The 57,671-nt window shown below is 70.5% G+C and carries 48 protein-coding genes and 1 pseudogene (2 of these 49 cut by a window edge); 17 read left to right on the top strand and 32 right to left on the bottom strand.

Annotated elements, in window-relative coordinates:
• Positions 1-1,387, bottom strand: partial view of a peptidoglycan recognition protein family protein gene (locus ABWI04_RS05395; RefSeq protein WP_353831638.1) — the 5' portion only. Its footprint begins 713 nt before the window's first position; 1,387 of the gene's 2,100 nt are visible here — the first part of the coding sequence; its start codon is at positions 1,385-1,387; the stop codon falls past the left edge of the window.
• 197 nt (positions 1,388-1,584) lie between these two features.
• Here ABWI04_RS05395 and ABWI04_RS05390 point away from each other — a divergent pair, with 197 nt between their 5' ends.
• Complete coding sequence (locus tag ABWI04_RS05390) at positions 1,585-2,586, top strand: ATP-dependent DNA ligase (RefSeq protein ID WP_353831637.1); 1,002 nt, start codon at positions 1,585-1,587, stop codon at positions 2,584-2,586.
• A gap of 36 nt (positions 2,587-2,622) precedes the next feature.
• Here ABWI04_RS05390 and ABWI04_RS05385 read toward each other — a convergent pair whose 3' ends face one another.
• Positions 2,623-3,213 (bottom strand): TetR/AcrR family transcriptional regulator, encoded by a 591-nt coding sequence (locus ABWI04_RS05385; RefSeq protein ID WP_345171550.1) that lies wholly within the window; start codon positions 3,211-3,213, stop codon positions 2,623-2,625.
• 195 nt (positions 3,214-3,408) lie between these two features.
• Here ABWI04_RS05385 and ABWI04_RS05380 point away from each other — a divergent pair, with 195 nt between their 5' ends.
• Positions 3,409-4,350 carry a hypothetical protein gene (locus tag ABWI04_RS05380; protein WP_353831636.1) on the top strand — a complete coding sequence of 314 codons (942 nt, stop codon included), beginning with the start codon at positions 3,409-3,411 and terminating at the stop codon, positions 4,348-4,350.
• A 270-nt stretch (positions 4,351-4,620) separates the two neighbouring features.
• Entirely contained in the window at positions 4,621-5,787 is a 1,167-nt protein-coding gene (locus ABWI04_RS05375; RefSeq protein WP_353831635.1) for a DUF4185 domain-containing protein, read from the top strand.
• A 164-nt stretch (positions 5,788-5,951) separates the two neighbouring features.
• On the opposite strand, the gene ABWI04_RS05370 is transcribed toward ABWI04_RS05375, so the two are convergent.
• From ABWI04_RS05370 to ABWI04_RS05310, 13 genes are all read right to left on the bottom strand, one after another.
• On the bottom strand, positions 5,952-7,838 hold the full coding sequence (locus tag ABWI04_RS05370) for a cutinase family protein (RefSeq protein ID WP_353831634.1): 1,887 nt from the start codon (positions 7,836-7,838) through the stop codon (positions 5,952-5,954).
• Positions 7,835-9,007 carry a serine hydrolase domain-containing protein gene (locus tag ABWI04_RS05365; RefSeq protein ID WP_345171542.1) on the bottom strand — a complete coding sequence of 391 codons (1,173 nt, stop codon included), beginning with the start codon at positions 9,005-9,007 and terminating at the stop codon, positions 7,835-7,837. Before ABWI04_RS05365 ends, ABWI04_RS05370 begins: the two co-directional genes overlap by 4 nt.
• Before the next feature lie 194 nt (positions 9,008-9,201).
• Complete coding sequence (locus tag ABWI04_RS05360) at positions 9,202-11,163, bottom strand: AfsR/SARP family transcriptional regulator (protein ID WP_353831633.1); 1,962 nt, start codon at positions 11,161-11,163, stop codon at positions 9,202-9,204.
• An 86-nt stretch (positions 11,164-11,249) separates the two neighbouring features.
• Entirely contained in the window at positions 11,250-11,975 is a 726-nt protein-coding gene (locus tag ABWI04_RS05355) for a TetR/AcrR family transcriptional regulator (protein WP_353831632.1), read from the bottom strand.
• Between the two features lie 88 nt (positions 11,976-12,063).
• Positions 12,064-12,924: an SGNH/GDSL hydrolase family protein gene (locus tag ABWI04_RS05350; protein ID WP_353831631.1), complete on the bottom strand. Its 861-nt coding sequence runs from the start codon at positions 12,922-12,924 to the stop codon at positions 12,064-12,066.
• A gap of 132 nt (positions 12,925-13,056) precedes the next feature.
• Positions 13,057-13,392, bottom strand: coding sequence for an MmcQ/YjbR family DNA-binding protein (locus ABWI04_RS05345; RefSeq protein ID WP_353831630.1), 336 nt, complete (start codon positions 13,390-13,392; stop codon positions 13,057-13,059).
• A gap of 31 nt (positions 13,393-13,423) precedes the next feature.
• Positions 13,424-14,116, bottom strand: a complete 693-nt coding sequence (locus ABWI04_RS05340) for a class I SAM-dependent methyltransferase (protein ID WP_353831629.1) — start codon at positions 14,114-14,116, stop codon at positions 13,424-13,426.
• Positions 14,117-14,189: 73 nt separating this feature from the next.
• On the bottom strand, positions 14,190-15,983 hold the full coding sequence (locus tag ABWI04_RS05335) for an ABC transporter permease (RefSeq protein WP_353831628.1): 1,794 nt from the start codon (positions 15,981-15,983) through the stop codon (positions 14,190-14,192).
• A 5-nt stretch (positions 15,984-15,988) separates the two neighbouring features.
• On the bottom strand, positions 15,989-16,726 hold the full coding sequence (locus ABWI04_RS05330; RefSeq protein WP_345171533.1) for an ABC transporter ATP-binding protein: 738 nt from the start codon (positions 16,724-16,726) through the stop codon (positions 15,989-15,991).
• Positions 16,723-17,256: a PadR family transcriptional regulator gene (locus tag ABWI04_RS05325; RefSeq protein ID WP_345171531.1), complete on the bottom strand. Its 534-nt coding sequence runs from the start codon at positions 17,254-17,256 to the stop codon at positions 16,723-16,725. Before ABWI04_RS05325 ends, ABWI04_RS05330 begins: the two co-directional genes overlap by 4 nt.
• Positions 17,257-17,343: 87 nt before the next feature.
• Positions 17,344-18,048, bottom strand: coding sequence for a M15 family metallopeptidase (locus ABWI04_RS05320; protein ID WP_353831627.1), 705 nt, complete (start codon positions 18,046-18,048; stop codon positions 17,344-17,346).
• 55 nt (positions 18,049-18,103) lie between these two features.
• Positions 18,104-19,129 carry a hypothetical protein gene (locus ABWI04_RS05315; RefSeq protein ID WP_345171527.1) on the bottom strand — a complete coding sequence of 342 codons (1,026 nt, stop codon included), beginning with the start codon at positions 19,127-19,129 and terminating at the stop codon, positions 18,104-18,106.
• Between the two features lie 157 nt (positions 19,130-19,286).
• Positions 19,287-20,501: a cytochrome P450 family protein gene (locus ABWI04_RS05310; RefSeq protein ID WP_353831626.1), complete on the bottom strand. Its 1,215-nt coding sequence runs from the start codon at positions 20,499-20,501 to the stop codon at positions 19,287-19,289.
• 221 nt (positions 20,502-20,722) lie between these two features.
• Here ABWI04_RS05310 and ABWI04_RS05305 point away from each other — a divergent pair, with 221 nt between their 5' ends.
• Positions 20,723-21,682, top strand: a complete 960-nt coding sequence (locus ABWI04_RS05305; protein WP_345171524.1) for an AraC family transcriptional regulator — start codon at positions 20,723-20,725, stop codon at positions 21,680-21,682.
• Here the strand turns inward: ABWI04_RS05305 and ABWI04_RS05300 are convergent.
• From ABWI04_RS05300 to ABWI04_RS05275, 6 genes are all read right to left on the bottom strand, one after another.
• Positions 21,598-22,329, bottom strand: coding sequence for a response regulator (locus ABWI04_RS05300; RefSeq protein WP_345171523.1), 732 nt, complete (start codon positions 22,327-22,329; stop codon positions 21,598-21,600). The genes ABWI04_RS05305 and ABWI04_RS05300 overlap by 85 nt on opposite strands.
• Positions 22,326-23,531, bottom strand: coding sequence for a sensor histidine kinase (locus ABWI04_RS05295; protein ID WP_353831625.1), 1,206 nt, complete (start codon positions 23,529-23,531; stop codon positions 22,326-22,328). The genes ABWI04_RS05300 and ABWI04_RS05295 overlap by 4 nt, the downstream gene beginning before the upstream one ends.
• Before the next feature lie 16 nt (positions 23,532-23,547).
• On the bottom strand, positions 23,548-24,180 hold the full coding sequence (locus ABWI04_RS05290) for a hypothetical protein (RefSeq protein ID WP_345171519.1): 633 nt from the start codon (positions 24,178-24,180) through the stop codon (positions 23,548-23,550).
• Between the two features lie 235 nt (positions 24,181-24,415).
• The gene (locus ABWI04_RS05285; RefSeq protein ID WP_345171517.1) at positions 24,416-25,075 is read right to left on the bottom strand and encodes a response regulator; all 660 of its coding nucleotides are present in this window, start codon (positions 25,073-25,075) and stop codon (positions 24,416-24,418) included.
• Positions 25,072-26,226: a sensor histidine kinase gene (locus ABWI04_RS05280; RefSeq protein WP_353831624.1), complete on the bottom strand. Its 1,155-nt coding sequence runs from the start codon at positions 26,224-26,226 to the stop codon at positions 25,072-25,074. Before ABWI04_RS05280 ends, ABWI04_RS05285 begins: the two co-directional genes overlap by 4 nt.
• Positions 26,223-27,056 carry a CPBP family intramembrane glutamic endopeptidase gene (locus ABWI04_RS05275; RefSeq protein WP_345171513.1) on the bottom strand — a complete coding sequence of 278 codons (834 nt, stop codon included), beginning with the start codon at positions 27,054-27,056 and terminating at the stop codon, positions 26,223-26,225. The genes ABWI04_RS05280 and ABWI04_RS05275 overlap by 4 nt, the downstream gene beginning before the upstream one ends.
• Before the next feature lie 318 nt (positions 27,057-27,374).
• Between ABWI04_RS05275 and ABWI04_RS05270 the strand changes: the two genes are divergently transcribed.
• Complete coding sequence (locus ABWI04_RS05270) at positions 27,375-29,234, top strand: ABC transporter ATP-binding protein (protein WP_353831623.1); 1,860 nt, start codon at positions 27,375-27,377, stop codon at positions 29,232-29,234.
• A gap of 47 nt (positions 29,235-29,281) precedes the next feature.
• Here the strand turns inward: ABWI04_RS05270 and ABWI04_RS05265 are convergent, their stop codons facing one another.
• Complete coding sequence (locus ABWI04_RS05265; RefSeq protein ID WP_353831643.1) at positions 29,282-29,551, bottom strand: hypothetical protein; 270 nt, start codon at positions 29,549-29,551, stop codon at positions 29,282-29,284.
• Positions 29,552-30,067: 516 nt separating this feature from the next.
• Between ABWI04_RS05265 and ABWI04_RS05260 the strand changes: the two genes are divergently transcribed.
• From ABWI04_RS05260 to ABWI04_RS05245, 4 genes and pseudogenes are all read left to right on the top strand, one after another.
• The gene (locus tag ABWI04_RS05260) at positions 30,068-30,895 is read left to right on the top strand and encodes a maleylpyruvate isomerase family mycothiol-dependent enzyme (protein WP_353831622.1); all 828 of its coding nucleotides are present in this window, start codon (positions 30,068-30,070) and stop codon (positions 30,893-30,895) included.
• A 94-nt stretch (positions 30,896-30,989) separates the two neighbouring features.
• A complete protein-coding gene (locus ABWI04_RS05255; protein ID WP_353831621.1) occupies positions 30,990-31,736 on the top strand; it encodes a phosphotransferase family protein in 747 nt (248 codons plus the stop codon).
• A 30-nt stretch (positions 31,737-31,766) separates the two neighbouring features.
• Positions 31,767-32,711 (top strand): annotated as a pseudogene (locus tag ABWI04_RS05250) (RNA polymerase subunit sigma-70); the annotation flags it as partial.
• A gap of 3 nt (positions 32,712-32,714) precedes the next feature.
• On the top strand, positions 32,715-33,473 hold the full coding sequence (locus ABWI04_RS05245) for an alpha/beta fold hydrolase (RefSeq protein ID WP_353831620.1): 759 nt from the start codon (positions 32,715-32,717) through the stop codon (positions 33,471-33,473).
• Between the two features lies 1 nt (position 33,474).
• On the opposite strand, the gene ABWI04_RS05240 is transcribed toward ABWI04_RS05245, so the two are convergent.
• Positions 33,475-34,884, bottom strand: a complete 1,410-nt coding sequence (locus tag ABWI04_RS05240) for an endo-1,4-beta-xylanase (RefSeq protein ID WP_345171501.1) — start codon at positions 34,882-34,884, stop codon at positions 33,475-33,477.
• 345 nt (positions 34,885-35,229) lie between these two features.
• On the opposite strand from ABWI04_RS05240, the gene ABWI04_RS05235 reads away from it, so the two are divergent.
• The gene (locus ABWI04_RS05235; protein ID WP_353831619.1) at positions 35,230-36,672 is read left to right on the top strand and encodes a non-reducing end alpha-L-arabinofuranosidase family hydrolase; all 1,443 of its coding nucleotides are present in this window, start codon (positions 35,230-35,232) and stop codon (positions 36,670-36,672) included.
• Positions 36,673-36,751: 79 nt separating this feature from the next.
• Here ABWI04_RS05235 and ABWI04_RS05230 read toward each other — a convergent pair whose 3' ends face one another.
• From ABWI04_RS05230 to ABWI04_RS05215, 4 genes are all read right to left on the bottom strand, one after another.
• A complete protein-coding gene (locus ABWI04_RS05230) occupies positions 36,752-37,399 on the bottom strand; it encodes a LuxR C-terminal-related transcriptional regulator (RefSeq protein ID WP_258940348.1) in 648 nt (215 codons plus the stop codon).
• A 5-nt stretch (positions 37,400-37,404) separates the two neighbouring features.
• Positions 37,405-38,685, bottom strand: coding sequence for a sensor histidine kinase (locus ABWI04_RS05225; RefSeq protein ID WP_353831618.1), 1,281 nt, complete (start codon positions 38,683-38,685; stop codon positions 37,405-37,407).
• A complete protein-coding gene (locus ABWI04_RS05220; RefSeq protein ID WP_353831617.1) occupies positions 38,682-39,164 on the bottom strand; it encodes a hypothetical protein in 483 nt (160 codons plus the stop codon). Before ABWI04_RS05220 ends, ABWI04_RS05225 begins: the two co-directional genes overlap by 4 nt.
• A gap of 164 nt (positions 39,165-39,328) precedes the next feature.
• On the bottom strand, positions 39,329-39,922 hold the full coding sequence (locus tag ABWI04_RS05215) for an ASCH domain-containing protein (RefSeq protein WP_353831616.1): 594 nt from the start codon (positions 39,920-39,922) through the stop codon (positions 39,329-39,331).
• 388 nt (positions 39,923-40,310) lie between these two features.
• Between ABWI04_RS05215 and ABWI04_RS05210 the strand changes: the two genes are divergently transcribed.
• Positions 40,311-40,670, top strand: a complete 360-nt coding sequence (locus tag ABWI04_RS05210) for a hypothetical protein (protein ID WP_345171490.1) — start codon at positions 40,311-40,313, stop codon at positions 40,668-40,670.
• Between the two features lie 42 nt (positions 40,671-40,712).
• A complete protein-coding gene (locus tag ABWI04_RS05205; protein ID WP_353831615.1) occupies positions 40,713-41,045 on the top strand; it encodes an alkyl sulfatase C-terminal domain-containing protein in 333 nt (110 codons plus the stop codon).
• Positions 41,046-41,141: 96 nt separating this feature from the next.
• Here the strand turns inward: ABWI04_RS05205 and ABWI04_RS05200 are convergent, their stop codons facing one another.
• Both ABWI04_RS05200 and ABWI04_RS05195 read right to left on the bottom strand, forming a co-directional pair.
• Complete coding sequence (locus tag ABWI04_RS05200) at positions 41,142-42,341, bottom strand: glycoside hydrolase family 6 protein (protein WP_353831614.1); 1,200 nt, start codon at positions 42,339-42,341, stop codon at positions 41,142-41,144.
• 263 nt (positions 42,342-42,604) lie between these two features.
• Positions 42,605-43,954, bottom strand: a complete 1,350-nt coding sequence (locus tag ABWI04_RS05195) for a pentapeptide repeat-containing protein (RefSeq protein WP_353831613.1) — start codon at positions 43,952-43,954, stop codon at positions 42,605-42,607.
• 785 nt (positions 43,955-44,739) lie between these two features.
• On the opposite strand from ABWI04_RS05195, the gene ABWI04_RS05190 reads away from it, so the two are divergent.
• The 3 genes from ABWI04_RS05190 (at position 44,740) to ABWI04_RS05180 (ending at position 47,577) form a co-directional block, all read left to right on the top strand.
• Entirely contained in the window at positions 44,740-45,309 is a 570-nt protein-coding gene (locus ABWI04_RS05190) for a hypothetical protein (RefSeq protein WP_353831612.1), read from the top strand.
• 137 nt (positions 45,310-45,446) lie between these two features.
• A complete protein-coding gene (locus ABWI04_RS05185) occupies positions 45,447-46,172 on the top strand; it encodes a hypothetical protein (RefSeq protein WP_353831611.1) in 726 nt (241 codons plus the stop codon).
• Positions 46,173-46,731: 559 nt separating this feature from the next.
• A complete protein-coding gene (locus ABWI04_RS05180) occupies positions 46,732-47,577 on the top strand; it encodes an AraC family transcriptional regulator (protein WP_353831610.1) in 846 nt (281 codons plus the stop codon).
• Here ABWI04_RS05180 and ABWI04_RS05175 read toward each other — a convergent pair.
• Positions 47,464-48,660, bottom strand: coding sequence for an MFS transporter (locus tag ABWI04_RS05175; protein ID WP_353831609.1), 1,197 nt, complete (start codon positions 48,658-48,660; stop codon positions 47,464-47,466). The two genes, ABWI04_RS05180 and ABWI04_RS05175, sit on opposite strands and share 114 nt — an antisense overlap.
• A gap of 120 nt (positions 48,661-48,780) precedes the next feature.
• Between ABWI04_RS05175 and ABWI04_RS05170 the strand changes: the two genes are divergently transcribed.
• Complete coding sequence (locus tag ABWI04_RS05170; protein ID WP_353831608.1) at positions 48,781-49,062, top strand: hypothetical protein; 282 nt, start codon at positions 48,781-48,783, stop codon at positions 49,060-49,062.
• Between the two features lie 826 nt (positions 49,063-49,888).
• On the top strand, positions 49,889-52,588 hold the full coding sequence (locus tag ABWI04_RS05165; protein ID WP_353831607.1) for a protein kinase domain-containing protein: 2,700 nt from the start codon (positions 49,889-49,891) through the stop codon (positions 52,586-52,588).
• Here ABWI04_RS05165 and ABWI04_RS05160 read toward each other — a convergent pair.
• Together ABWI04_RS05160 and ABWI04_RS05155 are read right to left on the bottom strand one after the other, a co-directional pair.
• Positions 52,530-55,073, bottom strand: a complete 2,544-nt coding sequence (locus ABWI04_RS05160) for a hypothetical protein (protein WP_353831606.1) — start codon at positions 55,071-55,073, stop codon at positions 52,530-52,532. The genes ABWI04_RS05165 and ABWI04_RS05160 overlap by 59 nt on opposite strands.
• Positions 55,066-57,671: the 3' portion of a phospholipase D-like domain-containing protein gene (locus ABWI04_RS05155; RefSeq protein WP_353831605.1), read on the bottom strand. It continues 718 nt past the right edge of the window; only the last 2,606 of its 3,324 coding nucleotides appear in the window; its start codon lies beyond the right edge, outside the window; the stop codon is at positions 55,066-55,068. Before ABWI04_RS05155 ends, ABWI04_RS05160 begins: the two co-directional genes overlap by 8 nt.

Below are 57,671 nucleotides of genomic sequence, written 5' to 3'. Positions count from 1 at the left end.
TGAGGGTCACCGTGGCGGACGTGGCCCCGGCGGCCGGTGTCGCGGCCGTCGCGCCGTCCACGCTGACGGTGTAGGTCGCGCCCTCGGCCGGCGTCCAGTTCAGCGTGGCCGTGCTCTTGGTGTAGTAGCGGCCCCCCGCGGCTGTGGCGCCGCTCACGGTGGCGCTCAGGGCCGGGACGGTGATCTGCTTGGCGGCCGTCCGGACGGCCGGAAGCGCGGAGTAGAGCTGCGCGCCAGGGCACGCGGTCGCGAACCCGTCGCGGTGACCGGAGATCGTGTTGAACTCGACCTGCTGCCCGTAGGGGTACTTCCCGCCCGTCCCGTTGGGGGCGGCCGACGTCAGCGTCGTCTTCGCCGTCGGGTCGACCCCGGTCAGCCCGAGCTTCCACGCGGCGATCTTCGCGACGCCGTCCAGGGCGGCCTTGGTGGGGGCGACGCCCGGGACGTCCGGGTCGTTCGCCGCCGTGTAGGTGCCGAGGACGGCGATCCCGGTGGTGTCGGTGTTGAACCCGTAGGTGTGGGCGCCGTGGACGGGGCGGTCGACGCCCCCGGCCCGCCCCTCGAAGACCGTGCCGCACTTGTCGACGAGGAAGTTGTAGCCGATGTCGTTCCAGCCCTGGCTCTGCACGTGGTACAGGAACACCGACTTGATCACCGACGGCGACTGGGTGCAGGAGTACTCGTTGCCCGTGTCGGTGTGGTGGACGAACGCGGCCTTGACCGAAGCGTCGTACTCCGGCGGCTCCTTGACGAGGGACTCGTCCGCGCCCCACCCGGCCCGCGCCACGATCGCCGGCTTCGGAGCGGTGACGGGCCCGGCGAGGGGCGTGGTCGCCGCCACCAGCCTCATCCCGGTGCCGCCGTCCGGCCCCGCCGCCCGCGGCGTCGCCGTCGCGGCGGAGGCGCCCGGGTCGATCAGGTCGACGCGCAGGCCCTCCGGCAGCGTGCGGCCCTTCTGCCCGGTCACGCGCACGTCGACACCGTTGGACGGGCCGACCCACAGCCCGTTCGTCCCTCCGCGTCCGCCCCGGTCAGGGGCATCGGCCAGCTCGGGCTCCAGGGCGCGCCACCCCGACCAGCGGCCGGTCTTCGCGTCCCGCGTGCGGATCCGCACGGTTCCCCTGAGCTCCTCGCGCGGCTTGTTCCAGGTGACGCCGACGAGGCTGAACGGCTCGGTCTCCGTGGCGGCCAGCCCCTTGGCCTTCTGGCCCGCGGCGGCCGCGGCGGCGATGTCGCCGAGGGCGCGGGCGTGGACCCGTCCGGGCCCCGGCCGGGTCGCGGACGCCGTGGTCGCCGTCGAGGTCGACGTCGACGAGACCGTCCAGACCACCGTTCCCGCCACCGCCACGGCGGCGAGCGACGTCCCGATCACTGTGCGCTTGAGCATGCTTCCCCGTTCACATTCCGACCCAGGTGATCATTCAGCGCCGGGGTCGTTCAGAACGTTACATCTCGTCCGACTCGGTTCGACCGGTGCCCTCGACAGGGCCTGCGCGAGGCAATGACCTGTCCAAAGCCGGGCCGGAGGGCACTCGCCGCGCCACCGGCGGGGTACCTCGGACACGAGCGCGATCGGGGGTGGGCGTGCGCATCCAGGGACCCGTCGCCCCCATGGCCGCGACCGCGATCGACCGCATCCCCCAGGAAAGGGCCTGCTCAGGCGGCTGTCGCTACGAGCCCAAGTTCGACGGGTTCCGCTGCGTCGCCCGGGTGGGCGAGGACGGCGATGTCCAGCTCTGGTCACGCCGTCTCAAGCGGCTGGACGCGGCCTTCCCCGAGATCGTCTCCGCCGTCTCCGGAACCCTCCCGCCCGGCACGGTGGTGGACGGGGAGATCGTCCGCTGGGGAGGCGACGGCCGCCTGGACTTCGCCGCCCTCCAGCGCCGCCACGTCACCCGCCGCACCGGCTCCCCGATCACCGAGCCGTGCCACTACGTCGTCTTCGACGTCCTGGAGGCCGGCGGAACGGACCACCGCCCCGCCCCCCTCTCCGCCCGCCGCGCCGAGCTGGAGCGCCTCCTGCGCGGCCTCCCCGGCACCTCCCGCATCGTTCTCTGCCCGCAGCTCCGCGACGTGGGCGAGGCCCGCCTGTGGTTCGAGATCCTCGTCGCGCAGGGCATCGAGGGCCTGGTCGTGAAGGCCGCGGGCGACCCCTACAAGGAGGGCAGGCGCGGCTGGTGGAAGGTCAAGCACCGCACGACGACCGAGGCGCTCATCGGCGGAGTGACCGGCAGCATCGAACAACCGCAGACCCTTCTCCTGGGCAGATACACGACGGCCGGGGTGCTCCGCGTGGTCGCCCGCACCACACCTCTCACTCCCCGAGCGCGCACCGCACTGGCCGGCGCCCTCTCGGAGGCCGGCCCCGGCCACCCCTGGCCGGAGCCCCTGCCCGCGGGCTGGGCCGGCGGCCTCCCCTCCACGAGAGACCCGATCCACTACACCCGTGTGGCCCCGGACGCCGTCGTGGAGATCAGCGTGGACGCCGCCGTGGAACACGGCCGCTGGCGCCACGCCGCCCGCTTCCTCCGCCTGAGACAGGACCTGACCCCCGGCGACGTCCCCCAGGACCTGGACCTGGAGTGATCCGGGAAACGCTCGGTAACGGGGCCGCGGGCCCGGTCAGGCGGCACCGGCGGGACGGCCGAGCCCGGCGAGGTGGACGGCGATGACCTCGCGCATCCGCGCCGGGGTGGTCAGGTGGGGATGGGTGGCGGCGTGGACGGCCAGGCCGTCGACGAGGGCGTGCAGCCGGTCGGTCTCGTACTCCACGGCGGGTTCGGGGACGTCCAGGGAGCGCACGAGGGAGCGGCAGCCCTCGCGCAGGAGGCCGTACCCCTCGCTCTGCAGGGCACGCAGCGTCGGATCGACCATCGCGCGGGCGGTGAAGGCCAGCCATACCCGGTTCTCGACGGCCCGCTCCTCGTCCATCGGCAGCAGCTCGGCCAGCACCAGCTCGGCGCGGCGCCGCTGATCGGGTTCGGGGGGCAGCGCCGCCATGCGTCGCTGGATCCGCTCGATGATCGCGCGCAGGGTGAACGCCAGCAGCTCGGACTGCGTCGCGAAGTAGTGCCGCAGCGACCCCATCGACAGACCGGCCTCGCTCGCCACGTTGCGGACCGAGGCCCGTTCCAGTCCGTCGCGCAGGACCACCCGCAACACCGCCGCCGCCACGTCCAGGCGCCGTTGCTCACCGTCCACCACTCTAGGCATCGCCCATTACTAGCACAGTCGTGCTACTATCCGCAGGAAGTAGCACAGTTGTGCTAGTACACGTCGAACGGAGATCGCCCGATGTGCCTGAGGTCCCCTTCGCGCCGCCCGTCCGGCACCGGTCCGTCGACAGGCGGCGGCACGGCCTCATCGCTGCTCCGTAACCGCGCCGTATGGCTGACCGCCCTGGGATGGGTGTCGGCGAACGCGCTGACGCTGGTCCTGGCCGGTCGCAGGCTCCCGCTCGACCTCCACGACGCCGGGGAGCGCACCACGTCCGCCTATCTGGTGGACCTCAACGTGCGGCTCGCCGAGGTCTTCCTCCTCATGGCCCTGGTCTTCCTCCTCACCCGGCGCCGGACCAGGCCCGACCTTGCGGCCCGCGCCCCCGAGCGCGCCACCGCGCTCCGCGAGACCCTGCTGCTCCTCGCCTACGGCGCGGGCGGGCTCGCCCTCGGGTTCGCGGTGGGGCGGGCGTTCGGCTGGCACCCGTTCGGCCTGCACCTGGCCGGCTCGATGAACGAGACGAACGACCACGTCACGCGGGCCGAGGCGATCGTCTGGGCGGGGTACAACCTGGTGGTGTTCGCGATCGCGCCGCTGGTGTACTTCCGGCGCCGCTACTCCGCCCGGGCGCTCAACCTGGTCTCCGCCGACCGGCGCGGCGACCTCCGCCTGATCGTCGTCGTGCTGCTGGTCGAGGCGGCCGTGCAGACCGCCGCGCTGCGACCGGAGATCTTCGACCTCGGCGCCAGGCAACTCCTGCTCGGCGCGCCGCTCACCTTCGTCCTCTACATGGCCGGGACGGTCCTGCCGACGATGGTCTTCGTCCACGCGATCCTGATCCCGCGCTTCGCCAGGCTGACCGGCTCGACCGCGACCACCGTGATCTTCGGCGGAGTGGTCTACGCGGCCCTGCACGTGTCCGACTCCTGGGCGGAGTACGGCTCCCCCCGGGCGGCGGCCGTCTCGATCGCCTTCCTGCTGCTCACCTACTTCGGCCCCGGCATGGTGAAGGCCTGGCTGACCGTGCGCACCGGCAACGCGTGGGTGCACGTCTGGGCCTACCACGCCCTGGCGCCCCACACCCTGGTCGACACACCCCACGTCGCGCACACCTTCGGCATCCACCGGTGATCTAGGCGGGAGGCTCCGATCCCGCGGCGGCACCTCGCGGAACCGCTCGACCGCCGGACGCTCGACCACCGGACGCTCGGCGACCCGCCGCCGGATAAATCGGATTACTGATCGTGATTCCCTGGCGACTCTCCCCGTATCTACGGTAAAACAGACACTGATGTTCTTCTGAGCTTGTCGCCGGACGACCGGGATCTGCCGATCCTCGCCAAGGGCCGCGGCGCCAAGGGCATCTCCATGCACGAGAGTCGACCTGAAAGGCATCGCCAGATGACACGTCCATCGGACGACAAGGGCACGGACGCCGGCGGTCTCTCCCGCCGCAAGCTCCTCAGGGTGGGCGCCGGCGTCGCCCTCGGCGCGGGCGCCGTCGGCGCGGGGTGGGTCGGCTTCAGCCAGGACGGGCGGCAGGCGACGGTGCGGACGGCCGGCGGACCGGGCGACCCGTCCAGCCCGACCCTCGCGACCAAGATCAAGAACCTGAGCGGCCCGGTCGAGACCGGCCCGTTCGCCTCGCCGTGGACCGACCTCGGCATCCCCGTGCAGTGCCCGGACGGCACCATGCTCTTCGTCTGCGGCGACACCTTCAACGGCGACCACGTGCCGAACCCGGGCGAGCCCGCCGACGACTGGCGCGCCCCGGTGGGCCTGCGCTCCAGCAACGGCGACGTGAACAACCTGCGCATCGACGGAAGCGTCGGCGGAGGCCACGCGAGGGCCCTCGTCGACGAGCCGCACAACCCGGTCGGCGACAAGGCCACGACGGCGATCCCGTCCGACGCCTTCGTCGTGGACGGCGTCATGTACATGCACCTCATGCGCGGGGTCATCTACGACACCCACCACACCGACTTCTGGCGCTCGACCGACAACGGCGAGACCTGGGAGTACCTGTGCCAGTGGCCGGGCGACCTGCACGGCGGCCAGTTCCAGCAGAAGACCTACGCGGTGGCCGCCGACGGCTGGTGCTACGTCCTGTCGACGGTCTTCAACCGCGACCGGGACTCGGGGATGCTGCTCCACCGGGTGCGCAAGGAGCGGCTCGGCGACCCGAACGCCTACGAGCCCTGGGGGTACGCCGACGGGGACTGGCGCTGGGGAGCGCCCCCGACGACGGTCTTCGGCGTCCGCAAGTGGGGCGAGATCTGCTTCCGCGCCATGGACGGCAAGTACGTCCTGACCTGGTTGAACATGAACCCACTCTCGATCCGGGCGATGGTCTTCCCGCTCCCGACCTCGGACCTGACGCGGACGCTGGAGCAGACGCTGATCCTGCCGTCCGACCCCCGGGCCGAAGCGGCCAACCTCGTCGCCAGCCCCTACGGCGGCTTCGTCGTCCCCGGCTCGACGTTCGGCAACTTCCACATCATCGTCAGCCAGTGGTACGACCCGCGGAACTACCGGATCATGCAGTACAAGATCAACATGCTCTCCTGAGCGAGGACCGGGCGCCGTCCCCCGGCGGCGCCCGGCTCGCCCGACCGCCCCCAGACGAGGCCGGCGGCCCGTCCGAGGGCGGTTTCTTCTTGTCACGCGACCGCCGGCAGGCCGGGCGTCACCCGGCCTGCCGGCGGTCGGAGTCCCTGGAGGGACGACGAGGGTCAGGCGGCCTCGATGCGCTGGGCGAGCCAGGCCTCAAGGACCTCCAGGGCAGGGCGCCCGCTGTCGTCGACGGGCTCCGTGCCGTACATCACGTGCCGCCGCGTGCCGTAGAACACCGCCGCGTCGACGCCCTCCTTGACCAGGTTGCTCGGGTTGAGCCGGGTCTTCAGCAACCGGTTGAGCGTGCCCTTCGGCAGCGGCACGCCGGCCACGTCCAGACCGTGCTCGGTCAGGTCGGTGATCTGGGGGACCAGGGAGAGCAGGTCGACGCCGAAGAAGGCGTTGAGCGACTTCACCGGGTCGGCCGGGTCGATCTTCGGAGGGTGCTTCGGGTCGAAGTCGTCCAGCTTGTTCTGGATGGCGCGCAGGTCGCGGGTGATCCGGACCCAGTCGACGCGGTCGAGGATGGCCAGGGCCTCCCCGACGGCCCGCTCGGGGGAGCCGGGCGGCCACATCGCCAGCAGCGCGGCGAGCGGGGTGAGGTCGACCCGGTTGGCCGTCTCGGCCAGCGGCATCAGCCGGTCCTCGATCGCGACCAGGGAACGGTAGACCCCGCGCGTGTCGCCCCGCTGGGCGTACGCGGGGACGGCCCGCGCGGCGCGCTCGATCCCGCGGTAGTCGATCCTGCTGATCCCGCCGACGACGTTGCTCGCCTGGGCCAGCAGCGCGACGGGCTGGAGCCCCTGGATGACCTTGGTGACCTTGGCCACCTGGTCGGCGGGCAGCCCGGCCAGCGGCGCGGCCTTGGCGGCGGCGGCGAGGGCCGCCCGCGCCAGCGCGGCCGTGTCCCCCGCCTTCGCGGCGGCCTGCACCGCGTCGAGCTCGTTGGCCAGCCCCACCAGGTCGGTGTTGGCCAGCGCCTGGAGCACCTGGCCCGCGATCTGGTTCTGCGAGCCCGGCGGGGAGTTCAGCAGCGTGTTCACCACGACGGGGTTCGCGACCGCGCGGGTGAGCGCCTGCAGCGGGCCGACGAGCCTCGCGAGGTCGCCGGCCGTGCGGGCCGCCCCGGTGGTGTCCTTGCCGCGCGCCTGGCCGGTCAGCGTCTTCACGCCGTTGGGGACGGCGGTGAGGTCGGCGGGCCTGCCGTTGACGGTGCCGAGGTCGGTGGAGAGTTCACGCTCCGCCGAGCCCTGCAGGTTGGCGATGCCGACACGGCTCAGCACGGTGCCGAGGGTGGCGGTGAGCTCGTTCTCCTCCGGCAGGGCGCAGTACAGGTCGCCCTTGAGGCACACGTTCGCGACCCGTCCTGACAGCTCGCCGAAGCCTCCCGGCCGCGGCCCGGCGAGACCCCGGGTGCCGGGGAGCGGATCGCCGAGGTTCACCTCGCCCTTCGTCCCCCTGCCGGGGTCGGCCACGCCTCCGCCCGCGACGTAGGAGGCAGCCGGGACCGGACCCTTCCCGGCCCCGATCTGGGCGGCGATGTCGCCGTTGACGTCCGCGCCCTGGCTGAAGCCGAGCCCGACGAACCGGGTGCCGGGGCAGTCCCGGGAGATGTCCGTCATCGCCTTGCGGGCGGCGTCGATCCCGGTCTGCTTGGAGTCGTTGTAGGTCTTGCCCTGGTCGAACGCGGTCGCGTTGTAGCCGACCCAGTACGAGGAGATCCGGTCGCCGAACCGCCGTTCCAGCGGCTCGGTGATGCCGCGGAGCATGCCGACCGGCGTGTCGGGGTCGGCGGCCGACGTGGTCTCCCAGGTGCCGGGCACGACGATCAGCTTGATCGGGGTGCAGGACATGGCCCCGGACGTCCGCGCGGCGTTGACCGGCCCGTCCGTGTTCAGCAGCGGCACCGCGGCGGCGGCCGCGACCGCTCCGGCCACCGCGACCGCGACGGCCGGCCTGCGGTAGCGCCGCCACTGCGGCCTCCTGGCGTGCAGTCCGGCGCTCACCGCCGGCCCCTCAGCGCGCAGTAGGCGTCCTGGGCCGCCGTGACGACCGCGGTGCCCGCCTTGTCGGGGATCATGTTGTAGCGGTTGGTGGCCATGACGACCTGGTCCTTGCCGTCCGGGCTCGTCAACCACTGGCTGAAGTAGCCGATCACGGCGCCGTTGTGCGAGTACGCGGTGCCGCACGGGGTCTTCATCATGATCACGCCGAGGCCGTAGGGCTTGTCCGGGGACGCGACCTGTTGGAGCTCCCGCTGCTGCGCGGGAGGCAGCAGGCGGCCCGAGGCGAGCGCGCGGGTGAAGTCGGCGAGGTCCTCCTGGGTGGAGACCATGGCGCCCGCAGCGCCGAACATCTGGACGTTGGAGAACGAGATGTCCCGGATGGTGAAGTAGCCGTGCAGCCAGTTCCCGTACAGCTTGGGGTCGGCCTCGGGGAACGTGGTGTCGCTGAGGCCGAGCGGCTTGATGATCCGGTTGGTCACCTCGACGGCCGGGTGGTGCCCGGTCGCGGCCTGGATGATCAATCCGCCGAGGACGTAGTTGGTGTTGGCGTAGTTGAACTTGGCGCCGGGCGCCGACAGCGGCTTGTTGGCCGTGGCGGCCTTTACCAGCTCGCGGGGGTCCCACTTCCGGTAGGGATTGATGTCGGCGACGTAGGACCCCGAGATCCGCAGGTCGTGGATGTAGTCGGGGAGCCCGCTGGTGTGGTTGAGCAGCTGCCGGATCGTGATCTTGCGGCCGTCGTTGCCGTTCGCCGCGACCAGACCGGGCAGCCACCGGTCCACGGTGTCGTTCAGCGACAGCTTGCCCTCGGCCTCCAGCTGCAGCAGGACCGTGGACACGAACGCCTTGGTGTTGCTGCCGATGCGGACCTTCGCCTTCGGGTCGGCGGGCACGCGCATGAACATGTCGCCGTGACCGGCTGCGGCGTACTGGGTGTCGGCGCCGCTGCGGGCCATCCCGATCACCCCGGGCAGATGGTGCTCCGACTGGAGCCTGGCCACGCGCTCCTGGAGGCCGGCGGCCCGCACATCGTTACCGGCCTCGGTCTTCGCGCCGGCCGAGGCGACCGTGGCCTCCCGGTCCTGGACGCCCATCGTCACCGCCGTCACGGTGGCGGCCGCCGCGACCAGCGTCGCGCCGGCGCGGACAAGGAACTTCCGACTTCGCATTCGGTCTCCCAGACAATTCGACGATCGTGTCTGCGACGCTAGTGAGACCCGTTGAAATTACGATGACAGGCGAATATCGAGGCGGCTCGTCCTGTTATTTTCGACCACACTTTCACGGGCATGCCGAAAACGCGCCGAACGCTTCTCGGATTCGTTCGGCGCGTGGTTCCGGAGAAATGGACGGTGAACGGCGGCTAAAGGAGTGAAGGCGCCCCTGCGACGGCGACCAGACCGGCTCTGCCCAGGGCCGGCGGGTCCTCCGCGGCGAGTTCTCGCGCGAACAGCGCGAGCAGCCCGTTCAGCCGGTACTGGTGGACGGACGGCTGCTGCACGAGGTTGGCGTCCACCAGGTTCTCGAGCGCCTGCTCGGCCCCTCGCGCGCCCCAGCCGAGGGCGGCCGCCAAAGCCCGATGGCCGCATCGCCCCTCAGGCGCCGCCCCCAATGCGCGGAACGCTCGGCGCTCGGCGGCAGGAAGCCGTTCGTAGGAAAGCCGGAAAGCCCCTTCCACGCTCCGGTCCTCCGCCGTCAGCTCGTCCAGGCGGCGCCGGGCATCGGCCATCCTGTGCACCAGATGCCCGATCGCCCAGGACGGGCGGCTCTGCAGGCGCGCGCCCGCGATGCACAGCGCCAGGGGCAACCGGTCGCACATGGCCGCCAGCTCCCGCACGGCGACCGGTTCGGCCGCGGCGCGCTCGGCGCCCACGATCCGGGTCAGCAGCGCCTCCGCCGCCGTCCGGGTGAGCGCCCCCAGCGAGACCCGGCGGTCCACGTCCAGCCCGACCAGCCGCCGGCGGCTGGTGACCAGCACCCTGCTGCCCGCCCCCGCGGGGAGCAGCGGACGCACCTGGTCGGCGCCGGACGCGTCGTCGAGGACCAGGAGCAGGCGCAGCCCGGCGGTCGCGCTCCGCCAGGACGCCGCGAGCTCGTCCAGGCCACCGCCCGCGGGCCCGGCGCCGACGGCCCGCAGCAGCCGGCGCAGCGCGCGTTCCGGCGGCACCGCCTCCCGCCGGTCGCTGTGCCCGTGCAGCTCGACGAACAGGCAGCCGTCCGGGTGCTCGCCGCGCAGCGCCCGCGCGGCGCGCACCGCGAGCGCGGTCTTGCCCGCCCCCGCGACCCCGTCCACCGCGGCCACCGCGAGGCCGCCGCCGGTGAGCAGCGCCAGCTCGTCCTCTCGTCCGACGAGCTCCCCGACCTCCGCGGGCAGCTCGTCGGGGACGCGCCGCGCGGAGGCGACCCGCACACGCCCCTCGTCTCCCGCTTCGTCCCGCGGAGCGAGGTCCAGGGCCGCGTCGTCACCGCGCAGCACCGCCTGATGCACGCGCCGAAGCCGGTCGCCCGGCTCCACCCCGAGGTCCTCCACGAGCCGGCGGCGCAGGTGCGAGTAGACGGCCAGCGCGTCGGCCTGGCGGCCGCTCCCGTACAGCGCCCGCATGAGCAGCGAGGTCAGGGCCTCGCTGTGGGGGTGCTTGGGGATCAGGGCGTGCAGCTCGCCGACCGCGTCCACGAACCTGCCGAGCTGGAACTGGCACTCGACCTTCTCCTGCAGAAGGGTGAGCCTGCGCTCCTCCAGCCGCAGGCGCTCCGCCTCCGCGAACGGCCCGGGCAGCCCGGCCAGCGGTTGGCCCTGGAACAGCCCGAGGGCCGCGTCGCAGGCGCTCGCCGCGGCCGCGAGATCGCCGGACCTCCTCGCGGCGGCCGCCGCGTCCGCGGCCTCGTCGAGGCGCAGCACGTCGACCGCCGTCCCCCGGCTGACGAAGCGGTAGCCGCCCCGCTCCCGCGCGATCACCGACTCCTGCGCGTCCTCGCCGAGCGTGCCCAGGCTGCGGCGGAGCCGGTGGACGTACACCGGCACGATCTTGTCGCCGGAGCCGGGCGGATCGACGCCCCAGACGCCGTCGAGCAGCTCCCGCCGGCTCACGGTCATGTCCGGGCGCAGCAGGAGCGCGGCCAGGAGGGCCTGCTGCCTGAGGGGGCCGAGGTCGAGCCGGGTCCCGCCGCGCCAGGCCCGGACCGGGCCCAGCACGGTGAATTCGAGCAGGCGGGGGGCCGGGTCCGGCATCGTGCCCGAGGTCATCGCCATCGCCATCATCAGACCGATCTCTTCGAACTGCTGATCAGGGACGGTCCGCGCGTGTGAGGGAGCATCGCGGACCATGGCATAACTTTGTAATGGGTAGGTTATTACTATGGGATGGCGCGGTGCGGCGATTGGTTCGGACCGCCCGCGTGGCGATCGTCACGTCACCGCGCGGGGCGCGGCCGCCGACCCCGGCGGGGTGCCGGCTCCCGCGCGACGACCCCGGCCGTCTCGGCGTCGAGCAGCGCCTGCCCGGCGGAGCGCTCGGCGGCCTCGCGCTCGTCTCCGAGCCCGACCAGCAGATTGATCACATGCGGGCCCAGCACGTGCAGCACGCCCCGGCCCTCCTGGCCGAACACCCCCGTGGTCTCCAGCAGCACGTAGCCGTGGATCATGCACCAGATCTGCCCGGCCACCAGGACCGGGTCGTCCCGGCGGATCCGCCCCGCGTTCATCGCCCGCCGCACCTGCCGGGGGAGCAGGGCGAAGGCGTCGTTCAGCTCGGCGGCGGTCGCCGGCGTGCCCTCGGCGGTCAGGTCGTGCCCGAACGACGGCAGCGCCCCCGGCGAGGCGAGCCCGAACATCAGCCGGTAGCGCTGCGGGCTGGCCGCCGCGAACTCCCGGTAGGCCAGCCCGAGGACCAGCAGGTCGGTCACCGGGTCGTCGGTGTCGGGCACCTGCCGCAGGTGCCGCTCGAAGCGCGCGAACGCCTCCCGGCCGAGCGCCTCGTACAACCCGGTCATCCCGCCGAAGTGCGTGTAGACGGCCATCGTGGACGCCCCGATCTCCGCGGCGACCCCCCGGGCGTTCAGCGCCTCCGGCCCCCGCTCCTCCAGCAGCCGCATCCCGGCCCCGACCAGCTTCTCGCGCGTCCCCGACGTTTTGGGCATGACAATGTTATAGCGCGCCGGGAACGGTCCGCATTCACCTGAACGGCCATGTCTTTCTGGTGTGGCGGTATCGACGCTCCCCGCGGGGTCAGGCGGTGCCGGGAACGCCGGCCCGCTCGGTGGGCACTGCCGGAACGACCTTGAGAAAGGCATTGGCGATCTCCTGGTACCCCGCCGCGGTCGCGTGGCCGTCGCCGTCGCTGCACTGGTACGTCCACGTGCAGATCCGTGCCACGCCCCGGGGGACGGCGCCGTACGGAGGGGCCGTCACCTCGGTGAGGTCGTGCCCGGCGAAGGCGCCGTTGACGTCCGCGACCCGGAATCCGGCGGCGAGGTAGACGCCGTGCTCGTAGGCGTTGAAGGTGTCGACGACCGGTACGGAGGCGAGGGCGGCGGCCTTGCCGCCCGACACCCAGGACGCCAGGCCGGGGTTGTAGTAGTTCATGGCGGCGTAGGTGGGCCCGCCGCCTCCCGCGCCCCGCAACCGCGCGGTGATCTGCGGCAGGTTGGCGACCAGCGAGCCGACGCCCCGCACCGCGCAACCCGCGTCGACGCTCCCGCCGGGCAGGCAACCGTTGGTGTCGTTGGCCCCGATGTCGAGATTGACGTACCGGACGCGGCCGGCGTGCGTCGTCAGGAAGGCCTCGGCGGCCTTCAGTTGGGAGCCTTCCGCGTATCGGCAGATACCGCCCTGAAGCATCGTCGTGGTGGTCTCCCCGGGACATCCGAGCTTCACCAGTTGGAGCCGAGGATTCCGTGCCTCCAGCGCGGCATGGAGCCGGTCGGTGTAGCCCTGATCGGTCGGCCCCGTCCCGGCCTGAACGCCCACGGACAGCGAGTCGCCGAGCGCGAGGTAGTACTCCGGACCGCTCGCCGAGGCGACGGGCCCCACCAGGCCCGTCCCCACCACAGCGGCGACCACGACGGCGATCGATCTGACCAGCCCCATCCCCGCTCCAGCGACCTCGGCTTGAGCGCACCCCACCCGGCGCGCGCGTGACCACGCTAACAGACATCAATGTCTATTTGAAGGGACGGACGACCCGCCCCCGGCGAGGCGACCAGGGGGACGGGCTTGCGCTCAGGTGTGGAGTGTGGCGGCGAGGCGTTTGGGGGCTGAGAGCCGCCAGGCTTCGGTGACCAGTTCGCGCAGCTCCTCGGGGTCGACGGTGGCCAACTGGACCTCGACCCACCCGAAGCGTCCGCTGGCCCAGGACGGGGCGAAGGTGCCGGGGGCTTCGGCGACGAGGGCGGCCTGCTCCTCCCGGGTGGCTTTGAGCAGGACGAAGCCGTCGTTCTCGTTGAGGTAGCAGAATCCCTTGCCACGGACCCGGAAGCCGGTCAGATCCGAGAACGCCTCGCGCTCGGTGACCTCCGGCAAGGCGAGCACCGTACGCAGGAACTCCTCAGCACGCATGCCCGAAGATGTACCAGCCGGGTAGGACGCTTCAACGCAGAGGCTCGTAGAAGGAGTCGACGGCGGCTTGGCCGGTGTAGTTCGGACCGGCCTGGTCATCGGCTCCGAGGTACCGGTAGGGGAACCGCACCTGCCCGTACCCGTCGCGGGAGATGCGGCGGCGGACGGAGTCGTAGGCGAACCCCTGCGCGCGCAACTGGGCCGTGAGGCGACGACCTGCCGGGGCGCCGTCCTCACGGCGGACGGAGCGGGCGTCGGAGTTGGCGACGAACCGGCCGTGATCGGTGAGCCACGACGCGATGCGGCTCAGGACGCCGAGCTTGTCGCCCACGTAGTGCAGCCCGTGCACGCACGTGATCAGGTCGAAGCGGCAGCCGGGGACCCAGTCGGCCACCGAGCCGCTGACCAGGCGCAGCATGGCGGGGACGGAGCCCGGGACGAAATGGTCCACGAGGTCGAGACCGGTGATCTCGACCTGTCCGGTCATGCCGCGACCGGCCAGGAGGGAGGCCGCCTCGACGGGTGCCCGTCCGCTCCCGCAGCACAGGTCCAGCCACCGCACGGGTTGCGAGGCTATGGCGCGGGCGCTGATCTCGGTCAGGACGTCCATGCCGAGCTCTCTGCCGTAACCGTTGGAGCCGCTGAGGGACCGCTCGCGATTCATCGTGCAGTTCGCCACGACCGACGATCTCGCCAGTTCGCCGTCATCGAGCAGCCGCGTCACACCGGCATTGTGGCCCACTGGCCCCGTGCCGTGCTCGGGACGCAGTTGCGGCATAGGCGGAACGTGCCGAGGGTCATGTCGTTTCGGGGTTGAGGGTTCTCGCTATCGATCGCCGGGCCGCGATGCGGGCGGGGACGGCCGTCAGCGCGGCCGTCGCGGGGAGGGCGGCGAGCGCGGCGGTGAGCAGCGACCACGTGGGCGGCCAGACCGTGTTCGGGGCGCTGAAGGGCAGGCACAGCAGGAGGCCCAGAAGGATGCCCGCTAGGGCACCGGGCAAGGTCGGCAGCAGCTGCGCGGTGGACAGTCCGGCGGTGATCTGCCCGGGCGTGGCGCCGAGGGTGCGCGCGACGGCCATGGTGTGCCTGGCTTCCTGCGCCGTGGTCCAGGTGATGGTGACGGCGTTGACGGCGGCGAGGACGATCAGCGCGGCGGTGACCCCCAGGATCACGTGGTGCTCCTGGGCGTTCCGCAGATCGTTCGCCATGGAGGAGCCCGGGTGGTCCTTCGCGGGCTGGGCGTAGATCACCAGCAGGCCCGTGATCATGACCAGGGTGGCCGCGGTGCTGCAGGCATGCAGGACGGCGCGGCGCGGGCGGCGGGCGACCAGGCGCAGCCCGAGCAGGAGCGGGGTCGGCAGCAGCGCGGACACCCTGGTCAGCAGGCCCCGGTGCCGGGGCGGGCGGGCGCTGTCGGCGAGTGCGGCGACGGTCTCGGTGCGCAGGGCCCGCACGGTCGGACCGAGGGTGGTGAGACCCGCCACGGCCAGGGCGACGATGGTCGTGAGCGCGATGGTGTCACCGGCCGGCCCGGTGGCGGCGGTGAGCAGGCTGGCGCTGGGATTGACGATGGCGGGCTCGATCAGCCGTGCGACGACCAGGCCCAGGACGTCGGCGAGGAGCGCCAGGGACAGGTACTCGGCGAACAGGACGGCGGCGATGAGGCCGGGTGTGGCGCCGACCGCCTTGAGCAGCCCGACGCGGCGGATCTGTTCGGCGGCGCGTCCCGCGGCCAGCGTGGCCACGCCGCCGATGGCCAGGAAGCTGAGCAGCCAGCTCCCGATGACCAGGATCGGCTGGCTGTCCCGCAGCATGACCGAGTCCTGCTCGGCTATGTGCTGCCAGGCCCTGATGTTCACCAAGGTGTCGGTGGGCGCCGGACCTACGGCGGGGTCGTGCCTGGTGAACGTCCAGGCCGAGCCGGGATCCCGCAGCCTCAGGTTGATGAGGGAGGTCACCGGCACCTCGGGCGACGCCAGGGGACGGGCGTCCCGTTCGGTCATCCAGACCAGACCGCCGCCGTCGCTCGGCCCCCCGCCCGGACCGATCCCCGGCGCCCACGGGTACACCGCGTGGGACGCGGTCACGGCGATCCCGACGATGGGCAGCGAGCGGCCGGCGACGGTGGCGTCGTCACCCACGCGGACGCCCAGAGCGGTGGCGAAGCCGCGTTCGACGACGACGCCGCCGGGACGGACCCAACCGCCCGATGTCACCAGCGGACGGTCGATCGGGCCCGGCGTCGGATCCGCGACCTGCACCACCGCGGCTCCCGTGGAGCCGTGCGCCGTGAGCTTCGTGTAGTACTCGCGGTACGGCCCGCTGTGCGCGACCACGCCGGGCGCGTCCTCCAACGACTTCAGGGCGTCGATGGTGGTCGGGCTGGTGTCCGGTGAATACGCGACCACGTCCGGTCCGGCCGTGGCCGCCCGTGTCTGCCGGTAGAGGGTCTCCGTTGCGCCGTCCACCGATCGGCCCAGGCTCAGCGCGGCGGTGGCGGCGATGATCGAGACGAGGAGGATCGCGGCCTGCGCGGGATTGCGGCGGACGTCGGCCACGACGAGGCGGACGACGAGGAGGATGCGCCCCACGGCGTTCAGTCCCCCAGTTCGATCAGCCCGCCGAGGCGCCCGCCGCGCCCCGCCAGCCGGGTGTCGTCGACGAACGTCCCGTCCCGCATCGAGATGAGCCGGTCCGCGGTGGCCGCGACCCGCTCGTCGTGCGTGACGATCACCAGCGTCTGGCCCGCGGCGCGCAGGTCGTCGAACAGCCTCAGCACGTCGAGCGTCGCCGTGGTGTCCAGGTTCCCGGTCGGCTCGTCGGCCAGCAGGACCAGCGGGTCGTTCGCCAACGCGCGGGCGATGGCCACCCGCTGGCGCTGCCCGCCCGACAGCTGCCAGGGCAGATGCCGGGCGCGGTCTGCGAGCCCCATCTGCTCCAGCAGGGCGGCCGCGCGGCGCCGGGCCGCGCGCGGCGAGTGCCCGGCCAGGAGTGCGGGCAGCTCCACGTTCTCCGCCGCGGACAGCTCCTCCACCAGGTGGAAGGCCTGGAAGACGAAGCCCACCGACCGGCGCCGCAGCCGGGCCAGGGCCCGCTCGCTCAGCACGTCGATCCGCCGCCCGGCCAGCCACGCCTCCCCGCGGGTCGGCCGCTCCAGGCCGCCCAGAATGTGCAGGAGTGTGGACTTCCCGCAGCCACTCGGCCCCGTCACCGCCAGCGCCTGCCCCGCCGGGACGTCCAGGTCGACTTCATCGACAGCCCGGACAAGGCCCGGCCCCTGTCCGTGCTCCTTGCTGAGGCCGCGGACCCGCACCACGGCGCCGCACTCGTTCATGCATCCCCGGATTCGTTCTCGGTTCTCGACCAGACGCGCTCGCAGGCCGCCAGCCAGCGCAGGTCCGCCTGCAACCGCAGCGCGACCCCCTCCAGGAGCAGGCCGGAGGTCGAGCCGTCCGGCTCGGCCAGCGCCGCGCGCTGCACGTCGCCCAGGCGCCGCAGCAGCTCGCGGCGATGGGCGTCCACCAGCTCCACCGGATCGGCGAGCCGCGCCGCCGCGGCGGCGGCGAGCTTGAGATGGAACTCGGCGAGATTCGGCTTGGGCCAGCTCACCTCGGCCACCCAGGCGGCCACGCGCCGCTGCCCGTCCGGCGTCAGCGCGTAGATCTTGCGGTCCGGTCGGTCCGGCGCCCCGCCGGTCCGTTCGCAGACGACCAGTCCCGCCTTCTCCAGCCGTGCCAGGGTCACGTAGATCTGGCCCGCGTTCATCGACTCGCCGAGCGGTCCGAGCGCGCGCCGCAGCCGTTCGCGCAGGCGGTACCCGTGCGACGGTTCCTTCGCGAGCAGCGCCAGCACCGCGTCCTGCATGCATCACCCCTAACGGCTAGCCAATAGATAGCGGTTATTCGTTGCGGACGTCAACCGGGAGCGCGCCTGTGGAAGCAACCTCGGTCGCTACCGGGTCCGCGGGTCCTGGGTGGGGTCGGCGTACATCCGCGGGCACCCGCGCTCGGCCGCATCGGCGCGCAGTTCGTAGTGCCAGGGTTCGTTGGCGTAGACCTGGCACAGTCCATACTGCGCCCCGTGTCTCGACAGCCATTTCGCGGCGTCGGACCGCCCGATGTCGACGGCCTTTCCTTTCACGTGAAGCGATTTCGCCGCGGTGGCCACCCAGCGGGCGGCCGCCTCCTCGGATCCGTATTTGGAGACCGCTTCGCGGAGAAGTCGATTCTGGTACGCCGGGGAGCGCCAGCCGCTGTTGACGTAGAACGTGGTCCTCTCGCCCGCCGCGTCCGTCGCGGCCCGCCGAAGGGCCTTGAGGAGATCTGGATCGAGGTTGGTCACGGCCGGGAACGCGTCGTTGAAGACCGTCACGCCGTCCGGGACGACGCCGTCGGCCTCGCCGATCGCCCCTGGGAGTCCGCGGCGCGCGGGCATCTTGCCGGGCGTGGTTCTCCGGTCGTCGCGATGGCCGTCCGGGGAGGGGGCGGCGGACGGCGGAAATGACCGGGCAGAGGAGGACGAGGAATTCTGCCACTGATAGGCGAGCGCCGGTGCGATCATGGCTAGGGCGACTGCCAGGGCGATGCCGATGTACCGGAGAAGTGCGCGGGCTTCTTTTCGCGTCGAGAGTGGTAGTGATGGCATTCTGCCAGTCAAGGCAGCGGGGTGTTGCCATGCCGTATGGGGTTTTCGATATGCCGACGATATGCCGTCAGAGGAGGTCGGCCACCGCCGCGTGCAGGTCGAGAAGGGCGGGGATCTGTTCGGACGGACGCCGGCCCATGCCGCATTCGGTGGCGACGCCGAACGTCTTCACCGCCCCGCGCGCCGCGTCGATCCTCGCGCGGGCGCCGTCGAGTCCGTCCGTGGCGTGCACGAGCCCGAGGAACAGGGTGGTCTCCGCCGGCAGCGACAAGCCCGACAGCGGCGCGAAGTACGCCTCATCGGCACGGTCGCGCGGCACCGGCATGTGCACCCAGTCCAAGCGCCGCCCGAGGCCCCCGGCGAGGCCGTCGGCGACGGCCACGAGCTTGGACGTGTCGGCGGGCTCGACGAAATGCTTGTGCTCGAAGTCGCCGTAGCAGAGGTGGTATCCCAGCTCGACCTCTTCCGGCACGGCGTTTCCGAGCCGGACCAGGCGCGTCAGGGTCTCGGCCAGGCGGGACGGATAGTCCGTGCCGTACCAGGCCGGATAGACCCCTTCGAAGACGGCGAACTCGACCGCGGTGTCCCACTGGACGGCCAGGTCCGCGGGCGGGACCACGGCCAGGATCTCCTCCAGTTCGGCCAGCAGCCGGGCCTCGTACGCGGCTTCGAGTTCCGCGTGACGCGCACCGATGAACGCGGCGACCACGGCGATCGGTGTCGGCAGGCTGACCTGGAAACGCACGTCCGGCGCGATGACGCCCTCCGCGCGCAGGCGGGCGAACACCCGCCACGAGTCGAGCGCGGCCGCCGAGTACCCGAGCGGCCCGAAGGCCACCGACGCCGGGTCGACGCCGGGCTTCGGCCGTACGCGCAGGGAGGGCCCGTACTCCGGGCCGGGCGGCGGCACCGTCTCCAGGTCCGGGTGCGCGGAGAGTTTCGCCAGCTGCCAGACGACCCAGTTGTCCCGCTCACCTGGCTCGCCGTCCGGGATCCGCCGCACACGGCCGTTGAGCTTGGTCGCCACCGCGCGGAACACGGTCTCCGAATTGGCCAGCGGCACGCTGCCGCACAGGTGCACGGTCGACTTCACGGATGTCACTCCAGGTTCTCCAAGCTTGAGGTGGTGCGTCCGGGCGGAGCGAACGGAGTCCGCGCCAACGGCGCTCGCGGCGTCTCTCAGGCATCACGAACGCCGCGCGCTCGTTCCCACGGCTCGGCTGCCCCGGTTTCGCGATGGGGCAGAAAGGTCAGCGAGGGCCGGCGCCGAGGTTGATGGGCAGCGACAGCGGGCCCACGGTGAAGAAGGACGGCGAGTAGGGGATGTCGTCCGGGTCGATCGCCAGGGTGAGGTCCGGCAGCCGCCGGTACAGCGAGGCCAGCGCGAGTCTGCTCTCCAGGCGGGCCAGCGGGGCGCCGATGCAGTAGCGGGGGCCATGCCCGAAGCCGAGGCCGTCGCCCTGCTCGCGGTCGATGTCGAACCGGTCCGCGGTCTCTCCGTACCGCTCAGGATCGAGGCCGCTCGCCTGGTACACGACGCCGACCGCGCTGCCCTTGGGGATGGCCACGTCCGCGATCACCACGTCGGTGAGCGTGAAGCGGAAGCTGGTCATCATCACCGAGTGGCGGTACCGCAGGGTCTCCTCGACCACGTCGCCCCAGCGGTCCCCGGCCGCGGCCGACGCCAGCTGGTCGGGATGCGCGGACAGCGCGGCGATGGCGTGCCCCAGCAGGTGGACCGTGGTCTCGTGGCCGGCGACCAGCATCAGCCACAGCACGGCGACCAGTTCGTCGGTGGTGAGCCTGTCGTCCCGGTCACGGGCCTTGACCAGGCCGGAGGTGAGATCGTCGCCAGGGTCCAGCCTCTTGCGCTCCGCCAGTCCGTACAGGTACGCCATGAGCGCCTTCTGGGTCTCGAACGCCTCCTCCGGAGGGGTGGTGTGCGCCAGCAGGGCGGCCGTCCACCCGCGCAGCCGGGCCCGGTCCGGCTCCGGCACGCCGAACAGCTCGCAGATCACCGCCATCGGCAGCGCCTCGGTGAAGGCGGGCACCAGGTCGACGCCGTCCCCGGCCGCCACCACGTCGTCCAGCAGTGAGTCGATGAGCTCCTGGATCCGCGGCTCCATCTCCCGCACCCGGCCGGGGGTGAACGCCTTGCCGACCAGGCCCCGCAGCCGCCGGTGATCGTCACCGTCCTTGGTGGACAGGTGGTCGCCCTGGACGATGGCGCGCAGCGGCCAGTCCTCGGGGATCGATCCGTCGTGCAGGGCCGGCCAGTGCTTGGGGTCGCGCGCGAAGGTCTTGTTGTCCCCGGCGAGGATCTGGCGCGCGGCCCTGTGGGTCAGCGCCAGGTAGGCCGGCACGCCGCCGGGGAACGCCACCTCGACCACAGGCGCGATCTCCCGGAGCCGGATGCAGGTGTCGAGCGGGCTCTCGTCCAGAGCAGGGAACGCGGGCAGGCTCATCGTCAACGGATTCCCTTCGTCTGACACCCGCCGTCAGCGGCCGGGCCCCGAGTATCTCCGGGCGCGGGTCCACCGGACAGATCCGCAGGCGGATCCTGCCTCCAACCAGAAGTCGGACGGCACGAAAACAGAGGTTCGGCGGGCGCCGAGAGGGCTTGACAGCGACCGTGCGGGGACGTTGGGTTACCGGGCATGTGCGGGCTCACAGCGGAGGTAGGCCCATGCAGTTCCACTCCTGGACCACCGACGATACCGACGCCTGGCGCGACCTCAGCGACAGCATCCTGCCGATGGACCACCGCTTCCGGAATCCGGGGAGCTGGCGCGCGGATCTCACCGCCCAGGAGAGCGGCGGCTACCGGCTGCTGCACTGGGACCAACACGGGGACCGGATCGCCGTCCGGACGCCCTCACACGTCCGCAACGTCCCTGGCGACGAGCAGTACTGGATCGTGGTGCCGCGCAGCGGCGTCTACACGGTGAGGCACGGCCAGGAGGAAACGCGGACCCCGCCGGGGCACGCCTCCGTGATGGGCATGGACGAGTCCTGCTGGCTCTCCGTCCCGCAGTCCCGTGCGTACGCGTTCCAGGTCCCGCGCTCCGAACTCGACAACCACATCAGCTCGCCGACACCGCTGCGGCTCGTCCTCGACCTGAACACCGGTCTCGGCCGCATCCTCAGCACCCTGATCGAGAGCACGCACGCCGAACAGGACAACCTGTCCGCCCACGAGTTCCACGCGGTCTGCGATCGGATGACCGAACTGTTCTGCATGATCGCTCTCAGGGACGCGCGCCCGCCGGACGCCCACCTCACCGATGTCGCGCAACTCGTCCGCGAGCACGTGCGGAACCGTCTCGGCACCGGGAAGCTCCCGCTCACCGCCGTGGCCCAGGCGCTCGGCTGGTCGCCACGCCACCTGCGCAACGCCCTCCACCAGACCGGCACCACCTACCGCGACCTGCGCAACGAGGAAACGCTCCGAGCCGCCCGGGACGCCCTCCAGGACCCGGCCCAGAGCGACGTCGGCATCAGCGACATCGCCGCCCGCGCCGGCCTCACGTCCACGTGGTTTTCTTCGGCCTTCAAACGCCGCTACGGCGAAACCCCGCGAGAATTCCGCCGCCGCAGACTCTCCGAGGACTCCGCTCGGCCCGGTACCACCAGGCCCGCCTCATAGGCTGCGATCACCGCCTGGATGCGGTCACGGAGGCCGAGCTTGGCGAGGACGCTGCTGACGTGGGTCTTCACGGTGTGCTCGCTGATGACCATGGTCGCGGCGATCTCCGGATTGGTGAGGCCGCGGGCGAGCAGGCGCAGGGTCTCGGCCTCGCGTGAGGTCAGGGAGTCGAAGCGCGGGTCGGGAAGCGGCGGCACCGCCGCGGACGCGCTGGTGCAGTGGGCGATGAGCCTGCTGGTGACGGACGGCGAGAGGAGGGACTCGCCGCCCGCGACGACCCGGACGGCGTGGGCGAGATCGTCGCGCCGGACGTCCTTGAGGAGGAAGCCGCTCGCACCCGCGCGCAGCGCCTCGAACACGTACGCGTCGAGGTCGAAGGTGGTCAGGATGATCACGCGGGTGGCGGTGCCGGCGCAGACCTCGGCGGTGGCGGTGAGGCCGTCCATGCCCGGCATGCGGATGTCGAGCAGCGCGACGTCCGGGGCGTGGGCGCGTACCGCCGTGATCGCCTCCGAGCCGTCGGCGGCCTCCGCGACAACCTCGATGTCCGGCTGGGCGTCCAGGATCATCGCGAAACCGGCCCGGACCAGTTCCTGGTCGTCGGCGACGACCACGCGCAGCGGCTCCGCCGCCGTACCGCCGCTCACGACGGAGGCAGGAGCGGCAGGCGGGCGCGGACCCGGAAGCCGGGGCCGTCGGTCCGGGGCCCGCATTCGGCGGTTCCGCCGCACGAACGCGCGCGCTCCCGGATGTTGATCAGGCCGTGGCCGCCGGACGGCAGGGAGCGGGCGGGCCGCCGCCCGGCGTCCGCGCCGTCGTCGGTGATGTCGAGCTGCACGATGCCTCGGTCTTCCTGCCAGTGGAGGTGAAGCCGGGCACGGTCGGTGCCCGCATGCCTGACGATATTGGTCAACGCCTCCTGGGCGATGCGGAAGGCGGCGGTCTCCACGTGCGGGGCGAGCGGACGTTGGCCGGCCCCGCCGGGCAGCGGATACCCGACGGTCGGCCCCGAGCCGTCGGTCTGCGCGAACTCGACCGTGAGGCCCGAGCCGGCGGTCAGCACCGGCAGGTCGGCGAGGGTGGGCTGAGGGGCGCGCTCGGGCCCCGGGGCCCGGTCCGGATCGAGCACCTCTAGGATCCCTCTGAGCTGCGCCATCGCGTCGCGTCCCGCACCCGCGATGGCGTCGAAGGCGCGCTCGGCGCGAGCCGGGTCCGTGGCCAGGACGACGGGTCCGGCCTCGGCCTGCACGACCATCAGGCTCACCGCGTGGGACAGGATGTCGTGCATGTCCCGGGCGATCCTGGCACGTTCGGCGAGTGCGGCCTTCTCGGTCTCCGCCTGACGCTCGCGTTCCAGCCGTTCGGCGTGGACCCGGCCGGAGGCGGCCGCCCTGCCCAGCGCGTAGGCGGCGACGCACAGCACGCTCATCCGCAGCCCGGATTCGGAGGACGCGAGGACGAAGCTGCCGAGTACGGTCGTCACGACCACCGTATGACGGACCCACCGCCCCGACCGCTCGGCGACCGAGTGGATCGCTACCAGGGCGGCGTACCAGACCGGCTGGGACGGCACGTGGCTGACATAGTCGTAGCCGCTGGTCGCCGCGAGGCTCACCATCAGTACCGGCACCGGGTGCTTCCGCCGCCAGTACAGCGGCGCCGCCGAGCCCAGTACGACCAGGACGCCCCACCCGCTCCACGGCCCGCCTACGCCGGCCCGCGCGGCGAAGGGCCAGAGCTGGGCGGCGGCCACGAGGACCGCGAGCCCGCCGTCGACGGCGCGTGGGGGCAGGGAGCGAAACCGCCCCCGTACCCGGACCGTCCGCGCGCCCACGTCTCTCCAGGTCACAACTCCTCCGGACGCGTCAGCGCGCACCGGCCACCGCCGGGGACGGCCCCGCGCCGCGGCCGTCCGCCGTCCCGGAGGCGGCCTGCCGCGACTCCATCACCCGCGCGATCTGCGCGAAGGAGACGGACAGTAGCAGCGCCCCGACCGGGATCAGGTCCTTGTCGGCCAGCGGCATCACCAGGTCGGCGAGGACGAGGAGCACCGTCCACGGCTTGATCACCCGGACCGCGGCCAGCCGGACGATGAGGGCGAGCATCCCCACGTAGAAGAGGTACGGGCCGAAGTCGTAGACGACCGGTGCCACGCCGGGCACTTGCGAAACCCGCTCCGTGAACCGGGACATCTCCAGGTGGTTCGCGGACACCGCCCCCGCCACCAGGTCGATCGCGAACTGCACCAGAAGGACGGCCGCTCCGGCAGTCGCCGTCCACCGCGCCCCCGCCGCGACGCGGTCGCCCGATGGGGCGAGTCCCCCGAGCCAGCGGAACACCACCGCGAACAGCACCAGCGCCGAGCAGAACGCCAGATGACCGAGGGTCCAGGCGACGCCGGGGCCTCGCTCGCCGTCCGACCCGTCCGCGATCCGGAACAGGCCGTAGGTGAAGGTGAGCGCGGGCACCGCGAGCATGGCCGCAAGACGGTTCATCATGAATCCCCAACTCCAGAGTGATCGCCGGGGCTTCGGCCTGCCCGGCGGGACGTCACTCATCCTGAGGCGCCCGGTCTTCCGGCGAATCGCCGGAGCGAGCGGTCTTCACCCTCCGTCGAGCGAGGGATCTACCGGTCCTGAACCGGGCGCACCGCCGTCCCGAGCCCACGGCCCGCACCGTCGGCTCCCGAGCCGGCCGCCTGCGCTCCCGCGGCCGAGGGCCGGGACGCCCGGTTCAGGTCACCAGGCCCCGGCGGTAGGCGTAGACGACCGCTTGGACGCGGTCGCGCAGGTCGAGCTTGGTGAGGATGCGGGAGACGTACGTCTTGACGGTCTCCTGGCTGAGCACGAGAGTCGCGGCGATCTCGCTGTTGGACATGCCGTCGGCCATGAGGCGCAGCACCTCCATCTCGCGCGGGGTCAGCGCGCCGTCCGCCGGCGTCTCCTCGGCGGGACGGATCCGCGCCGCGTACCTGCCGACCAGCTGCCGCGTCACCTCGGGGGCCAGCAGCGCGGCGCCGGCGGCGACGGTCCGGATGCCGTGCAGCAACTGCGCCGGCGGGGCGTCCTTGAGCAGGAAGCCGCTCGCCCCCGCGCGCAGCGCCTGGTACACGTACTCGTCCAGGTTGAACGTGGTCACCACGAGCACCTTGACGGGGTCGGTCACCCCGGCGCCTGCCAGCATGCGGGTCGCCTCGATGCCGTCGAGGACCGGCATCCGGACGTCCATCACCACCATGTCCGGGGCGAGCCGGCGGGCGAGGTCGACGGCGGCGCGGCCGTCGCCGCACTCGCCCACCACCTCCAGGTCGGGCTGCGCGTCGATGATGGTCGCGAACCCGGTGCGGATCAGCGCCTGGTCGTCGGCGACCAGGACCCGCACCGGCGCGCTCACGAAGGACTCCCCGAAGGGATGCGGGCCCGCACGACGAAGCCGCCGTCCGGCCGCGGGTCCGCGGTGAAGTCGCCGCCGAGGGCGCCGACCCGGTCACGGAGCCCGGCGAGCCCCCGCCCGCTCCCGCCCGGGGGCGCGGTCGGCGCCCCGGAAGGGCCGGTGCCGACCTCCACGCTGATCTCCTTGTCGCGGTACTGCACCCGGACCACGGTACGGCTGCCCCGGGCGTACTTGAGGGCGTTCGTCAGGGACTCCTGAACGACCCGGTAGGCCACGACCTCGGCGCTGCCGGTCGTCTCCGCCGGCTCGCCCGCCGCGGTGAACTCGATCGGCTGCCCGGCTCGGCGCGTCTGCTCCACGAGCGCGGGGAGCTCCCCGACGGACGGCATCCTCGCGTCCGTCCCGTGGTCGGGGTTGAGCAGGTCGAGCAGGTGCCGCAGGTCGGCGATGGCCCGCCTGCCGGTGTCGCCGACGGCGCTCAGCGTCTCGTCGAGGCGGTCGGGGGCGGCGGTCAGGTACTTCGCCGCCTCCGCCTGGACGACCATCGCCGTCACGTGGTGGGTCACGACGTCGTGGAGCTCGCGGGCGATGCGGGTGCGTTCGGCCGCGCGGGTGGCCTCGGCGACGCGGCGGCGGCGTTCCGACTCGACGGCCCGGGTGGAGCGCAGCCACGCTCCGACGCCCCACGCGAAGACGGCCCCCAGGTAGAACGTGACGAAGCCGTCCAGGCCTTCGGGGGAGCCGATCCGGTCGAGTGCCACCGCCAGCGGCACGTACGCCGCGGAGAGGACGGCCGCGACGGCGTACCGGCGGCGCTCCAGGTGGGCGCCCGCGCTCACCAGCGCGAACGCCAGGGCGCTGCCCGTGAACGAGTGGTAGGCGCGGAGCTGGTCGGCGGCGAACCCGAGCGACACGAGGACGACGCTGAGGGCCGGCCAGCGCCGGCGCACGGCGAGCGGGAGGCAGGTCAGGAGCATCACCGGGACGGCCAGCGCGTCGAACGGGCGGGCCGGGAGATCGCCGACCTGCGTCCCGTGGGCCTGGAGCGCGGGGACGAACGACCCGGCCGCCAGCAGCAGCGGGAACGGGAGGTCCCGCACCGTGACGTCCAGCCGCCGCCACGCCTCCCGGCCCCGCCGGATGTCGATCACTGGGCGAGCGTAGCGGCGGCGGGGGTCCGGGAGGCCCGGTTCCGGCGGACGATGGTGCCGCGCCGGCGTGCCAGCCACATGAACACGATCGTCAGGGCCGCTCCCGCGCCGACCGCGTACAGGCTCGCCTCCGGGCCGAACTCGCCGCCGCTGAGGAGGGTCGGGCCAGAGGTCGCGCCGTCGAGCAGGCCGTCCGGGGCGTCCTTGCCGGAGACGTCGGTGCCGAAGATCCCGGCGCCGGCGAAGTTCCAGGCGAAGTGCAGGCCGATCGGCACCCAGAGGGTGCGGGTGGCCACGTAGGCGGCGGCGAGCATGCCGCCGGCCTCGATGGCGATGGCGAGCGCGCTCCACAGGTCGGCGTTCGGGTTGGGCAGGTGCATCAGGCCGAAAGCGAGGCCGGTCAGCGCCAGCGCCGCCCAGGTGCCGGTGCGCTCCTCGATGATCCGGAACAGGACGCCGCGGAACATCACCTCCTCGGACACCGCCGCGGCGGCCATGAAGCCGAGAAGGGCGACCGGGCCGGTCGCGGAGCCGAACCCGTCGATCCGGTAGTGGCCGAGGAACGCGATGTTCACGATGACGGCGCCGAACATCGCGAAACCGATCAGCATCCCGCGGGTGAGGCCGCCCGCGGCGCCCTTCAGCGCCAGCTCCGCCGGCTCGCGGCGCTCGGTCCGCCGCACCACCCAGCGGTACGTGTACAGGCTGACCAGCGCCGCCGCGGCGCCGAGGACGAGCGTGAGGGCCGGGTTCCACACCACGCCGTTGACGCCCGCGCCGCCGGCGGCGGCGACCACCACGACGACGACGAGCTGCTTCAGCAGTCGCATGCTGACTCCTTCAGGGGGTTCCGCGGCCATGGCGCCGCGGCGTCGCCCGAAACGCTAAGGATTCGCCCCCCGCCGGATCTTCACCGTGCGGTGGACATCTGCGGGTAGCTCGCACGGGGGACAGGCCCCCGGATCGGTCGCGCCGCCACGGGGACAGGGTCGCGCCAGTGGACGCCGTCCTTATGAAACGTCATCGGTGTTCCCCCGCGGACGCCGCTTTTTCTGAAATCTTGTGATCGTTTTGAGTGATGGAAAAATGCGTTCGCTTTGCCCCGGCCGTCTGAGGCAGCATGGATGGGCGGCGGCGTGGAGGGCGGGGTGGCAGTGCTACGAGGCAGGTCCAGAGGCGGCAAGTCGGTCCGGCAACGCGCGGTTCTGCTGGCCCTGCGCTTTTACTGCGATGTGCTGCGCCGCCAGTGGCGCATCTCGCTTCCGGCGCTGACTTTGCCGGCGCTGGGCAATACGTGCCTGTTCTACCTGACTCCGCTGATGGTCGCCGCCCTGGTGGGGCACCTGGCCGAAGGCGGGGAAAGCGATCTCTCCGCCCTCCTGCCCTACGTCCTCGGATTCGCCGGCCTGATGTTCGCGGGCGAGGCGCTGTGGAGAGTGGGCCTGCACTTCCTCAACCGGACGAACAGCCGGGGCATCGAATGGCTCGCCAACACCGGCATGGACGACTTGCTCGCGAAAGACGCCGCGTTCTTCCATGACAACTTCGCCGGTTCGCTGACCAAACGGATACTGAGCTTCTGCGGCGGCTTCGAAAATTTCGCCGACACCCTCACTTTCGCGGTCGTGGCCAACGTGATCCCGTTGTCCTTCGCCTCGGTGATCCTGTGGCGGTACCACCCGCTGCTGGTCGTCGTCCTCCTGGGCCTGATCGTCTTCACCGGCTTCCTCGTCATCCCGTTCATCCGCCGCAGGCAGGCGCTCGTGGACAGGCGCGAGGCGGCGAAGGTGAGGGTGTCGGGCCACATCGCCGACGTGCTGACCAACATGGAGACGGTCCGCGCGTTCGCCGCCGAGGAGCGGGAGGCCGCCGAGCTCCGCGGCCGGGTCGCCGAGCAGAACCGCCTGGCACTGCGCTCCTGGGACTACGCCAACCTGCGGGTCGACACGATCGTCGCTCCGATGTCGATCCTGACCAGCGCCCTGGGGCTGCTCGTCGCGGTGGCGCTTCGCGGCGGCCTCGGGGTGGAGGCCATCGTGGTGACGTTCTCCTACTACACCAACGCGACGCGGATCATGTTCGAGTTCAACCAGATCTACCGGCGGATGGAGAGCACGCTCACCGAGAGCGCCCAGTTCACCGAGCTGCTCCTGACGCCGCCGACCGTCGTGGACCCGCCCGACCCGCAGCCGCTGCGTCCGGTCGACGCCTCGGTCCGCTTCGAGCGGGTGCGCTTCGCCCACGGCGACGGGCCGCCCCTGTTCGAGGGCCTGGAGCTGGAGATCCCCAGCGGCGCCAAGATCGGCCTGGTGGGGCGGTCGGGCGGCGGCAAGACCACCCTCTCCCGGCTGCTGCTGCGTCTCATGGACGTCGACGGCGGCCGCATTCTCATCGGAGGCCAGGACATCGCGCGGCTGCGCCAGAGCGACCTGCGCAACATGATCGCGTACGTTCCCCAGGAGCCCGCGATGTTCCACCGGTCGGTGCGCGACAACATCGCCTTCGCCCGGCCGGGCGCCACCGAGGCCGAGATCCTGCGGGCCGCGCGGGCGGCCCACGTCACCGAGTTCGTCGAGAACCTGCCGGACGGCTTCGACACGCTGGTCGGCGAGCGAGGCGTCAAGCTCTCCGGCGGCCAGCGGCAGCGCCTCGCCCTCGCCCGCGCCATCCTGCGAGACACCCCGATCCTGCTCCTGGACGAGGCGACCAGCGCACTGGACTCCGAAAGCGAACTCCTCATCCAGGAAGCTCTGTGGCGCCTGATGCGCGACCGCACCGCCCTGGTCGTCGCGCACCGTCTGAGCACGGTCGTCCGCATGGACCGTCTGGTCGTCCTCGACCGCGGCCGCGTCCTCGAAGAGGGATCCCACCGGGAACTCCTCCAGTCCGAGGGTCCCTATGCCCGCCTCTGGCACCACCAGTCCGGCGGCTTCCTCACCACCGAAGCCACCCCGGACACCTCGCCCGCGGTCCACCGAGACCAGGACTCCCAACCGGTGACCGGCTGAGTGGTCCCACCCCGGCGGTCGGCGCCGAGCGCGGTGGACGCGCGGGCCTAGCCGGACTCCTTGACGCCGAGCGCTCGCACGATTCCGTCGGCCACCGACGTGATGATCCCGGGGTAGTAGAAGACGACCGCGATCACGATGCTGAGCACGATGAACTGAATGAACCGCGTGATCTCCCGGGTGAACAGGAAGAACAGGGCCACGATCCCGATGATGACCAGGAACAGCGGCCCGAAGATATTGCGCAGCCAGTCGGCCAGCTGCTGGGTGTTCGGGTCTTTCGCGGCCAGTACCACGGCCGCCGTCACGCCTTGCATCATGTCGTCTCTGCTCCCTGCCCGGCTCCTGTGATCGCTACCATCTCACGCGGCCATGGGTCCCACCGCGCAACCGGGTCCGCGTTGTCCTTCGGCGCTCGACAGAGCCTTGCCGCGCGGCCGCCAGGCGGGGTCTCGGGCCGCGATCGGGTGCTCGTGATGACGTGTTCGCCCGCGTCCTCGGCGACCGTGCCGGGCGGCGGCAGCGCCTACCGCGCCCGCGCCATCGGGTCGTCCCGTCACCGTCGAGCCATTGTCCGATCCTCTCGTGTGTCCGGGGACCATTGTGCGCCGTTGGCCGTTTCCGGCAAAGGGCGACGGCGGCCGGTCGTCCGTCGCGTCATCACCCATCAGTCGGCAACACTAGTCGCGGTCGGCGCGGATGCACCCGGCCGAATCCGCCACAGGCCGGTTCATCCCCGGCACGCTGCATGAATGCCCGCCACATCGTTCGAACGCCCGGCCGGCGGAAAAACCTGTGGAGGACGGGACGGCAGTCGGTAGGGTCAGGTGATCATGATCTTTGGTCCCATCGTCGACGTTCGTCCGCTGTTCCCGCGTGAGCGGCAGGCCCTGCTCGACCTGCTCCGCACCCTGAGCCCCGCCGACTGGGCCGCCCCCACGGTCTGTCCCGGCTGGGACGTGCACGACGTCGTCGCTCACGTGCTCAACGACTACATGCGGCGCCTGTCGGGCAGCCGCGACGGGTACGGCGGCGCGGTGTTCGCCAATGACGAGACGCTTCCTTCGTACCTGGCCCGCACCAACGATGAGTTCGTCCGGGCGTCCCGCCAGCTCAGTCCCCGGCTGCTGATCGAACTGCTGGATCACCTGGGCCCACGTCTCGACGCCGTGTGGGCGGCACAAGACCTCCGGGCAGCCGCCGACCTGAACGTCTCCTGGGCCGCCACCGACATCGACAGTCCCGCCTGGCTGGACATCGGACGCGACTTCACCGAGTTCTGGGTCCACCAGCAGCAGGTGCGCCACGCCGTCTCCGTCCCGGGCGCCGAAGAACCCGATCTCTTGGCCCCGTTGCTGGACATCTTCGCGCGCGGCCTGCCGCACGCCTTGCGGATGCACGACCGTCCCGAAGGCCACACCGCTCACCTGGAAGTGCTCGGCCCGGCGGGCGGCCGGTGGGGCGCGGTCCGGCAGGACGGACGATGGCAGATGACCCAGCCCCAGGGAGAGCCGACCGCACACGTCGCGATGGACCAGGACACCCTCTGGCGCCTGGCGACCCGAGGCATCACCGTGGAGCAGGCCCGTCAGCGATCGACGATGAGCGGCGACGCGGAGCTCACCAAGGCCGTCACAGCCCTCCTCGCGGTCGTCGCCTGAGGAAGGCCGCTCGGTAGGGGGACGCGGTCAGCCGCGTCATCACAGGCGAAAAACCCGGCGACGCCGGCGATCATCCCCGGGATACTGGTCGCCCGTGGATGAGGTCGAGGTCGTCGTCGCCCATTCCGAGCGTGCGACTCTGCGCGTCGGCGACGTGTTCCTGAAGATGGACGCCGACCAGACGCGCATCGACGTCGAGCTGGAGGCGATGTCCCTCGCGCCGGTCCCGACCCCGGAGGTCCTCTGGCGCAAGCCGCCCGTGCTCGCGATCGCCGCACTCCCGGGGACGACGCTCGGACGCCTCGGCGGGCCGTCGACCGGGTCGCCGTCGGCGTGGGCCGCGGCGGGCGCCGCCATCCGGACGCTGCACGACGCGCCGCCGCCGTCCTGGCCGGGCCAGGCGGGCCGGAGCATCGCCGCGCTGGAGGCGGAGCTCGACGCCGAGTGCGAGCTGCTCGTGACCGGCGGCCTCCTGCCCGCCGACCTCGTCAGCCGCAACCGCCGGGTCGCCGAGGCCGCGCTCCGGCCGTGGACTCCGGCGTTCACGCACGGCGACCTGCAGATCGCGCACGTCTTCGTCGACGGCGACGAGGTCACGGGCATCATCGACTGGTCCGAGGCGGGCCGGGGCGATGCCCTGTACGACCTCGCCACCTTCACGCTCGGACACGAGGAGCACCTCGACGACGTCCTCACCGGCTATGGCGTCGACGTCGACCTCGACGTGATCCGCGCGTGGTGGTCGCTGCGAAGCCTGCTGATCGTCCGCTGGCTGAGCGAGCACGGCTTCGACCCCTTCGCGCCGGGCTGCGAGGTCGACGTGCTGAGGTCCCGGATGTGAGGCAGCGCGGGCCAAAGCCCTGAATATGGTGGGCACGTGGCCTTCGAGGAGCGGTTGGAAGCGCACCGGGTCGACCTGACCGGCTTCTGCTACCGCATGCTCGCCTGCGCCGCCGAGGCCGAGGACGCCGTCCAGGAGACCTTCTTCCGCGCCTGGAAGAACGCCGATCGCTTCGATGAGAGCAGAGCCGGTCTGCGCACCTGGCTGCACAGGATCGCCACCAACGTCTGCCTCGACATGACCCGTAGCGTCCAGCGGCGCGCGCTCGCGATGAATCTCGGCCCGTCCTCACCCGCCGGTGCTTCTCTCGGCGCGCCGCTGGGAGCCGCCGCCTTCGTGCAGCCGATCCCCGACCGGCTCGCGCTGCCCGTTGACGGCGATCCGGCCGAACTGGCCGAGGGGCGCGAGACGATCCGGCTGGCTTTCGTCGCCGCCCTGCAAGTTCTGCCGCCGCGCCAGCGGGCCGTCCTCATCCTGCGTGAGGTGCTCTGCTGGACGGCGGAGGAGGTGGCCGGGCTGCTCGACAGCAGCCCCGCCGCGGTCAACAGCGCCCTGCAACGAGCACGTGCGGCCATGTCCGCGCGTCGCACGCCGGGCGGGAGCGGCGAGGTCGACGAGGACCTGCTCGGACGGTACGTCAAGGCGTTCACCTCCTACGACGTCGACGGCCTGGTGTCGCTGCTCCACCGGGACGCCACCATGTCGATGCCGCCGTTCGCCTGGTGGCTCAGGGGCCGGGAGGCGATCCGGGCCGCCCTGGCGGGTGCGGCCGGCGCCTGCGCCGATGACCGGCTGGTCCGCACGGCGGCCAACGGATCGCCGGCCTTCGCGCAGTACCGGGACGGGAAGGCGTTCGGCCTGTCCGTCATCGACGTCCGCGACGGACTGATCGCCAATACGACGACCTACCTGGATCCGTCCCTGTTCGCGTTGTTCGGATTGCCGATGACTCCTGAGGCGCCGTCCCGTATGTAGTGCATGACCGACATCGTTCCCATGTGGCATGACCAGCGCGGCAAGGGCGACCCCGTGGTGCTCCTGCACGGCGGGCTGACCGACGGCCGCTGCTTCACCGGCAACCTCGACGGGCTCGCCGACACGTTCGAGATCTACCTGCCCGACCGCCGCGGCCACGGCCGCACGCCCGACGCCCCCGGTCCGATCACCATGGAGCTCATGGCCCGGGACACGATCGCGTTCCTGGAGCGGGTGGTCGGCGGCCCGGCCCGGCTGGTGGGCTACAGCGCCGGCGGGACGGTGGCGCTGTGGGTGGCGATGCGCCGCCCCGACCTGGTCGAGCGCCTCGTCCTCATCAGCACCGCCTGCGACCTGGACGGACTGATCTTCAAGCCGTCGGCGGACGGCGAGACGCCCGCCGCGCTCGTCGACGCTTACGCCGAGGTGTCGCCCGACGGCCGCGACCACTTCCCGGTCGTCCTCGGCAAGATCGCGCACGCGGCCGCGACCGAGCCGCGGCTCGACCCGGCCGAGCTGCGCGCGGTGACGGCCAGGACTCTCGTCCTGTCCGGCGACGACGATCTGGTCACGCTCGACCACACCGTGGCGCTCTACCGCGCGCTGCCCACCGCCGAGCTGGCCGTGCTGCCCAACGCCAGCCATCTGCTGCTGATGGAGCACGCCGAAGCGGTGCGCGCCATGGTCCTGGCGTTCCTGACCACTGACGCGTCCCCGACGTACATGCCCATCGCGCGCGCCCAGCACAGCGTCGTGCGGTAGGTCAGGCGCGGCTCCAGAGCTGGTTGCTGCCGTTCCAGCAGGAGTAGAGCTGGATCGGGGCGCCGTTGGCGCTGCCGGCGGCGTCCAGGCAGAGGCCGGACTGGACACCGACGATCGATCCGTCGGAGTTGAGGCGCCACTTCTGGTTGTCGCCGCCCCAGCAGCTGTAGATCTGGACCTTGGCGCCGTTGCCGGTCCCGGCGGCGTCGAGGCACTTGTCGCCGTAGACCCTGAGCTCGCCCGCGTCGGTGGAGGTCCACTGCTGGTTGGTTCCGCTGTGGCAGTCCCACAGCTGGAGCTGGGTGCCGTCGGTGGTGCTCGCGTTCGGCACGTCCAGGCAGCGGCCCGAACCGACGCCCTTGATCGTCTTGCCGGAGCCGGTGGGGGGAGACGAGGTGCCGTTGAGGGCGTTGAGGACCGAGGTGTAGGCGGCCTTCTTGTTGCCGTTGCCGTCGAACAGCAGCGGGGTCTGCTCCGAGCGCCACGAGTCGGTGTCGCGCACGCCCCAGACGGTGATGCCGAGGCAGCGCGAGACGGCCAGGCAGTCGTTCGTCACGTTGGCGTAGGTCGTGGCCGAGGCGCCCTGGATGTCCAGTTCGGTGATGGCCACGTCGACGCCGAGGGCGGCGAAGTTCTGCAGGGTGGTGCGGAAGTTGCTGTTGTAGGGGCTGCCGCTGTTGAAGTGGGACTGGAAGCCGACGCAGTCGATGGGCACGCCGCGCTGCTTGAAGTCGCGGACCATGGCGTACACGCCCTGGGTCTTGGCCCAGGACCAGTTCTCGATGTTGTAGTCGTTGTAGCAGAGCTTGGCGGCCGGGTCGGCGGCGCGCGCGGTGCGGAAGGCGACCTCGATCCAGTCGTTGCCGGTGCGCTGCAGGTTGGAGTCGCGGCGGCCTCCCGAGCCGTCGTCGGAGAAGGCCTCGTTCACGACGTCCCACTGGGCGATCTTGCCCTTGTAGTGGGCCATGACCCCGTTGATGTGGTCGATCATCGCCTGGCGCAGCGTGCCGCCGCTGAGGCTCTGCATCCAGCCGGGCTGCTGGGAGTGCCAGGCCAGGGTGTGGCCGCGTACCCGCTTGCCGTTCTGGACGGCCCAGTTGTAGACCCGATCGCCGGAGCTGAAGTTGAACTGGCCCCGCTGGGGCTCGGTGGCGTCGATCTTCATCTCGTTCTCGGCGGTCACCATGTTGAACTCGCGGCTCGCGATCGTGGTGTACGCCGAGTCGTTGAGCCTGCCCGAGGCGATGGCGGTGCCGAAGTAGCGGCCGCTCTGCGCCGCCGCGGCACCCAGCGTGCTCTCGGCGGCGGTGGCCGGGGGCGGTGCCACCAGAGCGGCGGCGAGCACCCCGAGGGTGCCCGCGAGAAGGGCCCGCTTACGGATCCCGGGCCTGAGCATGGCGTTCGTACGCACGTCTGTTCCTCCATGAATGAACGAGGGGTGGGAGCACGGAACACAGCCGTGTAAAAGACGCCGCGCTCCTTCACAGGAACGCACACACCACCAGGGCGTCGCGGACTCAGTGTGTGAGCCCCCGCAGATTCCGTCAATAGTTTCCATATCTTTCATGGCGCCGTATGCGTGATCTTTCGGCTGGCCGGCGCTCGAAACTTTTCGAAGTTCCCGGGCCCTTGACGATGCCTTTCTGCCTGTTATTTACTCCGGCCACCGCCACCCCCTGGCCGCCGATGGAGAGAAGGTCTCGTCCGACAGAAATTGTTAGCGCTAACATCCACGCCCAACGAAAGGAAGAAGGTCATGGTGAGGACCGGCGCGGTGCTGGCATCGCTCCTGCTTTCGGTGCTCATGTGCGTGACGAACCCACAGCCCGCCCAGGCCGCGACAGTGGATGTGAACACGTGGTACGTCCTGGTCAACCGCAACAGCGGCAAGGCTCTGGACGTCTACAACCTGGCGACCGGCGACGGCGCCCGCATCACCCAGTGGACGAGAAACGATCAGAACCAGCAGCAGTGGCAGTTCGTCGACTCCGGCGACGGCTACTACCGCATCAGGTCCCGCCACTCCGGCAAGGTGCTGGACGTCTACAACTTCTCCACCGCCAACGGCGGCTCGATCGTCCAGTGGTCCGACCTGAACGGCGCCAACCAGCAGTGGCGGCTGGCCGACAGCCCTGGCGGCTACGTGAGGTTCGTGTCGCGCCACAGCGGCAAGGCCCTCGAAGTGCAAGGCGGCTCCACCGCCGACAACGCGAACATCGTCCAGTACGACGACTGGGGCGGCGACAACCAGCAGTGGCAGCTCGTCCCGGTCGGCGGCGGCTCCACTCCCGCGTGCGATCTCCCGTCGGCCTACCGCTGGACGTCGACCGGCCCGCTGGCGCAGCCCAAGTCGGGGTGGGTCTCGCTCAAGGACTTCACCGTCGCCCCCTACAACGGCCGGCATCTCGTCTATGCGACGACGCACGACACGGGGACGAGATGGGGTTCGATGAACTTCAGCCCCTTCACCAACTGGTCGGAGATGGCCTCGGCCAGTCAGAATACGATGTCGAATTCCACCGTCGCGCCCACGCTCTTCTACTTCGCGCCGAAGAACGTCTGGGTGCTCGCCTACCAGTGGGGCGGGACCGCCTTCTCCTACCGGACGTCGAGCGACCCCACCAACCCGAATGGGTGGTCATCGCAGCAGGTGCTCTTCTCCGGAAGCATCAGCGGCTCCGGAACGGGCCCGATCGATCAGACGCTTATCGGCGACGGCACGAACATGTACCTTTTCTTCGCCGGTGACAACGGCAAGATCTACCGGGCCAGTATGCCGATCGGGAACTTCCCGGGCAGTTTCGGCACGACCTCGACAGTGGTCATGAGCGATTCGACCAACAACCTGTTCGAGGCCGTCCAGGTCTACAAGCTCCAGGGCCAGAGCCGCTACCTCATGCTCGTCGAGGCGATCGGCTCGCAGGGGCGCTACTTCCGCTCGTTCACGGCCACCAGCCTGAACGGTTCGTGGACCCCGCAGGCCGCGACCGAGAGCAACCCCTTCGCCGGCAAGGCCAACAGCGGCGCCACGTGGACCAACGACATCAGCCACGGCGAACTGATCCGCGCCGGCGCCGACCAGACCTTCACCGTCGACCCCTGCAACCTGCAGTTGCTCTACCAGGGGCGCAGCCCCAGCTCCGGCGGCGACTACGGCCTCCTGCCCTACCGGCCGGGTCTGCTGACTCTCCAGCGCTGACACACGGAAGCGGACCCGACAACGCGGGCTCGGCGAAAAGCCGGGCCCGCCTGGCCGCAGGACGCCCCTCAACGGACGATCAGGACGCTCCCAGATAGCGCAGGACGGCCAGGACACGGCGGTGGTCGGTGCCCGTGGGCGCGAGGCCGAGCTTGGTGAAGATGTTCGCGATGTGCTTCTCCACGGCCCGCTCGGTGACCACGAGGGACGCGGCGATCGCCGCGTTCGTCCGGCCTTCCGCCATCAGGCCGAGGACCTCCCGCTCGCGCGGGGTGAGGGACGCGAGCCCGTCGTCGCGCCGGGCGGCGCCGAGCAGGTGCGCCACGACCTCCGGGTCGAGCGCGGTGCCCCCGGCGGCGACGCGGTTCAGCGCGTCCACGAAGTCGTCGAGGTCGGACACCCGCTCCTTCAACAGGTAGCCGACGCCCGCGGGCGAGCCCGCCAGCAGCTCGGCCGCGTACCGCGTCTCCACGTACTGCGAGAACAGCAGGATGCCGAGCCCGGGACGGACGCGGCGCAGCTCGATCGCGGCGTGCAGCCCCTCGTCGGTGTGCGTCGGCGGCATCCGGATGTCGACCACTGCGACGTCCGGCCCGTGCTCGGCCACGGCCGCGTGCAGCGCCGGCGCGTCGCCGACCGCCGCGACCACCGAGTGGCCGCGCAGCCCGAGCAGGTGGGCGAGGCCGTCCCGCAGGATCGCCGCGTCCTCGGCGATCACCACGCGCAGACCGGTCATGAGGTGGTGAGAGGGAGCGTGACGGTCACGGTGGTCGGTCCTCCCGGCGGGCTCAGCACGGACAGCTCGCCGTCCACCGTACGCACCCGCTCGGCCAGCCCGGCGAGCCCGCCGCCGGGACGCGCCCGCGCGCCGCCCTTCCCGTCGTCGGTGACCGACAGCCGCAGCGTGCCGTCCCCCGGCTGGACGGCGGACACGGCGACCCGGCGGGCCACCGCGTGCCGTCCCGCGTTGGCCAGCAGCTCGGCGGTGCAGAAGTAGGCGATCGACTCGATCGCCGCGGACGGCCGGACCGGCAGGTCCGTCTCCAGCTCCGCCGGGACGGGGCTGCGGGCGGCGAGCGTCGCCAGCGCCGCGTCCAGCCCCTGGTCCAGGACGGGCGGGTGGATGCCGCGCACCAGTTCGCGCAGCTCGGCGATCGCCTCCCGCGCGCCGGTGCGCGCGGCGGCGACCAGCTCGCGGGCGGGCTCGGGGGTGTCGGCCGGGAGGGTCTCCTGCAGCGCGGTCAGGGTCATGGTCAGCGAGACGAGCCGCACCTGGGCGCCGTCGTGCAGGTCCCGCTCGATCCGGCGGAGCGTCGCCGCCGCGTCCTCGACCGCGTACGACCGGCTCAGCTCCAGGTCGCGGATGCGCGCGTCGTCCGGCCGCGGACCGAGCAGCGACCGCAGTACCGCCAGGTCGAGACGCACGGCCAGCCGCACGGCCCGCGGCGCCAACGCCAGCAGGACGGCGCCGGCCAGAGCCACCAGCAGACTGCGCTGCCAGGTGTCGAAGTAGAACCCGCCGACGACCAGGCCGTGCCGGACCCTGCCGCCCGAGTCGCGGGTGGTGATCTCGTTCAGATGCAGGGGGAGCTGGATCGGATACGTCAGCAGGAGGAATCCATACACCCAGGTCACGAGCACCACGACGACGCCGAGGACGGCCAGCGGGAACCGGACGAGCAGATGCAGGAACGCGCGGTACCCCGTGGCGTCGTGCGCGTCCCGCACCCAGGCCCGCAGCCCGGCCCGCGACCGCGGCTGGCCCGGCGCCGGAACCCGCTCGTCCAGCAGGACGGCCGCGAGCCGGCGGTGCAACTCCCCGAACCGGCAGGCGCCGCGCAGCACCGCCGCCGTCGCGGCCGCGCCCAGCCGCGTGACCGACATGACGATGCCGAACGCGCCCGAGAACACCGCGTAGTACACCCCGGCCAGGGCGATCGGAGCGCCGGCGAGCAGGTAGAGCGCCTCCGACCAGGCCCGGTGGACGGCCGAGGCCCTCAGCACCTGTGTCATCGCACAATTGTCCCGTCCGCCCTGCCGAGGACGCGGACCATCAGGCGGGCCTGCAACGTCGTGATGCCCTTCATCAGGGCGGGGATCAGCAGCAGCATCACCAGCCCGCCCGTCGCGTGGACGGCCCAGGCGCCGGCCAGCGTCGGGCCGCCCCAGGCGTCCTTCAGCGAACCGCCCATCCCGATGAGCCAGCGGGCCGGGTAGAACAGGTTGAGCACGACGATCCCCCACCCGTACGCGCCTGCCAGGAGCGACAGGACGCCGAGGGGTAGCGAGAGGAGGGCGTGCAGGATCGTTCGGAACCGTCCGGGACGCCCGGACGGCACGTCCAGCAGGCGGTGCGCGAGTGCAGGCTGCACCCGCGCCCCCGTGAGCGAGGCAAGCCCCGCAGGCAGGGCCGCGAGCGCGTAAGCGGAACGCCGCCAGAGCGACGAGCCGAAGCGGGACCGGCGCGTGACGCGGGAAACGAGAATCGCCATGAGACACCTTCCGAACTGCGTGAACGGATGTCTCCAGACTCGTCCCGGAGGCGCCGCCGGGTCGATCGTGGAAGCAGGCGGACCGGGGGTTCGGTTAACCACACCCCGGCCCGTCGCAGGGAGGCGGCAAGGCCGCGCAGCGTCTCGCAGAACCCGGGATCAGATCATTCGGTCAAGGACCGTAGGTAGGCCATGAGGGCCTTGCCGCGCGGAGTGAGGCGGTACCCGGTCTCCAGGCTTTCGGTGAGGCCGAGGGCTTTGAGGCGGCGGACGTCGGCCTTGAAAGGGAGTCTGTCCCGGCCGAGGCGTTCGGCCAGGTCCAGGGCGCGCAGGCCGGGGTGCTCCTCGATGAGTCGGAGGACTTCGCGGGTCCAGGGGGCGCGGCGGCTGCGGGTGTCGATGGCGTCGAGGGAGGCTTTGAGACCGGCCAGTTCCTGGTCGGTCAGGTCGGCGTTCCCGGCCAGTTCCGCTCGGGGGTCGGGCCCGCCCAGACGGAGCATGACGCGGTGGTAGCCGCCCTGCTTGGTGCTCTTGGACAGGGCGGTGAGCAGCGCCGCGCGGCTGTCGAAGCCCGAACGCAGCGCGTCCTCCTCGGTGATCTCCTCGGGGGTGACGGCCGTGACCGAGTCGATGACGATGATCCCCGCCCAGGTGCGCTGCGTGCTCCCCGCGCGGACCGGGGGCTTGGCCCACACCCGGAACACCCGGTCGATCCGCCCGCCCGCGATCCCCTCAAGGACCTCCCGCCTGAACAGCATCGCCCCTCCCAGGTGACACGCCTCTCCTCCTGCAATCTTCCACGACTCGCCGCTCCTCGGCGGAACGGGCGGCCAGCAAGGGTGGGCGACTGGTGGTCAGTGCGCGGCGGCGGCGGACCGGACGGCACCGCTGTAGCTGCTCCTGCGCCACTTGGCCTTTGTCAGGTCAATTTTTCCTGGACGACCTTTCGGATCAGTTCACGACATCGCTTATGTAAGCGTCCGTGAACGGAGCTCGACCAGGGGTCGCGCCGGAGGTGTTCCTGCGGCCCAGAATCTCCTACCGTTGATGCGGTATGCGCGTGAGACGTTCGCGCCGAGATGAGTCAGCATGCCGCGCCGCACGAGCATGGCGTGGGCGATCTTGTGCTACATCCGGGAGCCAACCGTGGAGACCTGGCGCAAGGACATGATCGGTATGCTGGTCATCGCCCTGATCATCTGGCTCGTCTTCATCGTGGCATGGTGCGAGGCGGCCTCATCGGCTGCACATCATCTCAGTGGGACCGACTGGCGCGGCAATCACCGGACCAAGTCGGGCGTGCTGCTAGGGGCGGTCGCCGTGTTCGGGCTCCCCCCGCTCGGTGCTGTGCTCGGTTGGGTGTGGGGACCATTGTGGGCCCCCGCCAAGCGTCCGGTCTCATGTACCGTGGCCGGGTTCCTTCTCGGAGCGCTCGGCCTGGTAGTGATCACCGCAATCGGTTACGGCGTGGCCGTTTACCACAGCGCCCATTCTTTCTCGTTCTGATTCAGCGGCGTCCCGCCGGTTCCGACCAGCATCTCCGGTGGGATGGCGGCGGGCCTCGGCGTCGAGCAGGTCTTCGACTCGCTCGCCATCCGCGTCAACGGCCCCAAAGCCTGGAACGAGCACCTGACCATCGATTGGGAGTTCACCGATTCCGGTGACCGGTACCGCATGTCGCTGTCCAACGGGGCGCTCATGCACCGGAAGATCCCCGACGGTGCGGGCGGCGCCGACCTGACCCTTTCGCTGACCAAGCCGATGCTGCTCGCCCTGGCCGGCGGCCAGGACGCCGCCGGCGTCACCACCACCGGCGACGGTGCCGCGCTGCGCCGGCTGCTCGCCGTCATCGAGGACCCGAGCCGAACTTCCCCGTCGTGACGCCCTGAGCGCAGGCCGCCCGTGCTCCGGAAGGGGCAGGCGGGTTGCGGAACTCGGGCGGCCTTGACCGCGTCACGCAGGTCCGGTTGGGGCCGGTCAGCGGAGAGGAGGTACGGCTCGCTGGGCGAGGCCCAAGGCGTACTCGGGCCACCAGGCGCCGGCCGCAGGATCGACCACGCCGTACTCGGGGTCCTCCGGACCGGCGGTGCCGCGGGTGCACTGGCCGTCGGATTCGCCGGGACGCTTGATCCAGAGGAACGCGTCGACCAGGGGATCACCGGTGCGGGTCGAGGGCCGGGCGCCCAGGCCGCGGCCCGGCGGGTTGCACCAGACCTGAGGGTCGGTGTACTTGCCTGCCGGAGGCGTCCACGGCCCCTGGCCGTTGCGGCTGGTGTCCAGGACGAAGTGTGTGAGCTCGCGCGGATCGTCCGGGACGGTGGCCAGGTCGGTGTCGGAGCAACTGGTCGCGCCCGTCTCCTGACGGAAGCGCAGGCACTTGGACAGCCTGGTGCCGTACGAGACCAACTCCTCGTCACTGCGGTAGTTGGAGACGTTCAGCGCGAAGCCGTCGGCCTTGGCGACGCCGCCCTTCAGCAGGCGGCTGGCCATGCCGAGCTGGGCGCGCGGTTCGCCGTATCCGGCGTCGTAGTCGTTGAGGGGCTGCCAGTCCGAGTGTCCGGAGTCCACGTAGACGCCGGTGCGCGGCAGCCGCTGCAGGGCGCCGACCGCGTAGTTGATCTCGCGGAAGCGTTCGTCGACCCGGGCGGTGTCCTCCGGCGTTCCAGTGGTACCGCCGCCGCCCTCGTTGCACCACGGCTCGCTGGACAGCAGCGCCAGCCCGTCGGGCTCCACGATCACCACGGCCCGGCCACCGCCGATTGCCTTGGCGAAGGCGTCGATCCAGGCGCGGTAGGCGGCCTCGGTCGGAGCGCCACCCGCTGAGTACTGCGAGCAGTCCCGGCCCGGTACGTAGTACGCGACCAGCACCGGAACGGCGTGCTGCTTGGCGGCTCTGACCATCGTCTGCCGCACCGCCGTCCGCACCTCAGCGGGGGTGCCGCTGGTGAACCAGATCGCCTGCGAGACCTTGGACAGGGCCCGCATGTGCGCCGCGTCGGCATCGCGCCCCGCGGCCGCCCAAACGTCAGCCTGTCGCTCGGCGTTCGTCGAGGGCTCGACGTAGAACCTGGCCTTCCCGGCCAGCGGGTCGACGTGCTCCAACGCCTGCGCCGGCGGGGCGAGAAGCGCGACGATGCTCGTCGCGGCCGTGGCGAGGATCCCGATGCCGCGTCTCATCCGGTACTCCAGAATCTCGGGGTGGTGGAGGAGGCGCACCCATGAGAATCGCTGAGTGATCCGGCCAAGCGGGACGAGTGAGCCGGAGTGTGGGAGCGCTCCCATGCAGGAGTCTGAGCATCCTGTGAAGATCCGTCAAGACCCAAAACCCGAAGATCGTCCATGCGCGGTCGTCACACTGCCGGCGCGTGTATGGCTCAGTGGTTAGCGCAACAGCAAGCGGCCAGGTGAGTTCATCCACCCAGGATGTTGACGACTGCCAATTAGTGGCCGATGTCGAAGAAGGGGTCGCCCTCCGGAAGGGGGTGTGGTTGAGGGAGGGGTTCCCGTCGTCCGGGTGGAGTTGGTGGCTCTTTGCGTACTCGAAAGGTGTCCTGGTCGATGGGGCCGGATACCCGGCGGACGGCCTCGGCCATCTCGTCGTCCGGCCATCTCGTCGTGGAGTCCCAGGTGCACTGAGCGAAGCGCGACAGTATGTAGCTCGAGTCTATCGATCCAGAAGAGTAGTGTAGGCGGGCGCCGGTGAAATCCGTCCCGGTGAGGTCGGCGCCGCTGAAATAGGCTCCTACCAGGTGGGCGCCGATGAACTTGGTCCGCACGAGCTTGGCGTCATTGAAGCACGAGGTGCCGATCTCGGGGGCGCCGCCGAAGTAGGCGCCGGTCATGTCGGCATCGGTCAGGTCGGCACCGACGAAATCGCCGACGATGCCGAAGTCGGCGTCGCGTAGATCCGCTCCGACGAGTTTGGCGCGAGCGAACCGGGCTCCCAGGACAGGGGCCCCGCCCGGATCGGCGCAGGAGAGATCAGCATGGCGCAGATCGGCTCCGCTGAGGTCGGCGCCTATGAGGTCGGTCCCCTCGGGGAACCGGACGCCCCGCAGGTCGGCCCCACGCAAGTCCTTGCCGGCGAGCCGGGCGACGGCCTCGGCACTGCTGTCATCGATCAATTCCGCCAGGTTGTCCGGTAATCCGGACGGCCGACTGGCCCCTGTCCGCTCGCCGCTGATGGCGTCGTCGGGGACGACCCTTCCGTGCAGCGCGTACAGGTGGAAGCCGTCGCGGTAACTTAAAGCCGGACCTGTGCGGCAGTGCAGCACCAAAGGGCCTTCCAAGGACCTTGGCGCCTTGGCGAGACGGATCTGAGCGGGCCGCTCGCACACCAGGCAGACCTCCTTGAAGGGCCACCAGCCGCCGCAGGACTCGATGAGTTCCTTCCACAGCGCCAGCCTCCGTTTCCAGACCTCCCGTCGCCGTTTACGGAAAAACCATCCGCCCCTCTTTCCCCGATGACCGCTGAGCAGGGTCAGGAGGAACTCGCCCGGTTCCGGCACACCGTGAGCGGCCGCGATCGCCTGGGGCTTTGGCGAGCCGAACTCACTCCAGTTCCAATCGGGATCCCCGCGAGGTGAATCGATCCACACCAGCCGAGGCTGCGGCGCGCCGACCAGTTCGTACAACCCGCGGATCGCCGCCTCGGCGGCAGGCCGGTCGGCCGGCTCAGTGGCTTGCCGTCCCGCCCACTCGGGCAGGCGAGCGGCCAGCCGTGTGATTTCCAGGCCGGCAATGTCCGGGTGGACATAGATCTCAGTGTTGAACGGGCGAGGCAGCGCCATACTCGCTCCCTATCACGGGACACGCCACGCAACCAGGGCCCAAGCCAAGGCGCCTCCAGCCCAGTCCAGCAACCCAGAGACCGAGAAAGAAGCGCCTTGCCGCCGATCCGCTTCCACGGAGCGGCCACGCTGGCGCCGCTCGCCAAGGTCGGCCTAAAGATGATCAGCGAAACGCGGGGGCGCCTCGCATTCCTCATCCACCGCAGACACCTACACCTAGGTTTCCCGAGATGCCCGGGCAGCCACCGAACCATCCCGGTGAAACCGCCTGCCCCTGAACCCGTGGGCAGTTCTTTCAACGGACGTGGGCGGCGCGGTGGTGGCGGTGGGGGACAGCAAGGACCCGGCGATCCGCCGCACCCCACCGACCTCACAGGGAAGACCCCACGCCCGTCCGCCTTCCCCTGTAGGAATTTCCGTCGGATACGCCCCTGAACTGGGGTTGAGGGAGGAGCGTTGATCGCCTTCGGAGGCGCTGCCACTACGTTCAGACCGCTTGTCCAGGTTCGCATGTGGAGCGGGGTTTCGTGGCGCTGGACGCGGCCTGGCAGCAGATGGCCGCCCGGCTGACCCGGCCGGCGACGACGCCCGCGTCCGCGTGGCGCGGCGAGCTGGTCTTCTTGGCCCCTTGTCATCCCTGGTCAGGCGGGACGTGCGGCTGTAGCTCTCACGGGGGAGACGGGACGGCACGGCCCACCCGGCTGGGGGAGGGATCCGGCCCCCGATCCCAGCAAAGTCGTTCATGCCGGGATCGGGAGCCGGAGCGCCACTCTCAAGGAGCCACGATGACCACGACCCTTATCGAAACGGCGTCCGCTGGCGTCCAAGTCCAGCGGGGCGGCTGGAAAGCGGGGTTCCGCACCGTGCCTGGTGTGCCCAGATGGGCGCGCTGGGCGGCGCACGCGGCGGCCCTGACGACGCTGCCGTCGGCGTTGTGGCGGCTGCCGATGGCGTGGGGGTTCGGGATGGGCTTCACCGACGAGGCGATGGTGGAACTGCACGTCCCCGGCTGGGGCTCGGCGTACGTGCTCGCCCTGATCCTGCTGAGTGAGGTCGCATCGTTCGCCACCCTCGGTCTGATCCAGCCGTGGGGGGAGCGGTTCCCCCGCTGGATGGGGTTCGTCGGCGGCAAGCGCGTGTCGGTGCGGTTCGCGGTCACCACCGCGACGTTGGGGGCGATGGCGGTGCTGCTGTACGCCGCCGGCTACTTCTACACCTGGACGCATCGCAGCTCCGGTTCCCCGACCGGCGCATGGGCGTGGCTGATGAACGCCTCCTTCGCACCGGTCGTGTTCTGGGGCCCGCTGCTGATCGCGGTCACCGTCCACTACTACCGGCGACGCCGCGCGGCCTGACCGGCTCTCAGCATGGACCGGGCCCACGCCCAGGAGCTTCGACGCCACCGCCCAGCTCTGGCTGTGTCCGCGGACTCGATCACCTCCCCTGCATCACCGCTCGGCGACGAAACATCAGATAGAAGGAGAACTCCCAGATGATCGTGAAGCGCGCACGTAAGGCCGCTGTCCTTGTTCTCGGTGCGGGCGTGGCCGCTGCGGCCGTGGTCACCGCGACCACAGGTGCGGTCCAGGCCAAGATCAAGCCGAACAAGCCCAAGGTCGCCGGCGTCACCGGGTCCGGCGAGTTCCGGATGACGTTCCTGCCGAAGGACGACAAGGACCGCCGCTTCTTCACCTTCGACGTCCGTCAGGCTCCGTTCACTCACCACCGCGTTCTCCCCGGCGGGGCGACGATCACCGGGTCGCCGAACGATGCGACCGGCACGGTGAAGATCAAGCACCACTTCGCTCCGGGGAAGCGGACCTTCTACGCGATCGGCCGGGCCGACTCGCTGATCACCTCCCCGGGCTACGCCACGATCACCGCCGAGATCGTCAAGACGTGGTGCGTGGAGGACACCCCGACCCCCGAGGGCTGCGAGGGCCCGCCATGGGTCGGTATGACCAAGGGTTTCAGCGTCTACGACGCCGGCCGGGACCACGGTGGCAAGCCAGGCCGGTCCAAAGACAGGATCGGGATGTCCTGGGAGTACGCCAACATGCTCGTCAACCCCCAGGGTGAGACCTACGAACCCGAGCAGGTCGGCACCGCGATGGCACCGGCCCCGTTCTCCCCCGTCCTGTCCGGCGGGTTCACCGTCGTCCACAAAGACCTAGCGGTGCCGTCGAAAGCCGACATGCCGCAGCCACCCCAGCAGTGATGACGCGGGGCTGAAGCCACAGGACGCCCGGAGCGTCCAAGCCCCGGACTCTCCGGTCATCCTGTCGGGGTTGGCCCATTGGCACCTCTGGAACGCGACAGGGACTTCACTCAAGATCACAATCTTGGACGAAGTCCCTGGTCAGAGTGGCGGAGGATCGGGGATGTGAACCCCGGATGGGCTTGCACCCAAACCGCATGAGCAGAGCCATTCTTGGCGTGCTATGTGATGATTCCATCCCGGCGAATTCGCGTTCCCGCAGGTCAGCGACCACATGATGCAGCCTCATCCACCGTGATCCATTACAGTTCGTGCGCACCTTGTGCTCACCGACCGTCGATGGAGCCGAAGGTAGACCTCGCCATCCGAGCACTCACTGTAATCACCAGGTCGACTCCCGTAGCCAGTCGAGGCTCGCCAACCGGGACGCCATCCGGGACGCGCGGGAATAGGCCGCCGTCTTGTCTCTGCTTCAGCTCACGTGGCGAACATCGTGGATATCTCACGGGCAGACGACGTCGGCACCTCCTCCCCGGAACCGGCGTGGGAGATGTCGGGCATGGACCATGTCCAGCTGCCGGCGGGCGCGGTGCTCACCGAACGGCCGGTCCCGCTGTGGGCGTTGGTGCTGGAGGGCGAACTCACGCTTGAGGTGGCGTTCGAGGCGCAGTCGCTCGCGGAGGGGGACGCCGTCCTCATCGACGCCCGCACCGCTTACCGGCTCACCGCGTCGGAGCGGCACGAGGAGTCCGCCTTGGTTGTAGCGGACCTGCGCATGGCCGTCCCGGTCCGTCGGCTGCCCAGCCCGCTGGTGGTCCGCGGCTTCGGCAGCCGGCATGGCGGCGTCATGGCGCTCGTCACGCAGTGCCCGCTCGAACGTGCGTGCCGGCCGACCCTGTTCGCCGCCAGCTACGGCAACCTGATCGGCGCGGCGATGACCACCTCTTGGCAGGAGGACGAGGGCGGCGACGCCGGACCTCCCGACGAGGCCGTCACCGCGGTGGTGGCCGCCGTGACCGCCCGCCCGGCCGAGCCGTGGACCGTCGAGGGGATGGCCCGCCTGGTCCATCTGTCGCGTTCCGCCCTGGGCGAGCGGTTCCGCCGCGCCCTCGGCCGCGGACCCGCGGAGGTGCTCCGGGAGATCCGGATGCGGGAGGCGCGCCGACTGCTCGCGGACCCCTCGCGTCCGGTGGAGTACATCGCGTCCGCCGTCGGGTACGGCTCCACCGCTGCCTTCAGCCGGGCGTTCTCGTCCCACCACGGCGTCGCGCCGCAGGCCTGGCGGGAGCCGTCACCCGCGCGGGACGCGCAGCGCGGCGAAAAGCAGCCCGGCCGCCGCGGCGAACCCCGTCCCGAGCAGGAAGGCCGCCTGCATGCCGCGGGCGTCCAGGAGCGCGCCTCCTGACGCCGACCCCAGCGTGATCGCCACCTGGAACGCGGTGACCTGCAACGAAAGGGCCGACTCGGCGCGTTCGGGCTCGACGCGGGTCACCCATAGCTGGGTGGCGACCGGGACCATGTTGAAGGCCAGGCCCCACACGACGACCCCCGCGGCCAGCACCGGCAGGGATGGCGCGGTCGCGGTGACCAGCAGGCCGCCGGCCAGCAGAAGCGGGGCCGCGGCGACCACAGCGCGCAGCCGTCCCGCGAACCGCCCGGCGGCGAGGTTGCCCGCCATCCCGCCCACGCCCCAGGCCAGCAGCAGCCATACCGTGGCGCCCGCGTCGACGTCCTCGATCGCGACCCGGACGAAGGGGTAGGCGGCGAAGTTGCCGAACGCGACCAGGACCACGCCCAGCACCCCGGCCATCAGCCACCGGTTGGCGAGCGCCGCCCGCAGCATCGCCATTCCGGCGGCCGGGTGCGGGGGTACCGGCGGCAACGTCAGGGCCACGGCCAGGGCAGCGGCAATGCCGAGGGCCGCCGCGACGCCGAACACCAACCGCCAGCCGACCGCGTCGCCGAGCAGGGACGCCAACGGGACGCCGCCGATCGTCGCGAGGGTTACGCCCAGCGCGATGGACGTTGACACCACGCTGTCGCGTCCCGGCACGGCGCGGGTCCCGGCGCCGAACGCGAACGACCAGTACCCGGCGATGGCGACGCCGAGGACGAGCCGGCCGAGGAGCAGGACGGCGAAACCGGGGGCGACCGCCACCGCCAGGTTCGAGACGGCCGCCGCGACCAGCAGCCCGGTCAGGACCGTGCGCCGGTCGGTCCGCGGCAGCAGCACCGCGATGCTGGGGGCGGTGATCGCGCCCGCGACCGCGGTCGCCGCGACCGCCAGCCCGGCGGTGCCCTCGCTGACCCCGAGGTCGCCGGCCATCGCGGGCAGCACGCTCGCCGGCAGGAACTCGCTACCGACGAGCACCGCGATCCCGGCAGCGAGCGCGACGATCGGTGACCAGTTCGTCGAGCCGCCGGACCGCGCCGAGGACTTGGGCGGCGAAGTGTCTGCGGACGGCGGCGAGGACTGAGGCGTGGACATGCCTTCCAGTCTCGCCTCCACCGCGCCGCCGCAGTTGATCGCGTGACGCGCACAGTTGACCGTCTGACCGGTCTGTGACCGGCCGGGCTCCCGGTGGAGTCGTGGTCGCCGCGGGGGTGGATGACGATGCCACTGTGCATGTGCTCGGACATGCGGGGCGAGCCGGGCGTGGACGGGGTCGCGGTCGGCGTCAACATGAAACTGATCAGCGAGACTCTCGGCCACGCCCGCCACTCGTTCACCGCCGACACCTACACGTCGGTGCTTCCGGAGGTGTCCCGGGCAGCCGCCGAGGCGGTGGCTGCGGTCGTCCCTCGTTGGACGCGGCAGAGCACACCTGACGCCGCCAACGTGATCTCACCTGCGGACCGACGCAACCGGCGCGGTCAACACGCAGGGTAATCAAAGACGAGACGGCCAGCATCCGCATCGTCGGTGACGAAAGCACTCCGACGACATCCCGTGCACACCAGGCCAGGAAGAACGGGCATCCGAAACGCGACAGGGACTTCGCTCAAGATCTAGATCTTGGACGAAGCCCCTGGTCAGTGTGGCGGAGGATCGGGGATTTGAACCCCGGATGGGCTTGCACCCAAACCGCATTAGCAGTTCCTTTTTTGGCGTGTTATGGGCTAGTTCACTATCCTCGCGCATTCGCATTACCGCAGGTCAGAGGTTCGCATGATGCGCCCCCATCCCCCGTGATCCATTACAGTTCGTGCGCACCCTGTGCTCACCAAGGGTGGAGGTTCGGGCACCGCAAGAAGCCAGTCGCTCATTACACATAGTGACGACTGTGTTGATCGGAATGCTTGAGCACTTGCTGGCCTGCCGCGCCTGGCGCCGCCATGGGGCGCAGGCGTCGGATCGAGCCGGTGTCATCCAGGCTGCCAGCGCGATCCAAAGCAGGTACTCGTTGCGCCGGGCGGTACGAGTGAGGTCCACATCACGGCGGGCGCAGCGAGGTCGTCGCCCTGCTCACCGATAGGAGAAGAGTCCCCCTCATCCCGGGCCCTGGTGTCGCACGCACAGCCGACACCCGGGATCTGGACTCTTGAAATCAGGCAGGGCCGGTTACGGCCGGTTCGGCGCAAAAGTGACCTACAACTGTGCCGGTAGGACTACAGTATGGTCCAAAGAAGGTCGATTCGTCCCGTCTGCACCGGATCGCAGCAGCAATTCCAGAAGGGGCCCCGCGGTGGCGTTGATCATTGCCGGAGGAACTCCGGTGAACGAGGCCGAAGAGTTGGTCATCGACCTGCTGGACAAGCACGAGGATGGCTGGATCGCGGTCCACAACGTGGACATTCCTTTCTCTGGTGCAGACGAGCGCGAGATCGATATCGTTGTCATCACAGACCATTCGGTCGTGCTCGTCGACGTCAAGGGAGGACGCGGCCCCGTGACTGCAGCGGGACCGCGCTGGCTCCAGGGTTCGGCATACGCCAATCCCGCCAAGAAGATCCGTGAGAACGCCAAACGTTTCAGTAGTTGGCTCGTTGAGCAGGACGAGCGGCTGGGCCGTATACACGTCGATGGCCTCGTCGTCCTAGCAGGGGAGAACGCCCGGCTCGCGGACCCTGAGGGCCAAGACCATCGCGTCACCATTCCCGTTGCGGACCTGTTCACCACCCTCGAAGATGAGAAACGAAGAGGAAACCGCGCTCCGATCAGGATTTATCGAGATGAAATACTCCGTGCGCTGACCAAATTGATCGGTCCGGTGTCCGGTCTGCCCGTGTTCGGGCGCTGGAAAGTGATCGAGGCGATCGGCGCTATTGGCGCATCGGAATGGATTTCGGAGTTTCGTGCCGCCGACGTCTTGGATCCGAAGTCAAAAATCGCGCTTCTCCAAGTGCATTCCACTCCGCGCGCCATGGCGGACGACGCGAGGCAAGCCCACATCGCTCGGGTGCGGAACGGATATGACACTCTTCGCGACGTCGAACCGCATCCCCGAATCATCCGGTTTCTCGACTGCTTTCAGAATCCGGGTGAGGACGAGGTGGTGGTCGTCATGGACGATCACGCCCCGTACACTGCCGGAGAGTCCCACCCCGAGTTGATCGTCGACCTTCTCGAGGGTCTCTCCCACCTTCATGCGCACGACACGCTGCACCGTGCCATTTGCCTTGACGCCCTGGTCGTCAACGCGGAAGGGCGGGGCGTCATCACCCGCTTCCAATACGCCCGTACCGGCCCCTCCCGCCGTGTGCGTTCCCTTGACGGCGACGCGCTGTTGGACGCCTCGGGCGACCCGTACCTGGCGCCCGAGTGCATGCTTCGCCCTGACCGGCTGAGTACCCGCTCCGATGTCTACGCTGCCGGTGTGCTCGCGTTCGAGCTGGCCACCGGTGCCCAGCCGGCGGAACTCGACGACCCGTGGGGCAGGCTGGCGGACCTGCTTGGCCCGCAACGGGCCGAGATAGTGCGGGCGATGTGCGCCGAAGACCCCACCCAGCGTCCGACTGCGGCGCACGCCTTCCGAGTGTTCTCCGCGGAGCCCGAGCCCGACTACGCGAGGCTCCCCGCCGGGTTCAAGATTGACAAGTATGAGGTGGTGGATCGCCTCGGCGAGCCCGGCTCACACGCGGTGGTCTACCACGTCCACGACACCATCGAGGATGGGAAGCGTGTCCTCAAACTGTTCCACCGCGACCTCGCCCGTGCGAAGGCACGCGTGCTTACGGAGTACTCCGCGTTGCGGGAAGTCAGACATCCCGCCATCGCGCGTCCCGTGCATACCAACCTTTATGACCGTGCCATCCCCTACCTGGTCTCCGAATACACGCAGGGTATCAGCCTGGCCGAGCTCGGCTGCATAGAGCCGGAGGAGGTTCGCCGGTTCGGAGAACAGCTTGCCAAAGGGCTAGAGGCCCTCCACGAGAAGAATGTCCATCACCGTGACATCACCCCGCGGAATGTGCTGTGGACCGGCGACGATTGCACGATCATCGACTTCGACTTGGCCGTCCGAGCGGGCGAGCGGGCTGTCCCGGGAGTGGGCACCCCCAGGTACCTGCCTCCGGACCAGCCCGCGGGGCGAGATCTTACCCCGGAGGAGCTAACCGATCAGGACGTCTACGGCCTGGCGGTGTGCCTGTACGAGGCGGCGACCGGCGACTACCCCTGGGAGACAGAGGTTCCGTTGCCGGGTGTCCGGCCTCGCCGCGTTGAAGTCGGTGATCTCGCGGACGTCCTCCACAAGGCGCTGTCTCCCGAACGCGGAGACCGCTTCAAGACGGCCGCCGAACTGTACTCGGCGCTTCACTACGGGCTCAGCGAGCCGAGGAGCGACCGGTTGCCCCGCCTCCTGATCGTGGACGACCACCACACCGGCTCCATCATCAAGAAGCTCGGGCCCGAATATGACTGTCTCCCGTTGGACTCGAAGCCGGAATGGGACCGTTTCCTACGCGACGGTGGGGTCCTGGACTTCGATGGAGCGATCGTCGACCTCCATCTCTCCGAGAACAGTCTTGGAGAGGGAGTCGACATCCTCAGGTACCTGTGCAATCACACCGACATTCCCACCGCGGTCATCACGATGAACACTGGGGAGACCGACGACGACGGGAACGCCTCGTTCCGGCATCAGTACCGGGCGGTTCGGCTGGAACACAAGAAAGACGACAAGTGGTGGGGCAATCTCCGGGAGATCGCCCTCATCCTGACCGCCGAGACTGGGGAGGGCGCGCTGCGACGCGTTCTCGCCGTGCTGGACTCCGCGCGGTACTGGATGCAGCTACGCACGGCCGAGGCCTCACCCGACGGCCCGCTGTGGAGCCGCCGGGCGGCCTTCTACAGGGAATACGACGAGGTCGAGGCCCTGGCCCGGCGAGCTAGGACGGTGGGAGAGTTCCGCGACCTCAACCGGCGGTCTCTTCGCCTGTGGCGGGAGTGGTACGAGGACACAGCGGAAGGCTGATCTGGACGTGGGCGCCGGGCATTCCGGCGGGGCCAGTGCCGTCGTTCAGCTCCGCCAGTTCCCCGCCGTAGAACTCCTCGATGACCTGACGGGCCAGCACGTTGCCGCGCTTGCTCACGCCGGTCGGCATGGCGGCCGCGAAGCCCGGCCCGTTGTCCTCTATGGAGATCACGCACCAGTCGCCCTCGGCGCGGACGGTGATCTGGGCACGGCCGAACGGGGGCTTGGCAGTGGCGTTGGCAGCATTCCGGAGGAAACCACCAACGACCATCGTTAGGACATAGTCGTTGACCTTCACGTGCAGCGGCCCGCCGATCTCTACTACCGGATCGAGATGGAGCCGCCCCCACTCCACGCTAAACCGGTTTTGAGCCCCCCGCAGCAACGGCTCGACCGGCTGCACGCGCGGTTCGGTCATGCAGTCGGCGTACCGTTTGCCGATGGACTTGAAGGACCGTACGTGGCCGAGCGCCTGCCGAATCACGTCGGTGACATCCGAAGGCGTCGCCCGACTCGCCTCGTCGAGCAGGTCGCGGAGTCGGGTGATCTCGTTCCCCACGTCATGACCGATCATGCTGATCATCTGGTCGCCGTATCCGACGGCGGTGAGTCGTGGATCCTTGAGAACGTGGTTGTTCATCCGGATAACGGCAGAGAGCGCCAACTCCCGCGACCGCGCTGGATCGGTCACTTGGACCAGATCCCGGATGCCGCTGAAAGGCAGCTGGTACGAGCCCGGCCCCTCCGCTTCGAACAGGCCCGCGCCGCTGAGCTGGTCCAGCGCGGCGGGGAAGGTCTCCTCGTGCGCGCTCAACGACTCCCGAGCCTCGGGTAGGCGCTCCGCCAGGTGCTTGGGGTCCACCAAGAGCACCGCCATGTCTTCCCGTAGCTGTTCCATGGTGAACAGATCTCGGGGACGCTCCCAGTAGTAGAGCGCGGCTGTCCGGAAAAGCGCGGCGGTCGTATGGTTGGTGAGTATCGATTCCAAGTGCCGCCGCATGCGCCGGGTCAACTGCTTGTCCCGACGGACGGCGTCGATCGCGACGACGTCCGCCATGTATGCGCGCGGACGCTTGGTTCCCTGGACGAGATGCGCCAGCAGTTCCGTCAGCAGCCGCGGGTTGCCGCCCGTCTCGTACCGCAGCAGGTCTTGACCGACCGCGTCGACGGAGATCCCCATCAGGTCCAGCAACCACGAAACCTCGTGCTCCGACAGCGGGCGGAACGGGACGGGGTCGGCTACTACCCGCCGGACCGGAAGCCTGCAGCAGATCGACCGCAGCAGGTTGACCGAGCGCTGGCGCTGCGTAGACACCGCGTCGGTCCGGCTCGGCAGGAGCAGGCCGACCAGGCACAGCAAGTCCAAGTGCGCGTACCCAGCCGGGGGTTCTCCGTCGGCTGCACGCACCGACGTTCCGGGACCGAGCATCATCCACAGATCGGGTTCGGTGCCGGCGGGCGGTGGGTTTCCCGCTGGTGCGATCCAGGTCGCCACTCCATCCGGTGAACTCGGCAAGATCGGTGGGAGGCCGTGGCCGTGGAACCTGATTCGTGTCAGGACCCCCCCGTCGCGGGTCTCAGTCGTATGGTTCGCCGAGTCGCTGCCGATCAGCTCATGCAGCGCCATGACGAAGTCCAGCACACTGCGGTGATCGACCGTGTCGCATACGCGCCGGATAGCCCGGACGAGGTCGAGTGCGGGAGTGTCGTCCTCCGCGGGAAGCCAGCGCATGTAACCCGCAGCAGCCGGAGGTTTCTCATGCAGGAGCCACGACAGCAGATCCTCGAGCCGCACCTCGGCGTCGGGAAAGGACCAGCGGGGCCGGGTGCGAGGGACGTCGAGGGGCTCGAATTCGTGGGGTCCCCCAGCGGCGGCCTCGGTCGAGCCCATCTCGATCAGCCGTTTCGCCGCGTCGAAACGGCCGGATTCGATGCAGTCGGCGACGGCCCGTGCCCACTCCTCGCCATCTGCGCTGGTTCGGCGCGCTTCGAATTGGGCCTCCAGTTCCTGGCGCCGAGCGCGCTCGATACCGTCGACCCTGCCGCGTTCCTCCTCCAGTTGCGCCCGTGCGCGCCCCCACTGCAGGTCGTCGGCGTTCTCGTCCCGGCCCAGCCAGGGCGGATTCGGTAGCTCGATGCCGACACGCCGCGCCCGCTCCGCCAGGCTGGTCCAGTCGCGGCGCAGTTCGGTTTCCAGCCTTGTGTTCGCTTGGGCGCGCAGCTCGCCGACTTGGGTGGTCTCGTCCGCTGACAGCATCGATGCCGACTGCAGCGCGTCGAGGACGTCGAACTCCTCGTGTTCGACCAGCCATTGCGCGGTTCGCTGCACTTCTCGGGGGGAGCGGGCGAGCCCCGCAGCTAGCGCCGTGGCTAGCGCCTGCGGGGTATGCTCGCCCGACTCAACCGCCACCGCCAGTTCGGGGTACAGCCAGCGCTCCGCCCAGTCGCCGAGAACCGCGTCCAAGACGCTCGCCTGATCAGTCATGGGCGGCTTCCAAGTCCAGCACGTGGGTGAGGTCGGTCAGACATGCGCGCACCAGCCGTCGCTCGGTCGGGTCCAGGCCGGACGCAGCCGCCCACAGGTCGGGCATAAGCTCGGCGAGACCCGCCTTGAGGGCTGTGGCGGCGTTGATGATCTGGCCACTCGCGCCCGTGTCCTGCGATCTGGAGCCCTCCTCAGCCAGTTTGACGAGCTTCCGGGCGCACTCTACGACGGGACTCAGCCGGAGCACGAAGCTGTCCAGAAGCTTCGAATGCAAGGCTGGCGACCTCGGGGCCACCTTCACGCCGGTCTGATTGATCAGGTCGATGAGTTGACTCCTGATGTCGCCGCGCGGACCCAGCGGGCCGGACAGAAACGCACGGACCTTCGTGATGTCCTGAGACTCCACAGCCTCGCCGAGCCGGCCGAATGGCCCGTCGCCTCGGAAGAACGCCACCAAGATCTTCGAGGCGACGTTGATCTTGCCTCGAAGTTGTCGGGCGCCGGCCAGGGCACGATCCAGCTCGGCCCAGGCAGTCTCCTCCTTGGCGACGTGCCGGTCGCGCTCCGAGAGGCTGCTGAGCAGAGTGGACGTGAGTGGTGTGCCGGTGGCCTCAAGGTAGTCCCGGCATAGGTCGCCGAGGGCGAGCCACGGCTCGACCACGCCCTCGCGCAGATCGGAAAGCAGGTCCTGGGTGGCATACGAGGCCCGCAGTACCATTTCCGCCGAGGCGATCACCAGGAGTGCGGCGGATTCGCTGTCGTCCGGGTCCTCGACGAGGGCCTCGAACAGCGCGTCATAGCATGCGCTCGTGTCACGGGCGGCGGCGGCCACCGCCAAGCAGGGGCGCGGCCGGATTGCGTCATCTGGGTCGACGGCACGCAGCACGGCGGCCTCGACGAACCGGCCTCGTTCCCACAGGTCTTGAATCAGCCAGCGGCGCCAGCGCGGTACCTGTTGATGATCGGGCGTCGATGTGGCCAACGCGTGTGGCACGGCGAGGCGCAGAACCTTGGCGGCACCGCTGACCTCGAGCGCGGACAACGCCGGCCAGGGATCGTCGGTGGGAACCGATTCGGCGACCACGCTCGCCAGCCGATCCGGTTCGTCGGCGGCCGCGAGCATCGGATCGAGCAGGCGCTGAAGCGCGGGATCGACTAGCGCCGCAGTCACCGGAACGGGCCGGGAGATGCGTGCCACGTCGTCGCGCTCGCCGGAGGACCCCAGTCCGGAAGCGACCTTGCCTGCAAGTGCAGGGTCGGTCAGCCAAAGGCTGAGCTCGGACCGTTGCAGGTGTGGCGAGCCGAGTGTGCGGAAACCCTCGTACGACAGGTAGTTGAAGCTGCCGATCAGCAACTCGTCATCGCAGACGATCGCCTTGGCGTGGTTGCGGTCCCTGCGAAGGTCGATGCGGCCGGGATGATCGTGGGCGAGACCGCGCAGCCGCTCAACCGCTTGCGTACCGCGTGTGCTGGCCCGTTCCCGGTCGTATACCACCGTAATGTGAGGACCGTCGGGCTCGTCGAGCCTCCGCCGCAGGGCGTCGGCAAACCGGTCGTCCACTACGTCGTCGGAGATCTGGTCGGAGGCGATGACCAGGCGGCGCTGCGCCCTTCCGATGGCCCGCCAGAGCAGTTCCCGGTGGCGGCCGTCGGTGACCGTGTCGACACTCGGCAGCGTCCGGGCCGCGAGCTCGGTGCGCAGCCCCTCGGCATAGGCCGTCCAGGCGCCCGACCAGGCCGCGATCCTGTCGTGGCCGGTGTCCTCGAGATCGATATCGGGATTTGCTACGGGAAACGCCTCGTCCGGGTTCTTGTCTTCGGCCGGGGAGTGATGGGTGCCCTCGTTGGAATCGAGCAGCGCGAAGTCGGCGGCGCGGCAGATGATCTTGCGGCTGGTGGGCCCGTCTGGGACGGCGGCGCGCGCCCAGGCCAGCAGGTTGAGGGCGACCTCATGGCCACGGCCGTCCGGCGCTGAAACCAGTAGGCCCGCCTCCCGTCTGGTGCCTTTGGTGCTTAGGAAGTTGCTGCTGGTCACAAGCGCGCGGCGGTCGTCGCAGATGACCGCCTTGGCGTGGGTACGCGCAGGTAGCGCCGACCGCACCAGCGGAACAGTGGATGGGATGCGCGCCAGCGAGTCGAGGCTGTTCTCGGCCATCCGCTCCAGCGTGTCCTTGTGGTTCATGCCCCACACGACGACGACCTGGACGCCACGGCGGCGCGCGGCGGCGAGGTCGGCTTCATAGGCGCTGAGGGTGTCGTAGCGAACCCAAGGGCAGACCATCACCAGTTGCACGCGGGCGTCGGCGATGAGCGACCGGATCGCGTCCGGGTGCTCCTTGGAGGTGATGGCCTCGACCGTCATCTCGCGCCGGTAGCGCTGATCGAGCAGGGCCACCAGCACCCGCGCTTCGCGGCAAAGCTCCTTGTGCCAGTTCCAGCGCTGTCCGGGCGCAATGTCCACGGCGCGCGCGGCGTGCTCTGCCAGCTGATCCAAACGCTCGGTCAGGTCAGACCGGCCCGCCATGGGCGGGACGCGATCGGCCAGCGCCTTAAGCCTCTGGGCGAAGCGTTCGTTGGGATGCCGTTCGACCAGGTCCG

The sequence above is a fragment of the Actinomadura sp. NPDC000929 genome (assembly GCF_040492065.1).
GTDB classification, from domain to species: Bacteria; Actinomycetota; Actinomycetes; order Streptosporangiales; family Streptosporangiaceae; genus Spirillospora; species Spirillospora verrucosospora.
The sequence above is the reverse complement of the archived record's forward strand: the minus strand, read 5'-3'. Positions and strand labels throughout refer to the sequence as shown.

Bases quoted from the DNA above. Each gene is read 5' to 3' on its own strand.
- ABWI04_RS05385 (WP_345171550.1), bottom strand. From the start codon at position 3,213: ATGCCTAGAGTGGTGGACGGTGAGCAACGGCGCCTGGACGTGGCGGCG.
- ABWI04_RS05375 (WP_353831635.1), top strand. From the start codon at position 4,621: ATGACACGTCCATCGGACGACAAGGGCACGGACGCCGGCGGTCTCTCC.
- ABWI04_RS05365 (WP_345171542.1), bottom strand. From the start codon at position 9,007: ATGCGAAGTCGGAAGTTCCTTGTCCGCGCCGGCGCGACGCTGGTCGCG.
- ABWI04_RS05360 (WP_353831633.1), bottom strand. From the start codon at position 11,163: ATGGTCCGCGATGCTCCCTCACACGCGCGGACCGTCCCTGATCAGCAG.
- ABWI04_RS05355 (WP_353831632.1), bottom strand. From the start codon at position 11,975: ATGCCCAAAACGTCGGGGACGCGCGAGAAGCTGGTCGGGGCCGGGATG.
- ABWI04_RS05350 (WP_353831631.1), bottom strand. From the start codon at position 12,924: ATGGGGCTGGTCAGATCGATCGCCGTCGTGGTCGCCGCTGTGGTGGGG.
- ABWI04_RS05345 (WP_353831630.1), bottom strand. From the start codon at position 13,392: ATGCGTGCTGAGGAGTTCCTGCGTACGGTGCTCGCCTTGCCGGAGGTC.
- ABWI04_RS05330 (WP_345171533.1), bottom strand. From the start codon at position 16,726: ATGAACGAGTGCGGCGCCGTGGTGCGGGTCCGCGGCCTCAGCAAGGAG.
- ABWI04_RS05325 (WP_345171531.1), bottom strand. From the start codon at position 17,256: ATGCAGGACGCGGTGCTGGCGCTGCTCGCGAAGGAACCGTCGCACGGG.
- ABWI04_RS05310 (WP_353831626.1), bottom strand. From the start codon at position 20,501: ATGAGCCTGCCCGCGTTCCCTGCTCTGGACGAGAGCCCGCTCGACACC.
- ABWI04_RS05305 (WP_345171524.1), top strand. From the start codon at position 20,723: ATGCAGTTCCACTCCTGGACCACCGACGATACCGACGCCTGGCGCGAC.
- ABWI04_RS05290 (WP_345171519.1), bottom strand. From the start codon at position 24,180: ATGATGAACCGTCTTGCGGCCATGCTCGCGGTGCCCGCGCTCACCTTC.
- ABWI04_RS05275 (WP_345171513.1), bottom strand. From the start codon at position 27,056: ATGCGACTGCTGAAGCAGCTCGTCGTCGTCGTGGTGGTCGCCGCCGCC.
- ABWI04_RS05265 (WP_353831643.1), bottom strand. From the start codon at position 29,551: ATGCAAGGCGTGACGGCGGCCGTGGTACTGGCCGCGAAAGACCCGAAC.
- ABWI04_RS05260 (WP_353831622.1), top strand. From the start codon at position 30,068: ATGATCTTTGGTCCCATCGTCGACGTTCGTCCGCTGTTCCCGCGTGAG.
- ABWI04_RS05245 (WP_353831620.1), top strand. From the start codon at position 32,715: ATGACCGACATCGTTCCCATGTGGCATGACCAGCGCGGCAAGGGCGAC.
- ABWI04_RS05235 (WP_353831619.1), top strand. From the start codon at position 35,230: ATGGTGAGGACCGGCGCGGTGCTGGCATCGCTCCTGCTTTCGGTGCTC.
- ABWI04_RS05225 (WP_353831618.1), bottom strand. From the start codon at position 38,685: ATGACACAGGTGCTGAGGGCCTCGGCCGTCCACCGGGCCTGGTCGGAG.
- ABWI04_RS05220 (WP_353831617.1), bottom strand. From the start codon at position 39,164: ATGGCGATTCTCGTTTCCCGCGTCACGCGCCGGTCCCGCTTCGGCTCG.
- ABWI04_RS05215 (WP_353831616.1), bottom strand. From the start codon at position 39,922: ATGCTGTTCAGGCGGGAGGTCCTTGAGGGGATCGCGGGCGGGCGGATC.
- ABWI04_RS05205 (WP_353831615.1), top strand. From the start codon at position 40,713: ATGGCGGCGGGCCTCGGCGTCGAGCAGGTCTTCGACTCGCTCGCCATC.
- ABWI04_RS05200 (WP_353831614.1), bottom strand. From the start codon at position 42,341: ATGAGACGCGGCATCGGGATCCTCGCCACGGCCGCGACGAGCATCGTC.
- ABWI04_RS05195 (WP_353831613.1), bottom strand. From the start codon at position 43,954: ATGGCGCTGCCTCGCCCGTTCAACACTGAGATCTATGTCCACCCGGAC.
- ABWI04_RS05190 (WP_353831612.1), top strand. From the start codon at position 44,740: ATGACCACGACCCTTATCGAAACGGCGTCCGCTGGCGTCCAAGTCCAG.
- ABWI04_RS05185 (WP_353831611.1), top strand. From the start codon at position 45,447: ATGATCGTGAAGCGCGCACGTAAGGCCGCTGTCCTTGTTCTCGGTGCG.
- ABWI04_RS05180 (WP_353831610.1), top strand. From the start codon at position 46,732: ATGGACCATGTCCAGCTGCCGGCGGGCGCGGTGCTCACCGAACGGCCG.
- ABWI04_RS05175 (WP_353831609.1), bottom strand. From the start codon at position 48,660: ATGTCCACGCCTCAGTCCTCGCCGCCGTCCGCAGACACTTCGCCGCCC.
- ABWI04_RS05170 (WP_353831608.1), top strand. From the start codon at position 48,781: ATGACGATGCCACTGTGCATGTGCTCGGACATGCGGGGCGAGCCGGGC.
- ABWI04_RS05160 (WP_353831606.1), bottom strand. From the start codon at position 55,073: ATGACTGATCAGGCGAGCGTCTTGGACGCGGTTCTCGGCGACTGGGCG.